Source organism: Stenotrophomonas sp. 109824_Sma (assembly GCF_056480025.1).
This window is the reverse complement of sequence record NZ_CM151078.1, coordinates 4558279-4614349: the sequence shown is the minus strand read 5'-3', so window position 1 is coordinate 4614349 and position 56071 is coordinate 4558279. Positions and strand designations below refer to the sequence as shown.

Genomic DNA, 56071 nt, shown 5'->3' with positions numbered 1-56071 from the left:
ACGACTTAATCCCCTCCGTCCCCTTTTTTGGGTACCGTAGGCGCATGAGTACCTACCACCTGCAGTCCGTGTTCCGTCCGCAGTCGGTTGCGGTGATCGGCGGCAGCCCGCGCGAGCGCTCGGCCGGGCGCGCGGTGATGCGCAACCTGCGCGGCACCGGCTTCCCCGGCAAGGTGGCGTGGATCAATCCGCGGCATGCCGAGATCGATGGCATCCGCACGGTCAAGCGGCTGAAAGACCTGGACTGGGTGCCCGACCTGGTGGTGATCACCGCACCGGCAGCGATCGTGCCGCAGGTGGTGCGCACCGCCGCCGAACGTGGCGTGCAGGCGGCAATCATCCTCACCGCGCACCTGGGCGAAGGCCCGGGCTCGCCGTCGGCACAGGTGGAAGCGGTGGCGCGCAAGCATGGCCTGCGCATCCTCGGCCCGCACTGCCTGGGCGTGATCGCACCGCATGCACGGCTCAACGCCAGCATCGCCGCGCACTTCCCGCAGGCAGGTGACCTCGCGCTGATCTCCGAATCCTCGGCCATTGCCGCCGCGCTGGTGGAATGGGGCGTGGCACGCTCGGTCGGCTTCTCCGCCGTGGTCTCGCTGGGCGACACGATGGACGTCGACTTCGGCGATCTGCTCGACTACTTCGCCACCGACTACCGCACCCGCGCCATCCTGCTCTATGTCGAGCAGATCAAGGATGCGCGCAAATTCATGTCGGCTGCGCGTGCCGCCGCCCGCGCCAAGCCGGTGGTGGTGGTGAAGTCTGGCCGCGCCGAGCGCGTGCAGCCGGGCAGCCGCGATACCCATGTGCAGGCCCTCGCCCGCGCCGATGATGTGTACGGTGCAGCGTTCAACCGCGCCGGCCTGCTGCGCGTCAGCGCGCTGGACGAACTGTTCACTGCTGCCGAATCACTGGGCCGGTTGGGGACCTTCCCCGGTCGCCGCCTGGCCATCCTCAGCAATGGTGGCGGTGTCGGTCGCCTTGCCGTGGACCAGCTGATCGCATTGCGTGGCACGCTGGCCAACCTGTCCGACAGCACCATCGAGAAACTCGACGCGGTGCTGCCACAGGGCTGGTCGCGCAACAATCCGGTCGACATCGTGGTCGACGCCGATGGTGACCGCTATGCCGCGGCCATCGAGGCGCTGCTGGCCGACAACGAGAACGACGCGGTGATGGTGGTGAACGTGCCGACCGCGTTCACCTCATCGGCGGACGCCGCGCAGGCGCTCACCCGCACGCTCGGCCTGCGCCCGCGCCATCATCGCGACAAGCCGGTGTTCGCGGTGTGGCTGGGCAACGACGACCAGGCTACCGCCACGCTCAACGCGGCACGCGTGCCGACCTATCCGACCGAGGCCGAAGCCGTACGTGGCTTCCAGCACCTGGTGCGCTACCGCGAAGCGCAGAACGCGTTGATGGAAACGCCGCCCAGCCTGCCGCAGGACTTCAGCGTCGACACGGCCGCCGCGCGCACGCTGGTCGATGCCGCACTGGCCAACGGCCAGCAGTGGCTGGACCCGCTGGCCACGCATGAACTGCTCAAGGCCTATGGCATTCCCTCCGCGCCGGTGATGCACGCGCGTGATGCGCACGAGGCGATGGACCTGGCGCAACCGCTGCTGGAGCGCGGTGCCACGGTCGCGCTGAAGATTCTCTCGCCGGATATTCCGCACAAGTCGGAAGTGGATGGTGTGCGCCTCAACCTGTCCACGCTGCCGGCGGTGCAGAGCGCGGCCAACGCGATCCTGTCGCGTGCGCGCCAGCTGCGGCCGGATGCGCGCATCGACGGCCTGCTGGTGCAGCCGACCATCGTGCGTCCGAAGGCGCGTGAGCTGATCGTCGGCATTGCCGATGACGCAACGTTCGGCCCGGTGATCGTGGTCGGTCGTGGCGGTACCGCGGTCGAAGTGATCAACGACAAGGCGCTGGCGCTGCCACCGCTGGACCTGCGCCTGGCCCACGAGCTGATCGGCCAGACGCGTGCCTCGCGCATCCTGAAGGCCTACGGTGATGTGCCCGCCGCCGACGAGCGTGCACTGGCACTGGCGCTGGTCAAGCTGGCACAGCTGGCCGCCGACATTCCCGAAGTGCGCACGCTGGACATCAATCCGCTGCTGGTCGACGGCAAGGGCATCCTTGCCCTCGACGCGCGCGTGGCGGTGGCGCCGTCGCGCATCCTGCACAAGGGCCGCGGCCACCCGCGTTTCTCGGTGTTCCCATACCCGAAGGAGTGGGAGCGCACCATCGAACTGTCCGATGGCGGCCGTGCCTTCGTGCGCCCGGTGCGGCCGGAGGACGACGCATTGTTCCGCGCGTTCTTCGCTCGTGTCAGCGACGAGGACCTGCGCCTGCGCTTCTTCCAGTCGGTGAAGCACTTCAGCCACGAGTTCATCGCGCGCCTGACCCAGCTCGACTACGCACGCTCGATCGCGCTGGTGGCGATCGAACCGCGCAGTGGCGAAATGCTGGGCGCGGTACGCCTGCACGCCGATGCCGATTACCACCGTGGCGAGTACGGCATCCTGATCCGCTCGGACCTGAAGGGCCACGGCATCGGCTGGCGGTTGATGGCGATCATGATCGAGTACGCCAAGTGGCTGGGCCTGGACGTGGTCGAAGGCCAGGTGCTGCGCGAGAACAGCACCATGCTGGCGATGTGCCAGAGCCTGGGCTTCAAGACGAAGCTGGACCCGGACGATCCGACGGTGATGATGGTGACCCTGCCGGTGCAGCAGGTCGAGGTGCCCGACGTGCCGCCGGCGGCGTGATCCGCGCTCGACGATGCACCGGTCTCACCGCATCGGTTCCACCACCACCGCCGTGCCATAGCACAGCACCTCGGTCAGCCCGGTCATCACATCGGTGGCGTCGTAGCGCATGCCGATGATCGCGTTGGCACCCAGCTGCCGCGCGTGCTTGACCATGTCGCGGTAGGTCTCCTCGCGGGCCTGTTCGCACAGCTCGGTGTAGATGGTGATGTTGCCACCGAAGAGCGTCTGGATGCCGCCCAGGAAGTTGCCGACGATCGAACGCGAGCGCACGGTGATGCCACGCACCACGCCGAGGTTGCGCACGACGCGATGGCCGGGCAGTTCGAAGGCGGTGGTGACCAGCGCATCGTCGAAGCGCAGTGCCGGCGGGGAGGGGGTGCCGCTGTTGTAGGGGTCTGCCATGGTCGCGTCCGTGTCGCTGCCTTCTGTAGAGTCGAGCCATGCTCGACTGGCTGTGCTCGACTCTACAACGCAATCGCCCGTTGCGGCATGGTTCCGTCACCGTGCTGGCGCGACAATAGCCCCATGACCGACCGTATCCCCCTGTTGCTGCTGCCCGGCCTGCTCAACGATGCCGAGCTGTGGCGCGCGCAGCTGGCCGACCTGGCCGATATCGCCGACTGCACCGTGGGCGACCAGACCCGTGGTGAGACCCTGCAGGCGGTGGCCGAGGACGTGCTGGCGCAGGCACCGGAGCGCTTTGCGCTGGCCGGGTTCTCGCTGGGTGGCTTCGTGGCCCAGCAGATCCTGCGCATCGCGCCGGAGCGGGTACTGCAGCTGGCGCTGATCGACACCTCGATCCATGCCGACTCACCCGAGCGCGCCGAGCAGCGCCGCAGCCAGCGCGCCAGCGTGCGCCTGCCGGGGAAATTCCACGGCTTCGGTGATGTGCTGATGCGCAGCTACATCGATGCTTCGCGGCTGGACGACTACGTGCTGGTGCAGCGCGTGCGCGACATGACCGCGCGGTTGGGCGCTGAAGTGTTCCTGCGCCAGAGCGCGCTGGAGCGCCGCGATGGCCATGACGTGCTGGCCGGTTACCGCGATCCGCTGCTGATCGTGTGCGGCGCGAACGATCGCATCACGCCGCTGGCGGTGAGCGAGGAGATGCACGCGATGGTGCCGCACTCGCAGCTGGTGGTGGTGCCCGACTGCGGGCACCTGGCACCGATGGAGAAGCCGGACGAGGTCAGTGCGGCGATGCGTGGGTGGTTGCTGCAAGGCGGGAGGCAGCCCTGACGTTGGTAGGTGCCGACCTTGGTCGGCACGGTGTCTCATCGATCGATCCGACGTCTGCGCCGACCAAGGTCGGCGCCTACCAGGGCAGTTGCGTGCCGTCGTTGGAATCAATCCCAGGCCGGGGCAATTCCTTCGGGGTTGGCCAGGCGATGGCCGCGATCCAGCTTGGCGATCTGTGCCATGTCTTCGTCGGTCAGGCGGATCGCTGCCGCTTCCAGGTTGCTCGACAGGTTCTCGCGCCTGGTCGACGACGGGATCACCGAGAAGCCCTGCTGCAGCGCCCAGGCCAGTGCGATCTGCGCCGGCGTGGCCTGGTGGCGGCCGGCAATGGCCTGGATCACCGGGTCCTTGATCACCTCGCCATAGGCCAGGCTCATGTAGGCGGTGACGTGGATGCCGTTGTCCTGCAGGAACTTCACCAGCAGGCGGTTCTGCAGGTAAGGGTGGACTTCGATCTGGTTGGTGGCGATGGCATCGGCACCGAGGATGCCGATCGCCTTGCGGGTCTGCGCGATGGTGAAGTTCGAGATGCCGATCTCACGGGTCAGGCCCTGCGCCTTGGCTTCGGCCAGTGCGGTCAGGTACTCCTCCATCGGCACGTCGACCTGGTCGTTCGGCGAGGGCCAGTGGATCAGCGCCAGATCCACCTGGTCGGTGCGGAGCTTTTCCAGGCTGGTGCGCAGGCTGGCCAGCAGCGCATCGCGCTTGAACGCAGTGATCCAGACCTTGGTGGTCAGGTAGATCTCATCGCGCGGCACGCCGGAGTCGGCGATGGCCTGGCCGACTTCGGCTTCGTTGCCGTAGATCTGCGCGGTATCGATGGCGCGGTAGCCGACCGCCAGCGCGTTGCGCACGGAGTCGATCACGGTCTGGTCTTTCAGGCGGAAGGTGCCGAGACCGAAGGCGGGGACAGTCATGGGGGGCTCCAGCAGAGGGGGAGGGAGGCGGGAATATCCGGCAAAGGGTAGGCCAGTGACCGCGTGCATGCCGGCAACGGTGCATTGCATCACCGTGTATGACCGCGAGGCCGCTGCCAGCCAGCGACCGGCACGGCCCCTATGGTGGGTGCGGACCGTTGGTCCGCACGGATTCTGCTGCCGGCCGCTGGCCGGCAACCGCATCAATCAGGCCGCGCGTGCCAGCCCGCCCTTCACCGCCGCCGTGGTCGACAGATCGAACACGTCCACCGCATCGATCAACCGGTTCGCCTGCTGCTCCAGGCTGCGCGCGGCGGCGCTGGCCTCTTCCACCAGCGCGGCGTTCTGCTGGGTGGTGCCGTCCATCTGGATCACGGTCTGGCTGACCTGTTCGATGCCCGCGCTCTGCTCCTGCGAGGCTGCGGAGATCTCGGCCATGATGTCGGTCACGCGCTGCACCGATGCAACGATCTCGGCCATGGTGTCGCCGGCCTCGCGCACGCGCTGCGCGCCATGGCCGACCTGTTCCACCGAGGCTTCGATCAGTGACTTGATCTCCTTCGCGGCCGCCGCCGAGCGCTGCGCCAGTGTGCGCACTTCGCTGGCGACCACCGCGAAGCCGCGGCCCTGTTCACCGGCGCGCGCCGCCTCCACCGCGGCATTCAGCGCCAGGATGTTGGTCTGGAACGCGATGCCATCGATCACGCTGATGATCTCGGCGATCTGCCGCGACGAGGTTTCGATCGCGCCCATCGTTGCCACTACCTGGCCGACCACGCTGCCACCGTGCGAGGCGACCGTATGCGCGCCGATTGCCAGCTGGTTGGCCTGGCGCGCATGTTCGGCGTTCTGGCGCACGGTGGAGGTCAGTTCCTCCATCGACGCCGCCGTCTCTTCCAGGTTGGCGGCCTGCTGTTCGGTGCGGCGCGACAGGTCATTGTTGCCGGCGGCGATCTCCGCCGCAGCGGTGTGGATGTTGCCGGAGGCGTGCTTGATGTCGGTGACGATGGTCGCCAGCTGCGCGGCGGTGGTATTGGCATCGCCGGCAATACGCGCGAACACGCCCTGGAAATCCCCGTGCATGCGCGCGCCGAGGCGTCCATCGGCGATCGCGCGCAGCATGCTGGAGACCTCGCCCAGGTTCAGCTCTGTGGTCTGCATCAGGCGGTTCAGGCCCTCGACCATCGCGCGGAAATCATGCTCGAAGCGGGCACTGTCGCCACGCTGGCTGAAGTCACCGGCGGCCGCCGCTTCGGCCAGGCGGCGGATTTCGCCGTTGATCGCGCCGAGGTTGTGCTTGACCGCATCCAGCGCTTCGGTGATCACGGCCTTCTCGCCGGGCAGGCGCTCCATGTCCTGACTGAGGTCGCCGACGGCGTAGCGGCCCATGATCGAGATCGCGCGCATCTTGACCTGGATGTGCGCGTCGACCAGCGTGTTGCAGTCCGCCACCATGGTGCCGAACGCGCCGGGGAAGGCTCCGGCGTCCATGCGATGGCTGATGGTGCCGGCGTCGTGCGCCCGCGCCATCGCGGTCTGTGCATCCAGCACGCTGCGCAGCGTGGATTGCACCGCCTGCATGGCCTGCGCGAGGCGACCGATCTCGTCGCGGCTGCGCACCTGCACCACGTGCTGCAGGTCACCGGCAGCCACCGCGCGCGCCGCCGCTTCCACTGCCAGCACCGGCTGCACCACCGCACGCCGCAGCCACCAGGCCAGGCCCATCAGCAGCAGTACGGCGGCCAGCACGGTCAGCGCAGCGCACAGCAGCAGGGTCTGCCGCGCCTGCTGCGAGCGTGTCGACAGCGCCGCTTCGGCCACCTGCGTGGCGTGCGTGCTCAGGGCGTCCAGTGCCGCCGCCACCGGACGATCCTTGCCGCGCACGAGGGTGTCGCCGGCGGCGGGATCGTAGCTGGCCTCGGCAAACGCCTGCAGCGCCGCGTGATAGTCCTGCTGCAACTGTGCGTGCAGGCCGATGAACGCCTGCGCCAGTTCACGCGTGCGCGCGTCCGGGCTGGTCACCAGGCCCTTGGCAAGTTGTTCGACCAGGCGGCCTTCGCTGTCGAAGACCTCCAGGTGGCGCTGACGCAACGCGTCTTCGTGGCCGCGCAGCAGCACGTTCTTCCATTCCTGCACCTGGCCGCGGAATTCACGCTGCAGGCGTTCGGCATCGCGGCTGTGCGCGACTTCGGGCGGAACCTCGGTGGACAACTTCAACCAGGCGGAGGCCAGGCCCGCCAGAGCGCACAGCAGGACCACGGCCAGACCAACAGAAACCGCGCCGAGCAGCTTGGACTGCAGGCGCGGAGCACGGACAGACGCATTCATGGGGAAGAACTCTCGGGAAGGGGCACTGCGGTATCGACCCGTCGCGCACGCGCTGAAGTGCGACGCGCATCACATTCGCGTTTCGTTTAGCGATGTGAAGAAACTATTTCATAGGACAAATGTGTCCATATGGAACGAATGCGGACCCTCGACAGGAGAATTAAATGTAACTATTGTTGTTACATGAAATCCGCGAACCCGCTCTCCGATGCCCTGCACGTGATGGCGCACCTGGTCGGCCAATCCGCCCCGCGCACCTCCGAGCAGCTGGCATCGTGCCTGCCGACCCACCCGGTGGTGATCCGCCGCCTGCTGGCGCAGCTGCACAAGGCCGGCCTGGTGCACAGTGCCCGCGGCCATGGGGGCGGCAGCCAGCTGGCCCGCGACGCCGCAGCCATCACCCTGCATGACATCTACCTGGCGGTGGGCGCACCGCCGCTGGTGCAGGTCGGTACCCGCGATACGGGCGGCGGCTGCCCGATCCAGCAGCTGGTCAACAGTGCCCTGCTGGAGGGCGCACGCGAGGCGCAGCGGCTGCTCGAACAGCGCCTGCAGGCGACCACGCTGGACCAGCTCGGCGCCGATTTCGCCCGCCATCTCGCCCATCACCGTTCCCTGGAAGGTCATCATGAATCCTGATGTGCTCATCGTCGGCGGCAGCTATGCCGGCATCGCCGCCGGCCTGATCCTGGCCCGTGCCCGTCGCCCAGTCACCGTGATCGACGCCGGTTCGCCGCGCAACCGCTTCGCCAGCCATTCGCACGGGGTACTGGGGCTGGATGGCATCAGCGGCGCCGAGCTGCTGAAAACCGCGCGCCAGCAGCTGCTGGACTACCCCAGCGTGCGCTGGGTGCATGCCGAAGCCGTGCAGGCCACCGCCAGCGCCGATGGCGTGGAAGTGCGCACCGCCGATGGCCAGGTGCTGGCTGCGCGCAAGCTGCTGCTGGCCAGCGGCATCGCCGACCAGCTGCCGGACCTGCCCGGACTGGCCGAGCGCTGGGGTAGCACCGTGCTGCACTGCCCCTACTGCCACGGTTATGAGGTGGGTGGTGGTGCCATCGGCCTGCTCGGCGGCCATCCGATGTCGGCCAGCAAGGCGCCGCTGTTCGCCGACTGGGGCAATGTCACCTTCTTCAGCCAGGGCCTGCCGATCACCGACGAGGAGCAGGCGGCCATGCAGCAGCGCGGCGTGCAGATCGAGACCTCACCGGTGCTGGGGGTGCAGGGCGACCAGCCGACCTGGCTGGAAGTGGAGCTGGCCGATGGCCGCCGCATCGCCCAGCGTGCGCTGTTCGTGCCAGCCACCCAGGCGATGGCCACGCCGCTGGTGCAGCAGCTCGGCTGCACGCTGGCCGAGAGCCCGCTGGGCGTGCTGATCGAGGTCGATGCGATGAAGCAGACCTCGGTGCCGAACGTGTATGCCGCAGGCGATGCGACCACGGTCGGCAACATCACCCTGGCCACCGCCGAAGGCGTGCGTGCGGGGATCGGCATGCACCATGCGCTGGTGGGCGAAGACAGCGTGCCGCGCTGAACCTCTCGGGGTCAGATCCCTTTCGCAGAAAGGGCTCTGACCCCCGGCATGACGTGCTGCTCTGGTAGAGGCCGACCTCGGTCGGCGCAGTTCCATCCACGCATGGCGAGGATCTACTGCAGAGCGGTCGCGCGCGATTGAGGCGCGGTGGGTGCCGGCCTTGGCCGGCACCGCTCCATCATCCCTTCACGCACAGCACCTGGCGCAGGGTGTGCACCACGTCGACCAGGTCCAGCTGTGCGGCCATTACATCGTCGATCGACTTGTACGCGGCCGGCGACTCATCCAGCACGCCGCTGTCCTTGCGGCATTCCACGTGCGCGGTGGCCTCGCGGTGCTGGGCCAGCGTGATCTGCTGGCGCGCAGCGCCACGGCTCATTACCCGGCCGGCACCGTGGCTGCAGCTGTGGAAGCTGTCCGCGTTGCCCTTGCCACGCACGATGTAGCTGCGCGTGCCCATGCTGCCGGGAATGATGCCCAGCTCGCCCTCGCGGGCGCTCACTGCACCCTTGCGCGTCACCAGCAGTTCCTGGCCGTGGTGCGTCTCCTTCTGCACGTAGTTGTGGTGGCAGTTCACCGCCATCGCTGCCAGCTGGAACTTCGGCAACCGGTGGCGCATTTCGGCCAGCACCCGCGACATCATCGCCTCGCGGTTCTGCCGGGCGTAGTCCTGCGCCCACGACACCGCTTCAACGTAGTCATCGAACAGCGGCTCGCCTTCCATGAAGAACGCCAGGTCCTTGTCCGGCAGGTGGAAGCCGAGCACGCGCCGGGCCAGTTCCTCGCGCGCCTTCTCGATGAAGTACGTGCCGATCAGGTTGCCGGTGCCACGCGATCCGCTGTGCAGCATCACCCACACCGTATCCGTCTCGTCCAGGCACAGTTCGATGAAGTGATTGCCGCCGCCCAGCGTACCCAGCTGGCGGTCGAGCTTGTCGGTGCGGATCCTGCGGTGCCTGTCCTTGATCTTCTCCAGGCCGGCGGCCAGCCCGGACTGCACCAGCCGGGTGTGGATGCTGTCCGGCATGCGCTGATGCTCGCCGCCGCGCCCGTTGCCGACCGGGATGCTGCGCTCGATGCTGTTGCGCAGCTGCCGCAGGTCATCGGGCAGGTCATTGGCGCGCAGCGTGGTACGCACGGCGGCCATGCCGCAGCCGATGTCGACGCCGACCGCGGCCGGGATGATCGCACCGCGGGTCGGGATCACCGAGCCCACGGTCGCGCCCTTGCCCAGGTGCACGTCCGGCATCACGGCCACCCACGGCCCGACGAACGGGATCGCGGCGATGTTGCGCAGCTGCTCATGCGCCTGCGCTTCCAGCGGCACACCGTTGACCCAGCCCTTGATCGGCGTGGTGCCCTCGGCGTGCAGCCATTGATAGTTGTGTTGAGTGTCCATGTCTTCGTCTATGTCCTTGATGGGCCGGTGGCGCGTCCCTGCGCCACCGCTACCCCCTACCTGATCGTCACCAGCTGCTTCAGCACGCCATCCAGGCCGCCGAACACGGTGAGCTTGTCGATCTTCTCGGTGACCTTCTCCAGCGCCTCCAGCTCCTTCAAGCGCATCAGCACCGGGTTGTCCTCGATCAGCTTTGCGGTGTTGAGCTGCGAACGCGTGGCGTTGGCCTCCTCGCGACGGCGGATCACGCTGGCCTGGGCCTGCTTCTCGGCCAGCACCACACCGTTGAGGATCTCCTTCATCTCGCCCGGCAGGATCACGTCCTTGATGCCCACGCCGAGCAACCGTACGCCGTGGCCCTCGATCGCCGCCTGCACATGGGCGGCAATCTCGCCGTCCAGTGCCGCCTTGTCACCCAGCAGCTCGTCCAGGCTGCGTGCGGCAATCGCCTGGCGCAGGCCGAACTGCAGCTGCCGATAGACGAACTCATCGGCATTGCTGAGCGTGCGGTGTGCACGCACCGGGTCGACCACCTGCACGGTCGCAGCCAGGTTCACCCGCAGGGTCACCTTGTCGCGGCTGAGCAGTTCCTGGCCGGACACGTCCAGCGAGCGCGCACGCAGCTCCACGCGCTCCACCGATACGTTGCCGTTGAAGTTCCAGAACGCGTGCAGGCCGGCGTCCAGCGTCTGCCGCAGCGTGCCATCGATGAACAGCAGGCCGACCGACTCGCTCGGCACGGTGCTGATCACCGCCACACGCGGCAGCACGCCCAGCTGGCCCAGGCGCTGCTGCACGTCCGCCGGAATGCGCGGCTCGTCACCCAGCGCCATCACGCGTACCTGGGTGTCGACCGAACCCCGCCAGTACAGACGGCGGCTGCCCGGCGGCAGCACTTCATCGATGCGGCCATTGCGCAGCAACAGGCCGACTTCGGCAGCACCGACGTTGGCCAACACGAAGTGCGTGTCCAGCCGTGCGCCCAGCGCCTCGATCAGGCTGTCCTGGTCGCTGCCGGTGTAGGCCGCGCCCTTCGATGCAGTGTGGATGTCCACGTGCGGGCGGCCGCCGAACGGCGACAGGCGGTGCACGCCCGGCAGCAGGATCTGCTGGAAACGACGGTTGCGATACACCAGGCCGCGCTCGCCGTCGCCGATCACGACCTTGATGGTCCAGAACATGGGAGTCTCTCCTTGTATGGCTCTGGTGGTTCGACCCGTTGCGGATGAATCGCCATGACCCGGGTCGATCAGGTCGTGGCGAGGCCGCCTGCACACCACGTGCAGGCAGCGGAAGAGGGCGGCCACCGGCGGACGGTCCGCGCACGGAGCCTTCGGTGCACCGGCTCTGCTGCCATCGTCGTTCCCGGCAGGCAGCGCCGGTGCGGAACGTGGCTGGCAGTGGCGGCGGGCCGGGGCCCGGCGAGCGGTCCGTTGCCTTCCACGTTCCTGCCCGAAGGCGGTGTCCGTGGATGGCGACGATGGCCGCTGGGGCTTGCGCCCCGGGTGTTGCTTCAAGTCATGACGTGACAGGTCATGTGGTTGGAGTGGGAGTCGAACCCACGACAGACGGAATCAGGATCCGTTGCTCTACCCGACTGAGCTATCCAGTGGTGAACCGCGCGGAATCGAACCGCGTACCGGCGAACCGGTGCCTGCCCCCAGCAGGCGATCCAGGCGATGGCATGTCCGCGACCTCCGGCATACGCCACGGCAACGCCGCGCGCACCAGCCCGTGGTTGAAACGGGACCGTTGGAGAATCGAGGGTGCAGGCCGCCGACATTATCGCGAGCGATAATGTTTGGGTGCGATGCAGATAATGTCCAGGCGTCGCCACTCGCGGGAAGTAAATCCTCCGGCGGGGCGGAAAAACCTGGGTCAGTGAGCGGCGGGTTGCCGCGCGGGGTGCAGTTCTGGCATCGCGGGTCCTTGTGCCGACGCAAACGAAAACGCCCCCGGGACTTGCGTTCCGAGGGCGTCGTCAAGCCTCGGAGATCGGGGTGGCCGATCTCCGCAGGGCGGGTATCAGGCCGTTGTCAGCTGGACTTCCTTGCCGAACGCGCGCGCCAGCACGTCCATGCGCAGGCATGGCAGCAGTTTGGCGATGGCGACGGAATGCGCGTTCAAGGGAAGTTTCCAGTGGTTGTTGAAACGAGGTGCGCACGATAAACCACGATTTACTCGTGCGCAACCATTTTGTTCAATTATTTTCTTCGGCAGTGTGCGATGCCGGCCAGCGGCCGGCACTACACCTCAGCCTTCTTTGCTGGCGGCATCGAGTTGCGCGACATCCTGCACGCTCAGCGACACGTTGGCCGCCGCCAGCAGATCGTGGAGCTGCTCGACGCTGGTGGCGCTGACGATCGGCGCGGTGATCGACGGCCGTGCGATCTGCCATGCCAATGCAATCTGTGCAGCGCTGGCGCTGTGCTTGCTGGCCACGTCATCCAGCGCCTGCAGGATGCGCAGGCCACGCGGATTCAGATAGCGCTTCACCACGTTCTCGCCACGCGCCGGGCTCTTGGCTGCATCGGCCGGTGTGCGGTACTTGCCGCTGAGGAAGCCGCTGGCCAGGGCGTAGTAGCCGATCACGCCGATCTGTTCGCGCTGCACCAGCGGTTCCAGCTCCTTCTCGTAGCCGGCACGGTCGTACAGGTTGTACTCCGGCTGCAGGGTTTCGTAACGCGGCAGTTTGTAGTCGGTGGACACCTTCAGCGCATCGGCCAGGCGCGTGGCGCTGTAGTTGGAGGCACCGATCGCGCGCACCTTGCCGGCTTCGATCAGGCGGCCGAACGCGGCCAGGGTCGCTTCCAGCGGCGTCGACTCATCATCCTCATGGGCCTGGTACAGATCGATCACATCGGTCTGCAGGCGGCGCAGTGAATCCTCGACCGCGGCGTTGATGTTGTCCGGGGTCAGGCCGGGGCGCTCGGCCCACTTGGCCACCTTGGTCGCCAGCACCACCTTGTCGCGCTTGCCACTACGGGCAAACCACTTGCCGATCAGCGTCTCCGATTCGCCGCCGGCATTGCCCGGCACCCAGGCCGAATACACATCGGCGGTGTCGACCAGGTTGAAGCCGGCATCGACGAAGGCATCGAGCAGGGCGAAGCTGGCCTTTTCATCGGCGCTCCAGCCGAACACGTTGCCACCGAAGGCGAGCGGACGTACATGCAGGCCGGAACGGCCCAGTTCGCGGGTTGCCGTCATGGGCACGGACTCCTTGGGGGAAGTGTTCCAGAATAGAACGCGTTGTGTGACCGTGCTGCGGCGGCGACCACAAAACAGTGTTCCGCGATACGCACGCAGCTAACGTTTTGTGAACACCTGGGACGCCGCGGCTGCTAGTCTCGCCGCATCTTCCGCTGGAGTCGCTCCGATGATGCCTGCTTCGTCCCTGCGTGGTTGCCGCCTGCTGCTTGCTTCGGCCCTGCTTGCCGCTGTTCCCGCATTCGCCGCACCGGCCACGGTGGCACCGGCGAAGATCCAGGTCTCACCGGCCATCGATGCGGCGGTGAAGGCGTCGACCCGTGATGCCAACAACGTCAAGCGCGATGGCTTCCGCCATCCGGCGCAGACGCTGTCGTTCTTCAAGGTGACGCCGGAGAAGACCGTCATCGAGATCACCCCCGGCAACGGCTGGTACTCGGAAATCCTGGCGCCGCTGCTGCATGACAAGGGTCATTACGTCGCCGCCGTGGTCGATCCGATGGCGGTGCCCGAAGGCCGCGGCCGTGACTACCAGCAGCGCAGCCGCGACAGCCTGGAAAAGAAGTACGCCGCTGCGCCGGCACAGTTCGGCAAGACTGCGGTGGTGGCCTACGATCCGGCCAAGCCGGTGTTCGGCCCGGCCAGTTCAGCCGATGTGGTGCTGACCTTCCGCAACGTGCACAACTGGCGCAAGGCCGGCCAGGCGCAGGGCATGTTCCAGGGCTTCTTCAACGTGCTCAAGCCGGGCGGCGTGCTGGGCGTGGTCGAGCATCGCGCCAAGACCGATGTGGCCGACGACGATGACACCGGCTATGTCGGCCAGCAGCAGGTGATCGCGATGGCCGAAGCCGCCGGCTTCAAGCTGGACGCACGCAGCGAGGTCAACGCCAACCCGCGTGACACCAAGGACCACCCGAACGGTGTGTGGACGCTGCCGCCGACCAACCAGCACGACAAGGCCGACGATGCGAAGTACCAGGCGATCGGTGAAAGCGACCGCATGACCCTGCGCTTCATCAAGCCGTAGCCGGAGACGCCGGGCTGCGTCCGGTCAGCGCGCAGCGCGGTGTTGGATGGAATGGGTAGCCGCCGGGCAATGCCCGGCGCTGCCGTCAATGGAGTGTGCTGTTGAAGAAAGTGCTGTACTTCGCCTTCGCATTGATGGCGCTGCCGCGGTTGTACGACTTCGTGTTCCATGCGGGTCACATGCATGACCTCGTGGCGGCGGCAGGTTTTGCGGCGCTGCTCGTTGGTGGCCTCTGGGATGAGCGTGCGCGCAGGGCCTGCCCACCGGTAGCGCGGCTGCGGTACCAGGCCAACGCTGCCGCCACGTGCGGCGTCGTGCTGGTGCTCGTCGCGCTGTTGATGGAAAGGAAGGTCTTCGGCTGAGTAGCCGGTGATCGCGGCGGCGATGCGGGAATGGGACAATGCCCCACCCGCCGCCCGCCGTGCCCGCAATGCTGATCGCCTTCAACAAGCCCTTCAACGTGCTCTGCCAGTTCACCGACCGCAGTGTGCCGCCGCGGCCGACCCTGGCCGGGTTCGGCCTGCCGCCGCGCGTGTACGCCGCCGGTCGCCTGGACCATGACAGCGAGGGCCTGCTGCTGCTGACCGACAACGGCACGCTGGCGCACAAGCTGACCGACCCGAAGCACAAGGCTGACAAGACCTACTGGGTGCAGGTGGAAGGCATGCCCAGCGACGAACAGCTGCAGCAGCTGCGCGACGGCGTGGTGCTCAATGATGGGCCGACCCTGCCGGCGAAGATCGAACGCCTCGATCCGGCGCCGTCGCTGTGGACGCGCGATCCGCCGGTACGTTTCCGCAAGACCGTACCTGACAGCTGGCTGGCGATCACGATCCGTGAGGGCCGCAACCGCCAGGTGCGGCGCATGTCCGCGGCGGTGAACCTGCCGACGCTGCGGCTGGTGCGGGTGTCGATGGGGCCGTACCGGCTCGATGACCTGCAGCCTGGGCAGTGGCGGCAGATCGGTTGATACAGAAAGGGCCGGATACCTTCCGGTATCCGGCCCTTGTGTGGCTGATCGGGTCAGAGCCCTTCCTGCGGAAGGGATCCGACCCCGGCAGACTCACGCGTCGCTGCCGATATCGCTGTGCTCGTCCACGACGGTGTCGTTGCGGCGGTCGCGTGCGCTGATGCGCTGCGCCTGCCCATTCACCACGTGGCCATTGGCGGCCTTCTTCTTCTGCTGCTTGCGGTACAGCGCATAGCCGAGCAGGCCGACACCCACCGCTGCAGCGGCCACGGCCACTGCCGGATTGCGGCGCACGAACTTGGTGGCGGCCTTACCGCCGGTCTTCACTGCGCCGATGGCGGCACCGGTCTTGATCCAGTCCGCATTGCGCAGGCTGCCACCGGCGCTCTTCAGGCCATCGCCGGCGGTATGGGCCAGCTCCAGGGCGCGCTCCAGAGCGCGGTCGGTGATTACAGTCAGCTTGCTCATGCGGGGGGTCCTTTGCCTCGGGTCGAAGTCCAGTGTCGCGTGTTGCCCGTAAACGGTATGTCAGCCGGGGTGGCACGTGGTGTGACTCTACCCCAGCCATTCAGGATCAGGCAGGGTGGGGTCGGATCCCTTTCCCTTGGGAAAGGGCTCTGACCCCCGCCTTCAGGTGCCGCGCGGCTTGGCCCGGTGCGTGGCTGTGGCCGTCCACGGATCATCCGGCCATGGATGCCGCGGGTAGCGGCCCTTCATTTCCTTCTTCACCTCGGCGTAGGTGTTTTCCCAGAAATTGCGCAGGTCCTGGGTGACCTGCAGTGGGCGGCCTCCGGGGGACAGCAGGTGCAGGGTCAGCGGCACGCGGCCATCGGCGATGCGCGGCGTGTCGGCCAGGCCGAACAGTTCCTGCAGCTTCACCGCCAGCACCGGTGGCAACGGTTCGCCGCTCTCGCTGTCCAACGCATAGGTGATCGGCCGTTCCAGTCCGGACGGCACGGTAATGCGGGTGGGCGCATGTCGTTCAACCAGTTGCCGCTGCGACCACTCCAAGGGCGACTTCAGCGCTTCGCCGAAACTGGCCTCGTCCAGTGCGTCCAGGCGGCTCTTGCCGGCGAACGCGGGCTGCAGCCATTGCGCGCGCGTGGCCAGCAGGGCGTCGTCGCTGCAGTCGGGCAGGCCGAGCTCCGGCATCCAGCGCCGCAGCGATTCCACCCGTGCCTGCCATTGGCGCAGGCCTTCGGTCCACGGCAGCGCCTGCAGGCCGAGTTCAGCCACCGCGTCCGTCAGCGCCTGCGCGGCGTGCTGCGGATCGACCCGGCCGGCCGAGCGGCTGTCGAGCACGATGCGGTCGAAACGGGTCTCGCGCAGTGCTACCAGGGCGCGACGCTCGCTGTCCCAGCGCACCACGTCTTCGGTCACGAAGCGCTCCGGCCAGGCCTTGCGCAGCTGGCCTTCGTCCACTGGTGCGGCACGCAGCAGCAGCGCGTCGCGTGCCTCGAAGCGCAGTTCACTGGCTACCAGCCACGGTTCGCCTCGCAGGTCGCTCAGCTCGTGCAGGCGTGCGCTGCGGCCATTGGCCAGCAGGTAGCGCAGCGGATCGCTGGAATGCTGGACACCGATGCGGTCCGGGAATGCATGTGCGAGCAGGTCACCCAGCTCGTGCGCCTCGATGCTGGCCGGTGGCGCGGCATCGCAGCGCAGGCGACGTCGCCACTGCTTGGCGGCCGCATCGATGGCGGCCAGACCGCTGCGGTTGGCGTCGCCCGGCGCGCGGCCGTTGCGGAACGCGGCCAGCGCCCGCCAACGCGCGGCCAGTGCATCACCGCCCTGGCGCAGCGGATCGCGTGCCTCCAGCAGGGCGGCCAGATCGGCGGCCAGCGCCTGCGCGCGGGCATCGGGCGCGGCCAGCAGCATCGCTGCCATCCGCGGATGCGTGCCCAGTGCCAGCACGCGGCGGCCGAGCGCGGTGATCGCGCCGCTGCTGGACAGCGCGCCGAGCCGCTGCAGCAGTTCGCGCGCTGCGCCCATCGGGCCCGCCGGCGGCGGATCGAGGAAGCGCAGATCGCTGCTGCCCCAGGCCGCCAGCTCCAGCGCCAGCCCGGCCAGTTCCACCTGGTCGATTTCGGCGCGGCGCTGCGGCTCCAGCCGCTGCGACTGCGGCCACAGCCGCCAAGCGACGCCTTCGGCGACGCGGCCTGCGCGGCCCGCGCGCTGGTCGGCCGATGCCTGCGCGATGGCCACCACGTCCAGCCGGGTGAAGCCACTGTTGGGGTCGTAGCGCGGTTCGCGAGCCTGGCCACTGTCGATCACCACACGCACGCCGGGCAGCGTCACCGACGACTCGGCGACGTTGGTCGCCAGCACCACGCGACGGCGGCCATCACTGGCCACCTGCAGCACGCGCGCCTGCTGTTCCACCGGCAGTTCACCGTGCAGCGCCAGCACTTCGACGCCGGCATCCAGTGATTCCTGCAGGCCAGCCTGCACCCGCGCGATCTCGCGCTGGCCGGGCAGGAACACCAGCAGGTCACCGGGGTGTTCGGCCAGGGCCTGCTGCACCGCGCGGCGCACCTGCAGTTCCAGCGCCTCATCGCGGCGCGCCGGGAAATGGCTGATCGCCACCGGGTAGCTGCGGCCTTCGCTGCTCAGGCGCGGCGCATCCAGGAAGCGGGCCAGGCGCTCACCATCCAGCGTCGCCGACATCACCACCAGGCGCAGGTCGTCGCGCAGCTGTGCCTGCACATCCAACGCCAGCGCCAGGCCCAGATCGCCACTGAGGTGGCGTTCGTGGAATTCGTCGAACAGGATCGCGCCGACCTCTTCCAGCATCGGGTCGTCCTGCAGCATGCGGGTCAGGATGCCTTCGGTGACCACCTCGATGCGGGTGCGCGCCGAGACCTTGTTCTCGAAGCGGATGCGGTAGCCGACCGTGCCGCCGACCTCTTCGCCCAGCTGCCGCGCCATGAACAGCGCGGCGCTGCGCGCGGCGACCCGGCGCGGTTCCAGCAGGATGATCTTCCGCCCCTGCAGCCACGGTGCATCGAGCAGCGCCAGCGGCACCTGGGTGGTCTTGCCGGCGCCGGGCGGCGCCTCCAGCACCAGCCGCGGCTGTGCGGCCAGGTGCTGCTGGATCTGTGGCAGCAGCGGGGAGATAGGGAAGAGCGGGGCGTTCATGTGCAAAGGATAAGGGGCCACGGCGGGCGCAGGTACAATGCGCGGGCACTTTTCCCCCGCGATGACCATGCACCTGATCGATATCGGCGCCAACCTGACCCACGACTCCTTCGACCGCGACCGCGATGCCGTGCTGGAGCGCGCGCGCCAGGCCGGCGTGGTGCAGATGGTCATCACCGGAGCCAGCCGTGAGCACTCGCCACTGGCCCTGCAGCTGGCGCAGCAGCACCCGGGCTTCCTGTACGCCACCGCCGGCGTGCACCCGCACCATGCGGTGGAATACACCGAGGAATGCGACGCCGAGATGCGCGCGCTGCATGCCCACCCGGAAGTGGTGGCGGTGGGCGAGTGCGGGCTGGACTACTTCCGTGATTTCTCGCCGCGCCCGGCCCAGCACCGCGCGTTCGAACGGCAGCTGCAGCTGGCCGTTGACAATGGCAAGCCGCTGTTCCTGCACCAGCGCGAAGCGCATGCCGATTTCATGGCACAGATGAAGAACTTCGAAGGTCGCATCGGCCCGGCGGTGGTGCATTGCTTCACCGGTGAGCGTGACGAGCTGTTCGATTACCTGGACCAGGACTGGTACATCGGCATCACCGGCTGGCTGTGTGACGAGCGCCGCGGCGCGCACCTGCGCGAACTGGTGAAGAACATCCCGGCCAACCGCCTGATGATCGAGACCGACGCGCCGTACCTGCTGCCGCGCACGCTGAAGCCGATGCCGAAGGATCGCCGCAACGAACCGATGTTCCTCTCGCACATCGTGGAGGAACTGGCACGTGACCGTGGCGAGGACGTGGCGGTGACGGCGGCCAATGCGACTGCCGCGACGCGTACGTTCTTCCGCCTGCCCGACGCGGGTTGATTGGGTAGTGCCGGCCGCTGGCCGGCAGCAGCATGAACGCCGCAAACATCGCGCGATTGCCGGCCAGCGGCCGGCACTACCGGAGCAGGTCGCGCAGGCCCTCACGGTAGCTGGGGAAGCGCGGCTGCCACCCCAGTGCTTCACGCGTGCCGCGACTGTCGATGCGCTTGTTGCTCTCGTAGAAGCGGCGCAGCGTCTGGCTCAGTGCAGGGTCGTCCCAGGCCACGGCAGGTGGCATCGCAAAGCCGCCCAGCTGCGCGGCGAAGGCCAGTACCTCCTTCGGCGGTGCCGGCTCGTCATCGGCCGGCAGATACAGCCCATCCACGCACGGCCGCTGCATCGACGCGATAACGACCGTCGCCAGGTCATCCACGTGCAGTCGGTTGAACACCAGCCCAGGGCGAACTACGTGGCGTGCGCGGCCCTGTGCCAGCTGCAGCAGCGCATTGCGCCCCGGCCCATACAGGCCGGGCAGGCGGAACAGCGCCGATGCGATGCCGCGTTCTTCAGCAAGCGCACGCCATTGTGCTTCGGCCCGCAGGCGCCGCACGCCGGCTGCCTCAGTGGCATCGGCTGCACTGCGCTCGTCGACCCAGCCGCCAGCGCGGTCGGCATACACCGAGGTGGATGACAGATAGCCCACCCAGCGCAATGCCGGGCTGGCCTGCAGCGCGGGCAACAACAGGCGCAGTGCCGGGTCACCCTCGGCATCGGGCGGCACGCTGCACAGCACGGCCTCGGCCTGCGCGATCTCATCGAGCAGGGTAGGCGATGGCGTGGCATCGGCACGCAGCGCGTGGCGACGCAGACCATCGCGTGGTGCCGATGCTGGATCGCGTACGGTGCCGGCGACGTGTACGCCCAATGCCCGCAGATGTTGGGCCAGCACACAGCCGCTCCAGCCCATGCCAAGGATCAGCATCCGCGAGGGCAGCGTGCTGGCCTGCAACGTCTGGCTCACGCGCCGCGCAGTGCCTGGTAGGCCTGCAGGCTGCTGTAGGCGACCTGCAGCAGCAGGGCTTCCTGGTCGGCCTTGCGCGCGCGGGCCAGCATGTCGCCCACGATCTGTTCGGCCTCCACCTGCTGGCCGGCTTCCAGGTCACGCAGCATCGATGCCTTCAGTGCCGAGCCGGCCTGGGTCAGGGTGCCGCGCGCGGTGTCCTGCGCGGCCTCGGGAATCGGTTCACCGGCGGCCTCGGCCACGGCCAGGCATTCGTCGTACAGGCCACGCACGATGGCCTCGCCGTCATCGGTGGCGACGATGGTGCCGATATCCGCGCGCAGCAGGCAGGTGGCGGCGGCCAGGGCGGTCAGGAAGGTGTACTTGATCCATTGCTCCTGGCCGATGTGTTCGCTGGCCAGGTGATCAAGATCGGCCTGCGCACAGACCGCAGCGAAGGCGCGCACGCGTTCGGAGACCGCGCCGCCGTCGCGCTCGCCGAAGGTGAGCTTGGCCGGTTTACCGAGGTGCAGCACCGCACCGTCGGGCGCCTTGGTGGCGCTGATGAAGCACAGGCCGCCAAGCACAGCGTCGCGGCCGAAGCGCGCATCCAGTGCGTTGTAGTGATGCAGGCCGTTGAGGATCGGCAGCACGGTGGTGCCTGCGCCAACGGCTGGGGCAATGGCGTCGATCGAACTGGACAGGTCATAGGCCTTGCAGCTGAGGATGACCAGGTCGAACGGCTTCTGTGCGGCGAGCGCAGGCAGCGCGTCGGCGGTGACGTGCTGCACCGGGAAGCTGGCATCGCCGAGCGGGCTGCGGATGACCAGGCCGTCGCGATCCAGTTGGGCGGCACGTGCGGGGCGCACGAGGAAGGTCACGTCCACGCCGGCCTGGGCCAGGCGACCGCCGAAGTAACCGCCGGTACCGCCGGCGCCGAGGATCAGGATGCGCATTGCACGTTCACCGTTTTCTGGGGAATCAGGATTTCGATTGTGCCGGAGATTGCGGCCAACGGCGGTGCCCCTCGTGGTGGTTCGCGCAGTTGGTTTCATGAGCCGGGTCGTGTGCGCCGGGTTCGCGGGGGACGCCGTGAACCCGTCCATGGGGGCTTAGCCGCGCCATCCCTGGCGCGGATACCCCCGCGAGCCCGGCGCACACGACCCCTGACAGTTTCCGGGTGCGGCCACCACGGAAAGCAGATCAAGAGAGGAAGCGGGTCGCTCGCTGCGCGAGCTCGTGTAGAGCGGTGCTCAGGGCAGCTGTTCGCTGAAGTCTTCGGTGTAGCCCAGCAGCAGGGTAGTGCGGGAGACCAGCGTTGCAGCCAGCTTTGACCAGGTGTCGTGCGTTCCGGCCGCGTAGATGCGTTGCAGGTCCGCGACCAACGCGCTCGCCTCTGCAGGCGACGGTGCGCGGTCGCGCTGGAAGCCGAGCCACGACGCACCGAGTCCGAACAGGCGGTAGTCGTAGTGCTGCTGCAGGTGCCGGATCAGGGCGTGGTTCTGGAAGAGGTCCCAGTCCGCACTGAAGTAGCCATTGGGCAGGGCGGCGATCAGCAGGTCGTCACGTGTCACGGGCACCTGCTGCACGCAGACGACGTCGTCGACGATGAGATCCGGTGTCGCATTGGCGGCGACCAGCGCCTCGATGTCCTCGTCGCTGCACATCAACGTGCCCGCCAGCGCTGTCCACTCCAACCGATGCGTGGAATGCTCGAGCTGCGCGACCACATGCGCCAGCAACCGCTCGCGTGCCGCCAACGCATCTTCCGGCGTCGCCGGGTCTTCGTCCTCGTACAGCGCGATGCGCTCGTTGTCGGACGCATGCATGCTGGTGTAGCGGCACTGGCCGACATCGTCGAGCGTGCACAGGTAGCGATGGCGGGGATCGGCCACGTGCAGCAAGGCCAGGCAACCCAGCACCTCATCCAGCGTGGGCGCATCGCTCAGCAGGACATGGCTGAAGGCATCGATCGGGCCATCCGATACAGCCTTGTCCAACGCAATGGAAGTGATCTTCATCGCCACAGCCTAGCCGCAATCCGAAACGAAAAGAGCCAAGCATCGGCTTGGCTCTACAGGGAACGCTTCATCCACGCATGGCGTGGATCCATCGTGTCGACCAAGGTCGACACCCACCAACAGCAGCGGGAACCTGTCGAAGGCGGGGTGGGTCCGGTTGCGGGGGCGTGAGCCGCATGGATGCGGCGACCGAGCTTACATGGACGTACTTGCAGCGTCCCCCGCAACCGGACCCACCCCGCCATCCCACGGATAGTCAGCTTTTGCCGTTGCCGTTGAAGTTGACGTTGATTCGGCGGGTGCAGGGCCGCAGGCCCTGCAGGCACCCCTCAGCTGCGCATGCCCACGCCGCGACGCAGCAGCCACAGCGCCAGCGCCGTCAGCGCCACCACGAATCCGATCATCAACCCGTAGGCCACCGGCAGCGGCACGTCACTGCTGCCCAGCAGGCCATAGCGGAATGCATTGACCATGTAGAAGATCGGGTTCGCGTGGGTGGCCGCTTCCGCCCAGCCCGGCAGCAGTTGCACCGAATAGAACACGCCACCCAGGTAGGTCAGCGGGGTCAGGATGAAGGTCGGCACGATCGCCACGTCATCGAACTTCTTCGCATACACCGCGTTGATGAAACCGGCCAGCGAGAAGATCGTCGCGCCCAGGATCACCGTGGTCAGCATCACCAGCGGGTGCGGGATGCGCACCGGGGTGAAGAACATCGCGATGATCAGCACGATCACGCCCACCATCAGGCCGCGCAGCACGGCACCGGCCACGTAGCCCCACAGGATCACCCAGTTCGGCATCGGGCTGACCAGCAGCTCTTCCACGTGGCGGCCGAACTTGGCACCGAAGAACGAGGAACTGATGTTGCCGTAGCTGTTCTGGATCACGCTCATCATCACCAGGCCCGGCACGATGAACTGCATGTAGGTGTAGCCGCCCATGTCACCCACGCGCGACCCGATCAGGTTGCCGAAGATCAGGAAGTACAGGGTCATGGTGATCGCCGGCGGCACCAGGGTCTGGCCCCAGATGCGCATGATGCGGGCGACTTCGCGGCGCACGATGGTCATCAGTGCGATGCGGTTGCGCTGGCCGTCGGTCAGCTCGGTGGTGCTCATGCAGGCTTCTCCAGGTTGCCGGTGAGGCGCACGAACAGCTCCTCCAGGCGGTTGCTCTTGGTACGCATCGAACGCACGCGGATGCCGGACTCGTTGAGCGTGGCGAACACGCGGTTGAGGTCCATCGCGCGCGGCATGTCGATGTCCAGCGTATGCGGGTCCGGCGCGGTCAGGGTCGCGCCTTCGATCACCGGCAGCTGCGCCGGCAGGTCACCATCGATGTCCAGCAGGAAGCCTTCCACGTCCAGCTTGGCCAGCAGGGTGCGCATCGGCCCCTGCTCGACGATCTGGCCATGGTTGATGATCGCCAGGTGGCGGCACAGGTACTCGGCTTCTTCCAGGTAGTGCGTGGTGAGGATGATCGTGGTGCCGGCAGCGTTGATCTCCTTCAGCACGCGCCACATGTCGCGGCGGATCTCGATGTCCACGCCGGCGGTCGGCTCATCCAGGATCAGCAGGCGCGGGCGGGTCATCATCGCGCGGGCGATCATCAGCCGGCGTTTCATGCCGCCGGACAGCGTACGGCTCATCACCTGCGCCTTTTCCCACAGGTGGGCCCGCTTCAGTTCCTCTTCGGCGCGCTGCTCGGCTTCCTCGCGCGGCACGCCGTAGAAGCCGGCGTAGTTCACCAGGATGTCGAAGGGCTTCTCGAACAGGTTGAAGTTGATTTCCTGCGGCACCAGCCCGATCAGGCGCATGGTGGCGCTGCGGTTGCGAACCAGGTCGCTGCCGAACACCTCCACCTTGCCCTCGCTGAGGTTGACCAGGGAGCTGATGATGCCGATCAGGGTCGACTTGCCGGCACCGTTGGGGCCGAGCAGGGCGAAGAAGTCGCCCGGGGCCACTTCCAGGGAAACCCCCTTCAGGGCCTGGGTGCCGTTGTCGTAGGTCTTGCGCAGGTCGCGCACGCGCAGGGCGGGCGCCATATCGTTCTGGGATGCCAAGCTCGAAGCCTTCGCGCCCATGGGCTGGCGCTGGAGAGGGGCGGGGAGGGGCTATTATAGAAGACCCCGAGGGCTTGCCCCGGCTACACACTGTCCCGAAAAGTCGTGCCTGTTCAATTCCCCCTCAAGCTGGTCGGCTGCCGCATGCTGGCCCCGACCGTCGGCCACTACCAGTTCGTGCGTGACGATGGACAGCCGCTGGATTTCCAGCCCGGCCAGTTCATCCAGGTCCATTTCAGCTACGCCGACGGCACCGAAACCAAGCGCAGCTACTCGCTGGCGACCATCCACGACCACGCGCTGGGCCCGGGCGAGGCGGTGGATATCGCAGTCAGTTTCGTGCCCGGTGGCGCCGCCACCGCGCTGTTCGAGGCGCTGGAGCAGGGCGGCCAGATCAGTGCGTCCGGCCCCTACGGCCGGTTCTGCCTGAATCCCGGTGACCACAACGCCCGTTACCTGCTGATCGCCACCGGCACCGGCGTTACCCCGTACCGCTCGATGCTGCCGCTGCTGGAAAAGGCCATGGCCGAACGCGGCGTGCAGATCGTGCTGCTGCAGGGCGCGCGCAGCCCGGGCGAGCTGCTGTACAGCGAAGACTTCTACAGCTTCGCCGAAAAACACCCGAACTTCCGTTATGTTCCGTGCCTGTCGCGCGAACTGCCGGTCGATCCGCACCCGGACGTACAGCACGGCTACGTGCAGCAGGCGCTGTCCGGCTTCACGCCGGACCCGGCCACCGACATCGCCTACCTGTGCGGCAACCCGGACATGGTCGACGCCTGTGCCGAACTGCTGAAGGCCGCCGGCCTGGGCAATCCGCAGATCCGCCGCGAGAAGTACGTCAGCAGCAAGTAAACCAGGGTAGTGCCGGCCGCTGGCCGGCAACCCCATGAACCGGAGGCGGCATCGCGCCGCCCCCGGTGCCCTGCCTCAGTACGCGATCCAGGCGTCGCGCCAGGCAAAGCCGGTGCCCGGGCGGTAGGCATCGGCGTTGATATTGCACCAGGCGCCTTCCGGGAACGGGCGGCAGGCGTACAGCTTGCCGTCGGTGCCCTTCACCACGGTCTCGCCCGGCTTGTAGCTGCCGAGGCCGGCCGGATACACGAAGTCGAAGTCGCCGCCCGGCGGATCGACCGGATCGATCGGGCCGGGCCCCGGCACCTGGGTTTCCAGCTGGAAGCGGTTGCCCGGCTTCAGGTACACGCGGTTGTCGGTGGCCGACGCGACCGGCGTGATCACGCCGTTCTTCATCACACCCACGCGCGCGTGCTGTGCGCTGGCGTTGACCTTGCGGGCCAGGGCCAGCGGCCACTGCGTTGGGCTGGTCTGGCCGGTCGCCAGCTTGGTTTCCACACGCTCCAGGTCATTGCCGTTGGCATTGAACACGCGCAGGGTCACGGTGCTGTCCACGTCCAGCGCACCATTGGCGGTCACCGCGCCGGCATCCTGCCACTGCGGCGGCGGAACCACGCCACCGCCACCTTCGAAGCGCACGTCCATGCAGGTGTAGAACGCTTCCTGCGAATCCGAGCGCTGCCAGGTGTTGTAGATGATGTGCTGGCCACTGCGCTTGGGCAGCGGACAGTCCAGCTTGTAGACACCGCCTTCGGACAGCGGCACGTTGCCCAGGGTGCAGAATTCCTGCAGGTCGGCCCAGCGCAGCGGGCTGCCCGGCTGCCAGCCATCACGGGTGACGTAGAACTTCCACTCGCGGGTGGCGTGCGGCGCCGGCGCCCGGAATTCGAAGGTGTAGCGGCCGCGCGAATCGGCGCGGACCGGCGTGGTCGGCCAGTCGCTGCGGTTCAGATCGAGGCCGCGGTACTTGGGGATGCTGGCACTGCACAGTTCGCCATCACGCACCAGGTCGCGGTGGTTGCCATTGGCGTTGCCGTGGGCGATTGCACTCCAGTCATAGAACGGCTGCGCGCCGCCGATGGCCTTGGCCGCGGCACAGGCCGGGTTGGTCGGGTTTTCCGGATTGCCTTCGTGGCACTGCTTCACGCGGCTGAGCGGCTTGGTCATGGTGCCGTGGGCGAAGGCGCTGCCGGACAGGGCCAGGCCGGCAACGACGGACAGAGCGAGGACTGCCCGATGGGACAGGTGCATGCAGGAACTCCTTTGCGAAGTGTGGGAAACCTCGCGCAGTCTTCACATGCAGGCCCGTCGGCAACATCGGATAAGTTCGAATTCGATGACGGCCGTGTTCGATCTGCAACACGGTGCTCACTGTGCCGTTTTGCAGGCAGAAGGCGGTGCACGCTGCACCGCCTCCCGCGTCACCGCCTCAGTACGCGATCCACGCATCGCGCCAGGCCGCACCCACGCCCGGCCGGTACGCCTCGGCGTTGACATTGCACCATGCACCTTCCGGGAACGGGCGGCAGGCGTACAGCTTGCCGTCGCTGCCCTTCACCACGGTCTGGCCCGGCACATAGCTGCCGATGCCCGCCGGGTACACGTGGTCGAAATCACCGCCCGGCGACGGCGTGCCCGGGTCCGGCACCTGGGTGTCGAGCTGGAAGCGGTTGCCGTCCTTCAGGTACACGCGGTTGTCGGTGGCCGAAGCGGAGGGTGCGATCACGCCGTTGTTGAGCACGCCCACGCGCGCGTGCTGGGCACTGGCATTGACCTTGCGGGCCAGCGCCAACGGCCACTGCGTGGCCGCAGTCTGGCCGCTGGCCAAGGTGGTTTCCACGCGTTCGACATCATTGCCGTTGGCGTTGAACACGCGCAGTGCCAGCGTCGTGCCCACCGGCAGCTCGCCGCGTGCGGTGACCGGGCCGGCATCCTGCCACTGCGCAGCGGGCGGGGTGCTGCCGCCGCTTCCTTCAAAGCGCACGTCCATGCAGGTATAGAACGCCTCGGTCGAATCCGAGCGCTGCCAGGTGTTGTAGATCACATGCTGGCCGGTGCGCTGCGGCAACGTGCACTGCAGCTTGTAGGTGCCATCGGCCGACAGTGGTGTATTGCCCAGCGTGCAGAACTCCTGCAGGTCGGCCCAGCGCAGTGGGCTGCCCGGCTGCCAGCCTTCGCGGGTGACGAAGAAGCGCCAGTCGCGCGTGGCGTGTGGTGCGGTCGCCTTGAACACGAAGGTGAACCTGCCATTGGCATCGGCCTGGATCGGCGTGGTCTGCCAGTCACTGCGGTTCACATCCAGCCCGCGGAAGGTCGGGTTGTTGCCGCTGCACAGCTTGCCGTCGGGCACCACGGCCTGATGGTTGCCGTTGGCGTTGGCCTGGTTGATGCCGTTCCAGTCGTAGAACGCCTGCGAACCGCCAATCGCTTTTGCAGCGGCACAGGCCGGGTTGGTCGGGTTCTCGGGATTGCCCTGGAAGCAGGCATAGACACGGCTGACCGGCGTGGTCATGGTGCCGTGGGCGAACGCGCTGCCGGCCAGGCACAGGCCCGCAGCGGCGAACGAGGTGGCCAGCAACAGCGGTGTGGATCGGAATGACATGGCGCATCCTTGTGATCGTCGAAAGGGAACGGTGACCGCAGGAGCTGCGCTGCGCGGCGGACTTCCGGCGGCACCACGGCGAGTATCGAGTCGCGCTGCAGGCGACGGAACTCTCGCAGTACCGATCCGTGACTGCGCATGTGAAGCCCTTCCCGCAGGCTTCACGCAGGGCTGAACGGATGCGCTGGACGTCACGTGACCGGCGTGGCATCGATCACGTCATGGAGATCACGCTACGCAGTCTCGGCACCCACCCGATCTGCCTGGCACGAGAAACAGCCATGCGCCGCGTTGTGCAGCTGGACAAACGCCACCGACGGGTCGGCGAACAGGGCATCCAGGTGGTCCGCCACCTCGGTGCCCGCACAGACCTGGGCACCGCACATCAGCGCGGCGTGGTCATAGGCACGCACCGAAATCATCCGGCGCTGTACATACGGGGGCACTTCGCCCGGCGGCAGGACGCAACGGGTCACGCCGCGCTGCACGAAGATCGGGCCGGCGGCGCGGTACGGCGAATGCAGCGGCAGGTGGACGTGGGACAGCAGGAGCAGTTCGCTGCCAGGTGCGGGATCGCTCAGGCTGATCCGGCAGGGATGGCCGCCATTGGCGCCGGCCCAGCGACGCTGGATGCCGCGCGCGGCGAGCGCGCTGTCGCTCATCTCGAACAGGTGCAGGAACGGGCGGTGGTCGATGCCGCCGAGGTACCACGCGTGCATGGGCGTCTCCTTGGGTTTTCCGCGGATTGTGCGCATGCGCCGGTCGCCATGCTCGCCGTTTTCAGACCCCACACCGGCATCGGGCAGGAGGACGCCACGGGGATCGCGCAACAAGGCGCTAAGATGCGCGCGCCGCCCCGGCCGACGAGCGCCGCATGTCCCTGGATTTCCCCACCATCACCGTGCTTGGCTTCCTGCTCTGCATCGGCATTGCCGTGGGGTTCTCGCTGTTGCTGGTCGTACTGCGCGGGCAACCGGTGCTGCGGCAGTGGACCATCAGCCTGTGGCTGCTGACCCTGGGGGTGACCCTGCTGGCCTTGCGGCCCTACCTGCCACTGGTCCCGGCGGTACTGGCCGGCAATGCAGCGATGGCCGGCTGCGGGCTGATGATGCTGCGCGGCGTAGCCCTGCATCTGGAGCAGCCGTTGCCGCTGTGGCGGCCGTTGCTGATGGCGGCCGCGTTCATGGCCTGCATCTTCGCGTTCCTGGTGCTGTGGCCGAACCTGGCCCTGCGCCTGCAGGTGTTCAGCGTGTTCGCACTGATTGTCGATGGCTGGATCGCCGGGTTGCTGCTGCGGCATGCGCCGCCCCAGCAGCGCACCAGCTGCCGCCTGGCCGCCACCGTGTTCCTGGCGGAGGCCGCTCTCTATGGGGGGCGCCTGTTCCTGCCGGTGGCACCGGATGCCGGGGAGGACATCATGCGCACTGGCTCGCCGATGTTCGCCACGTACATCGCCGGGGTGATGCTGGAACTGGCCCGTTGCTTTGCGATGGTGCTGCTGCTGGTCGAGCGCATGCTGGTCGACCTGCGCCATGCCGCCCGTACCGATGGCCTGACCGGCCTGCTCAACCGCAGCGCGGTGCTGGCCGACGGCCAGGCGCAACTGCTGAAGCTACGCCGGCAGCGCCGCCCGCTGGTGCTGCTGCTGATCGACGTGGACCACTTCAAGAAGATCAATGATCGGTGGGGCCACCTGGCGGGCGACCAGGTGCTGCGCCATTTTTCGGCGACGCTGCAGCACTGCGTGCAGGGCCACGAGCACCTGCTGGGCCGTTACGGCGGCGAAGAGTTCGTGCTGGTGCTGGCCGGAAGCACGCGCGACGATGCGGTGGAGCGGGCCGCCGCGATCCGCGCACGCCTGCAACAGCGGCCGGCAGTGCTGGCCGAGGGACGGGTGCCGGTCACCGCCAGCGTCGGTCTTGCGATGGATGCAGGGCAGGGCGATCTGTCGACCCTGCTGGCCGCCGCCGATGCCGCCCTGTACCGGGCCAAGGCCGAGGGGCGGGACCGCCTGGTCTGTGCGCCGTCGGTGGCGGATTCGTCATTGCCCATCGCCGTTGGCGCGCTGCCCGTGTAAGTTGGGTCACATCTTCCGCGGCAGCCCGTCGTGGTCGACAGGAACGTCCTCCAGGGGAAACGAGCACGATGCAAAGACACCACCTCGCGCTGGCCGGGATGCTGGCCAGCCTGATGATTGCCGGGTGCAGCCAGCCACCGCCGGCCGACGCCGGAAGTGCCAGTGATGCACCCAGCCGTCGTTTCGGCACGATCGACTTCCAGCCCTGCACGCTGTCCACCGAAGGCGCCAGCGCCAACGTGGAGGCGCAGTGCGCCACCCTGCAGGTACCGGAGGACCGGGCCCAGCCCGATGGCCGCCGGATCGGCCTGCGCATTGCCTGGCTGGAATCGGGCAGCAGCGGTGCCAGCCAGCCCGACCCGGTGTTCTTCCTGGCCGGCGGCCCCGGCCAGGCGGCCAGCGAGGTGGCGGTCATCGTCGATACCGCGCTGCGCCAGGTGCGCAAGCAGCGCGACGTGTTCCTGATCGACCAGCGCGGCACCGGCGGCTCCAACCCGCTCAGCTGCCTGGGCGCGGACGGCAAGGCGCTGCAGATGGACGAGAATGCAGCGCCTTCCGAGGCATCGCTGCGCGAATACGCCCAGCGCTGCGCGGCGTCGCTGCAGGGGCGTGCCGACGCGCGCTTCTACACCACCACCGAGGCCATCGCCGATCTGGACGCGGTGCGTGGTGCGCTTGGCGTGGATCAGGTCAACCTGGTCGGCGGCTCCTACGGCACCCGTGTGGCCCAGCGCTATGCCGGCGCCTATCCGCAGCACACCCGCAGCATCGTCATCGATGGCGTGGTGCCGAACGAGCTGGTGGTCGGTGGTGACTTCGCGACCACGTTCGAGGATGCGATCGCCCTGCAGTCGGCGCAGTGCCGCAAGGACGCCGCGTGCAGCAAGCGTTTCCCGGCCGATACCCGCGCGCAGCTGCGCAGCGTGGTCGATACCCTGCGCCGTGCACCGGTCTCGGTCGAATATCGCGATCCGGGTACCAACGCACCGCGGCAGGATGTCCTGACGCCGGACAGCGTGGTCGGCCTGGCCTTCGCCTTCTCTTACGTGCCGCAGTATTCCTCGCTGCTGCCACTGGTGCTGGATGAGGCCGCACACGGTCGCTACGCACCGCTGGCATCGCTGGCGCGGGGCGCGAACCGCAGCATGGATTTCCAGATCAACCGCGGCATGCAGTGGTCGGTGATCTGCAGCGAGGATGCACCGCGCTACCACGCGCCGGCCGAGGACCCCGAGCGGCTGTTCGGCAACGAAGTCGCCAGTGCCTTCTTCGCGGCCTGCCCGGTGTGGCCGCACCGTCCGGCGCCGGCAACCGATGCCGTGCCGCTGCGCAGCGACGTGCCGGCACTGCTGCTGTCCGGTGAACTGGACCCGGTGACGCCGCCGCGCTACGCCGCACAGGTGCTCAAGGGCCTGCCCAATGGCCGTGCGCTGGTCGCCCGTGGCCAGGGCCATGGCACGTTGACCGCCGGCTGCATGCCGCGCCTGCTCGGCCAGTTCATCGACAAGACCGATGCCAAGGCACTGGATGCCGGCTGCCTGGACACGCTGAGCTACGTGCCGGCGTTCACCTCGTTCAACGGATGGGAACCATGATCGTCGCCGACAACCTGCACAAGGCCTTCGATACCCGCACGGGCCGCATCCAGGCGGTCGCCAACGTCGGCTTCCGCGCCGGGGATGGGCGGATCACCGGCCTGCTCGGCCCCAACGGTGCCGGCAAGACCACCACCATGCGCATGCTCTACACGCTGATGACGCCCGATCAGGGCAGCATCACCGTCGATGGCATCGATGCGGCGCGCAATCCGGTGGAGGTGCGTCGCCACCTCGGCGTGCTGCCTGATGCGCGTGGCGTCTACAAGCGCCTGACCGCGCGCGAGAACATCGCCTATTTCGGCGAGCTGCATGGCCTGTCGGCCGAGCGCATCCGCGAACGCATCGAGGTGCTGTCGCACGCGCTGGACATGGGCGACATCCTCGACCGGCAGACCGATGGCTTCTCGCAGGGCCAGCGCACCAAGACCGCGATTGCCCGCGCGCTGGTGCACGACCCGCGCAACGTCATCCTCGACGAACCGACCAACGGCCTGGATGTGATGACCACGCGCGCGCTGCGCCGCTTCCTGCTGGGCCTGCGCGAAGAGGGTCGCTGCGTGATCCTGTCCAGCCACATCATGCAGGAGGTGGGTGCATTGTGTGACCACATCGTGATCATCGCCAAGGGCACGGTGATGGCCGCCGGCAGTGCCGACGAACTGCGTGCGCAGGCCGGTGAAGCCAACCTGGAAGATGCGTTCGTGAAACTGATCGGCAGCGAAGAGGGCCTGCACGCATGAGCATGATGTCGACCCTGATGACGGTGATGCGCAAGGAACTGCGCGACCTGTCGCGTGACCGCCGCACGCTGCTGCTGACCCTGCTGTTCGGGCCCCTGCTGTACCCGGTACTGCTGCTGGGCATGGGCAAGCTGGCCGAGAGCCGGGTGCGCACCCAGATCGAAGAGCCGTTGCAGATCCCGACCATCGGCGCGGAGAACGCACCGAACCTGGTGCGCTTCCTCGCCGCACAGGGCCTCAATGCCGCACCGGCACCGAAGGACCTGGCCGAGGCCATCCGCACCCAGGACATCGATGTGGCGCTGCGCATCAGCGATGACTTCGGCAAGGACTGGGCCGATGGCAAGCCGGCACTGGTGGAGGTGATCAAGGACAGCACGCGGCGCGCTGCCGAAGTACCTGGCGCACGCCTGGAAGCAGCACTGGCCACCTACAACGGCCAGGTCGGTGCACTGCGCCTGATGGCGCGCGGCATCGACGCACAGGTGGCACGTCCGCTGGACGTGGCGCGCCAGGACCTGGCCAGTGCCGAAGCCAAGCGCGGCATGATCCTGTCGATGCTGCTGCCGGTCCTGCTGACGCTGACCTCGTTCATCGGTGGCGCCTACCTGGTGATGGATGCCACCGCCGGCGAGCGCGAACGGCAGTCGCTGGAACCACTGTTGGCCACGCCGGGCTCGCGCAGCGCGATCGTCAGCGGCAAGATCGCTGCCGCATGCGTGGTCGGTTTCGTATCGCTGCTGCTGACCCTGGTCGCGTTCAAGGTGAGCGCGCAGATCGCGCCCGGCAATATCGGCCGCCAGTTCAACATGAACGTCGGATCGATGCTGCAGATGCTGCTGGTGATGTTGCCGATGCTGCTGATCGGCACCTCGCTGCTGACCTTCCTGTCGGCCGCAGCCAAGAGCATGAAGGAAGCGCAGAGCCACATGACCTGGCTGATGCTGTTGCCGATGCTGCCCGGCTACGCACTGGTGGCCTATCCGCTGAAGAGCGAGATGTGGCAGTACGCCGTGCCGTTCCTGTCGCAGAACCAGATGCTGCTGAAGGTGATCCGCCACGAGACGATCACCCCGGCGGTCTGGGCGATCTACCTCGGCGCCAGCCTCGGCCTGGCCGCGGTGCTGTGGTTCGCCGCCGTGCGCCGTTACCACAACGAGCGCCTGGCGATCTCCGGCTGACCCGAAAAGGGGACGGAGGGGATTAAGTCGTTTCTGCCTCCCCCGTCCCCTCCTTGCGCGGGCGCCCTCGTTTGCGTATCGCCACGGGGCGCCCCAGCGTCTGCTCCACCATCCGCAGGAATGCAGCGTCCCCCATCGGGCGTTGCCTGGCGCTGTGGTTGCGGATTGCGGGCAGGTCTGCGGATGCATTCACATCGCGCAGGAATTCGGCATACAACCTCGCCCTCTGCCGAGCGGTTCCTGCAAGTGCTTTGAACGCGGGATGCAGGGTGAGCATTGGATCATCCCGTCGTCGAAGGTTGCCGTGCACGCTGGACCACGGATGATCTTCGGCGCTGACAGCAATCCCGGCGCGAACCGGATTGCGTTCGATGTAGCGGTATACGCTGAGAAGATAAGCGTCGCTGTCGATCATCGAGGAATGGAAGCGCCCCTGCCACAGAGGCCCACTGCGTCCGTGCCGCTGGTTGAAGGCCTGCACGCAGTTGTTGCCGTGCATGCGCATTGCGCCCGCCAGTCCCTGCTGTGTGGAAGGCGTGGCCAGCAGGTGGATGTGGTTGCCCATCAGTACATAGGCATGCAGTGCGACGTGGTGCTTCAGGAATGCGCTGTGCAACAGATGCAGGAACAGTTGGCGATCGATGTCGTCGATAAAGATCGCACCTTTGTTCACACCGCGCTGGATCACGTGATAGGCCTGGCCTGCCAGCATCAGGCGTGCTTGTCGGGGCATGGGATTCGGAGGCTGAAAGGGGCCTCAGCCTGTCATCGCGGCCGCGGAGCGGGGCATCAGGCAACGCCGCGAAGCAGTGTCGGATGAGTCAAAAGCGACTTAATCCCCTCCGTCCCCTTTTGCGTAGCGCGCGGGCGTCACCCCCATCTCGCGCTTGAACACGGCGATGAAGGCACTCGTCGTGTCGTAGCCCATCGACAGCGCGACGCTGATCACCGGTTCGCCGGACAGCAGACGGGGCAGCGCCAGCAGTACGCGCAGGCGCTGCCGCCACTGGCTCAGCGTCATGTGGGTTTCGGCCTGCCAACGACGGGCGAGGCTGCGGCTGGACAGGCCGCAGGTGGCTGCCCACGCCTCGACACTGCGAAGGTCATCCGGCGAACGTGCCAGCACCGCCGCGATCCGCCGCAGGCGGCGATCCCGCGGTTGTGGCAGGGCAAGCGGCAGCGGCGTGCTGGCGGTGATCTCATCGGCGATCACGCCGGCCAGGCGTGCCTGCGCGGCGTCCAGTGCCTGGTGTGGCCAGTGCAGCGCACGCATCATCGCGGCCTGCAACAGCGCGTTGGGCTGGAAAATGCGCGGTACGGCGGGCAGGTCCAGGCAGGCCTCGGCGCAGAAATACAGGCTCCAGCCATCGAACCCTTCCGCCCCCACCAGTGCGTGGGGCAGCAAGGGCGGAATCCAGGCAACATGCCCCGCCGGCAGCAGCCACTGCAGATCGCCGGCCTCGATCCGCAGCACGCCCTGGTGCGCGCCCAGCAGCTGGCCGCGGACGTGCTGGTGACGGGCGGTGCGGCGCCGTCCGGGCACCCGCAGCTGGGAGGCCATGACGAGGGGACCGCCTTCGGCGTTCGCCAAAGCGGGGTCAATCAACGCAGGTGATGTCTGATCTGCCATATCCAATGGCAGTTATACGGCAGAAGTGTCGCTGGCTGGGCGGCACACTGGCCTCCCGATCCCACAGGAGCATCACCCATGCAGCCGCAGGACATCCTTCCCGACCACCAGAACGACGTGCAGGTAAATGGCCTCACCGTGCGCAAGGGTAGCGTCGGTGCCTTCCTCGCCACCGTCCGTGACTGGCAGGATCCCGCCAGCGATGACGCCACCCGCGCCACCGCCGAAGCCGACCTGCGTGCGCTGCTGCCGGGCCTGCATGCGCTGGGCCTGTTCCAGGTACTGGCCGCGCGCGATCCAGCACTGCAGCGCATGATCGACAGCCTCTCCTGAAACGAACACGGCCCGGACATGCCGGGCCGTGTCGTCATTGCGGGGCGGAAACGACTTAATCCCCTCCGTCCCCTTTTTTCGTGGTCAGCCGCCGCCCGGGGCGAATACCAGGGTGCGGCGGGTGGTGACCGGCGCGCTGACCGGCTCGAAGCGCCAGCGCTTGACCGCGTTCATGGCTTCACGATCGAAGACGCGCGACGGCGTTGCGCGCAGCACGCGGGCGTTGATCACCGAACCGTCGGTGCCGACGGTGATTTCCACCAGCACTTCGCCGGAGGTGCCTGCACGCAGTGCCTCGGACGGATAGCGTGGTGCCGGGGTGCTGACCGGGCGCAGGTTCGGCGCTGCAGCGGCCGCCGGGGCTGCAGCCTGGCGTGCCGCGCTGGCCTGCTGGGCGGCGGCCTGCTGCTGCTTCTGCTCGGCTTCGCGGCGGGCAGCGGCTTGGCGCTCGGCTTCCTGGCGCTCGTTGTCGCGGCGGGCGGCATCCTGCTGGGCGGCGATCTGCTTGGCTGCGTCGGCTTCCTTGGCGCGCTGCTCGGCCAGGCGCTGCTGTTCGGTCTGCTGCTTGCTGCGGTCCTCGGCGTCCTTCTTCGCCTTCTCGGCTTCCGCTTCGGTGCGCTTGGCAGCGTTCTGCACGCCCTTGGCCAGGCCGTCCTTCAGGCGCGGCAGCGCCGGCGCGGACGCATCCACCTTCTCGATCAGCGCCACCAGGCGCTGTGCTTCGGTGTAGTCCTCGCGGCCCAGGTGCTGTTCGGCAGCGATCAGGGTGTAGGGCAGCAGGTCGGTCAGCGCGCTCTTCACCGAGGCGTCGTCCGGGGTCTTGTCGCGCAGGGCGAGGTAGTACTCGATGGCGTTGTCGCCGGCCGGCGCGTACATGCGGTTCTCGCGCAGCGCCTGGCTGGCCGACTCACGCAGCTGCTCGGTGCCCATCGACTGCACCTTGGCGGCGACCACCGGTGCGGCCGGTGCAGCGGCGGTGGGTGCGGCGGCCGGGGCCGGTGCCGCGGATTCTTCCTTGCCCGAGCAGGCGGCCAGCGCCAGTGCCAAAGCAACCGGCAGCCACCGGCGCGCGGCGGTGATCGTTGAGACGTGCGACATCCTGCTCCCCTCTAGAAGACGACGTGACGTAAATCATTGATATGCATGGCCGGGACCTGCGGTCCGGGCGCGGCAGGGTGACGTTTCCCGACGCCACCGCCGGCAACGGCGAGGGTGCAATCTAGCATCCCGGCCACCGCCGCGTACAAGGGGCGGTGGCCGGGAGGGGCAACGGCCACCGCCGTTGCCTGCGACGACCTCAGTGGTCGTGCGCCTTGTCGTGCGACTTGCTGTGGCTGTTGGACATCAGCTTGTCGGTCCAGGCGATGCCGATCGCCGACAGGATGAACACGCAGTGGATGATGGTCTGCCACAGCACGCCTTCCTGGGTCAGCATCGAGCAGCGGGCGACGCCGATGTTGGCTGCGGCCACGCTCATCTGTTCCGGCGTGCACAGCGGAATGCCGCCCAGCGCACCACTGGCGATGAAGGTCTTCAGCAGGTGGATCGAGGAGATGCCGATGATCGCCATCGCCAGCTTCACCTTCAGCACGCTGGCGTTGACGTGGCTCAGCCACTCCGGCTGGTCCGGGTGGCCTTCCAGGCGCAGGCGCGAGACGAAGGTCTCGTAGCCGCCGACGATCACCATCACCAGCAGGTTGGAGATCATCACCACGTCGATCAGGCCCAGCACGATCAGCATGATCTGCTGTTCACCCATCGAGGCGGAATGCGAGATCAGGTGCCACAGTTCCTTGCCGAACAGGAACACGTAGACGCACTGCGCCACGATCAGGCCCAGGTACAGCGGCAGCTGCAGCCAGCGCGAGGCGAAGATCAGCGTGGACAACGGGGAGAGCGGCGGGCGGTTTGCACTCATGCGGGGGATGCTGCGTTTCGGGGGAGAGGCGAGGTTACCGGCCCGCCATGACGGTGCCAACCCAACTCTCGCACTAGACTTCAGGTTCCTTTCCGCGCCCCGAGCCGACGCCATGATCGACCTGTATTACTGGCCCACCCCGAACGGCCACAAAGTGACCCTGCTGTTGGAAGAAACCGGCCTGGAATACCGCATCCACCCGGTCAACATCGGCTCGGGCGACCAGTTCAAGCCGGAATTCCTCGCCATTTCGCCCAACAACAAGATGCCGGCCATCGTCGACCAGGCCCCGGCCGATGGCGGCGCCCCGCAGAGCGTGTTCGAGTCCGGCGCGATCCTGCTGTACCTGGCCGAGAAGACCGGCCAGTTCCTGCCCCGCGACCCGCGCGGCCGCGTCACCACCTTGGAGTGGCTGTTCTGGCAGATGGCCGGCCTGGGCCCGATGAGCGGCCAGATGGGGCATTTCAATGTGTATGCGCCGGAAAAGATCCCGTATGCGATCGAGCGCTATGACAACGAAGTGCGCCGCCTGCATGGGGTGATGGACAAGCGCCTGGCCCAGCACGCCTTCCTGGCCGGCGACGAGTACACCATCGCCGACATGGCCAGCTACCCGTGGATCGGCGCCTACGACAAGCTGCCGGTGGATTTCACCGCATTCCCGAACCTCAAGCGCTGGCACGATGCCATCGCCGCACGCCCGGCCACCCAGCGCGCCTATGCGCTGCGCCAGCAGGTGAACCCCAACGCCGGCAAGCCGCTCAGCGACGAAGAGCGCAAGCACCTGTTCGGCCAGCGCTGACCCGTCGCGGGGTCGGATCCCTTTGCAGCGCAAAGGGCTCTGACCCCAGCACCGCGGCATGGGCGGAAGGTCATGCTGCCTTCCTGCACAGGCTTGGTTAGGATGGGGGACGACCGCCCGGCGCCCGCCGCGGGGCGGACCTGCCGTTTGACGGGATCCTCCATGCGCCACCTGTTCGCTTCGCTCGCCCTCATGCTCGCCACCAGTACCGCCGCCCACGCCGAAAAGCTGACCCTGGAAGCCATCACCGGCCCGCTGCCGCTGTCTGGCCCGACCCTGATGAAGCCGAAGGTGGCGCCGGACGGCTCGCAGGTCAGTTTCCTGCGCGGCAAGGACAGCGACCGCAACCAGCTGGACCTGTGGACGTACGACATCGGCAGCGGCCAGACCCGCCTGCTGGTTGATTCCAAGGTGGTGCTGCCCGGCACCGAGACCCTCAGCGACGAGGAAAAGGCCCGCCGCGAGCGCCAGCGCATCGCCGCGATGACCGGCATCGTCGATTACCAGTGGTCGCCGGACGCGCAGCGCCTGCTGTTCCCGTTGGGCGGCGAACTCTACCTGTACGACCTCAAGCAGCAGGGGGCGGCGGCCGTGCGCCAGCTGACCCACGGTGAAGGCTTCGCCACCGACGCCAAGCTGTCGCCGAAGGGCGGCTTCGTCAGCTTCATCCGCGGCCGCAACCTGTGGGTGATCGATCTGGCCAGCGGCAGGCAGCTGCAGCTGACCCGCGACGGCAGCACCACCATCGGCAACGGCGTGGCCGAGTTCGTCGCCGATGAAGAAATGGACCGCCACACGGGCTACTGGTGGGCGCCGGATGATTCGGCCATCGCCTTCGCCCGCATCGACGAGACACCGGTGCCGGTGCAGAAGCGCTACGAGGTCTACGCCGACCGCACCGATGTGATCGAACAGCGTTACCCGGCCGCCGGCGACGCCAACGTACGCGTGCAGCTGGGCGTGATCGCACCGGCTGCCGATGCGCAGCCGCGCTGGGTCGACCTGGGCAAGGAGCAGGACATCTACCTGGCCCGCGTCGATTGGCGCGATGCACAGCACCTGAGCTTCCAGCGCCAGTCGCGCGACCAGAAGCAGCTGGACCTGGTGGAAGTGGCACTCGATTCCAACCGCCAGCGCGTGCTCGCCCACGAGACCAGCCCGACCTGGGTGCCGCTGCACAACAGCCTGCGTTTTCTGGATGACGGCAGCGTGCTGTGGTCGTCCGAGCGCACCGGCTTCCAGCACCTGTACCGCATCGACAGCAAGGGCAAGACCACCGCGCTGACCCGCGGCAACTGGCCGGTGGACGAGCTGCTGGCGGTCGATGAAAAGGCCGGCAAGGCCTACTTCCGTGCCGGCATCGAGAGCTCGCGCGAAAGCCAGATCTACGCGGTGTCGCTACAGGGTGGCGAGCCGCAGCGCCTGTCCAAAGCGCCGGGCATGCACAGCGCCAGCTTCGCCCGCAACGCCAGCGTCTATGTGGACAGCTGGTCCAACAGCACCACGCCGCCGCAGATCGAGCTGTTCCGCGCCAATGGCGAGAAGATCGCTACCCTGCTCGAGAACGACCTGGCCGATCCCAAGCATCCGTACGCGCGTTACCGCGATGCGCAGCGCCCGGTCGAGTTCGGCACGTTGATGGCTGCCGACGGCAAGACCCCGCTGAACTACAGCCTGATCAAGCCGGCCGGCTTCGATCCGTCCAAGCGCTACCCGGTGGCCGTGTACGTCTATGGCGGCCCGGCCAGCCAGACCGTCACCGACAGCTGGCCCGGCCGTGGCGACCACCTGTTCAACCAGTACCTGGCCCAGCAGGGCTACGTGGTGTTCTCGCTGGACAACCGTGGTACCCCGCGCCGTGGCCGTGACTTCGGTGGCGCGCTGTATGGCAGGCAGGGCACGGTGGAAGTGACCGACCAGCTGCGTGGCGTGACCTGGCTGAAGCAGCAGCCGTGGGTGGACCCGGCGCGCATCGGCGTGCAGGGCTGGTCCAACGGCGGCTACATGACCCTGATGCTGCTGGCCAAGGCGTCGAACCAGTACGCCTGTGGCGTGGCCGGCGCACCGGTCACCGACTGGGGCCTGTATGACAGCCACTACACCGAACGCTACATGGACCTGCCGGCGCGCAATGAAGCGGGTTACCGCGAAGCGCGCGTGCTGACCCACATCGATGGCCTGCGTTCGCCGTTGCTGCTGATCCACGGCATGGCCGACGACAACGTGCTCTTCACCAACTCGACCAGCCTGATGAGCGCGCTGCAGAAGCGTGCGCAGCCGTTCGAACTGATGACCTATCCGGGTGCCAAGCATGGTCTGTCCGGTGCCGATGCCCTGCATCGCTACCGTGTGGCCGAAGCCTTCCTGGGACGCTGCCTGAAGCCCTGATGGACAAACGGGAAGGAGCCCGCCGATGACCCTGCCACCGCCGATTCCCACCCATGGCCCGAGGCCCGCCGGCTGGTGGTGCCGTCACTGGCGCTGGGCGATGCCGCTGACCGTGCTGTTGGTGCTGGCCGGTGCGGGTGGCGTGGTGGCCTGGAGCGTGCTGCGCTGGAGCGAGGCGGCACGCGAGAGCCCGCCGATGCGCGAAGCGATGCGTCGCGCGGGGTGCAGCATCGAACTGGTGGAAGCCTTCGGCGAGCCGCTGCGCACCGAATCGATGCCGCTGGGCAGCATGCAGACCGCGCTCAACGGCCAGCGCGATGTCGGCCTGACCGTGGCCCTGGAAGGCCCCCGCGCACACGGCCGGTTGTTCGTGAAGGGCACCCGCAGTGACGACGTGTGGGACTACCCGGTGATGTACGTGCTGGGCGAGAACAAGCAGACCTTCGACCTGACCGCACTGGATGACGATGAAGCCGCGCAGGAATGCGAACTGCAGGCCTGCCGCGAACGCGGCGAATGCCCGCTGACCGCGGCGTTGTGACCTCCGGCCGATTGTCGCCACCGCGCTGAGCGCGTAGGGTGCGGGCAACCCTGTCCTGGAGTGCACCATGAAGCCGATCGCGTTGGCCGTTGCCCTGGCCCTGACCGCTGCCCCGTTGCTGTCCGCACCGCCGGCGCTGGCTGCACCCGCCGCCAAGGCCGCTACTCCTGCCAGTCCGGCCTGGGTGGCCCGCAGCAATGCACTGGCGCAGATCCTGCTTGATGCGCAGGGCCCGTTCCAGCCGGAAGAAACCGGCTTCTTCGGCGTGCCCGGCTACGACGACAAGGTGGCCGACCTCGGCCCGGACAACGGCAAGCGCTACCGCGCCGCGATGGCCAAGGCCCGCGACGAACTGAAAGCCAAGCTGGCCACCGAAAAGGATCCCAATGTCCGCCAGGACCTGGAGATCATGATCCACGCCGCCAACCAGAACATCGAAGGCAGCGAGCTCAACGAGAAGTACCTGCTGCCGTGGAGTGACGCGCCGCAGACGGTGTTCAGTGGCCTCAACCTGCTGCTGTCCGACCAGGTGCCGGCCGAGCGCCGGGCCAAGGCGCTCGATCGCCTCAAGGCTTACGCCGGCCTGCAGCCGGGCGGCACCGCGTTCACCACGCTGGCCCGCCAGCGCTACGAAGAGCGCTTGAAGGACGGCAGTCTGCTGCAGCCGACGAAGATCGAAGTGCAGCAGTCGCTGGACAACGTCGAGACCTACATCACCGGCATCGAGTCGCTGCTGAAGAAGTACCAGATCGCCGGCGCCGATGAAGCGATGAAGGCCCTGGCCGGGCAGATGAAGGACTACGCCAGCTGGACGCGCTCGACCGTGCTGCCGAAGGCGCGTACCGACGCGCGCCTGCCGGCACCGTTGTACGCCTACCAGCTCAAGCAGGTCGGCATCGACATCGACCCGAAGCTGCTGATGCAGCGCGCGCAGCTGGAGTTCATGGAAACCCGTTCGGCGATGCAGCAGCTGGCGCCGCTGGTGGTGAAGGACAAGGGCCTGAAGGTGGCCGACCCGAGCGACCCGGTGGCGGTGATCCGCGCGCTGAAGGCCGACAAGATCGCCGACGACCATCTGGAAGGCCACTACCGCAAGGTGATCGATGCGATCGATCCGCTGATCCGCGAGCACGCCATCGTCGATGTGCCCAAGCGCGCGATGCAGATGCGCCTGGGCTCGGCTGCCGAGAGCGCGGCCAGCCCGGCACCGCATTTCCTGCCGGCGCCGCTGGTCAACAACACCGGGCAGCAGGGCACCTTCGTACTGCCGCTGGGTAACCCGGCGGCGGGCCCGGGCGCGCAGTACGACGACTTCAACTTCGGTGCGGCGGCGTGGACGCTGAGCGCGCATGAAGGCCGCCCCGGCCACGAGCTGCAGTTCACCGCCATGGTCGAGCGCGGCGTGTCGCTGGCACGCACCATGTTCGCGTTCAATTCGGTGAACGTGGAAGGCTGGGCGCTGTATGCCGAAGCCGAGATGGTGCCGTACGAGCCGCTGGACGGGCAGATGATCGCCCTGCAGTTCCGACTGCTGCGCGCCGCACGCGCGATGCTCGACCCGATGCTCAATCTCGGCCTGACCGACCGTGCCAACGGCGAGCGCGTGCTGATGGAGCAGGTCGGCCTGTCCAAGGCGATGGCCACCCAGGAACTGGACCGCTACATGGTGCGAATGCCGGGCCAGGCCGGCAGCTACTTCTACGGCTACACCCGCATCCTGGAACTGCGCATGCAGACCGAGCTGGCACTGGGTGCGAAGTTCGATCGCCTGGCGTTCAACAACTTCCTGCTCGACCAGGGCCTGTTGCCGCCGGACCAGCTGGCCGATGCGGTGAACAAGGTGTTCGTGCCGAAGTACAAGCGCTGAGCATCATCGGGTAGTGCCGGCCGCTGGCCGGCATTCCCTTGGCGCAGGAAGCATTCCTGAGGTTGCCGGCCAGCGGCCGGCACTACCGGCGTTGACCCGGGAGGGTCAACGCTGCGGCTGCGGTGTGATCACCTGCGTCGGCAGCCGTGCCGGGGGGGCCGGGTTCGGTACCCAGATCGCGACGCCGGCGGCGCGTTTCTGCGTGGTCGGAATACCAATGCCGACGCCACCGCCGACATGCGAGCCGAACGTGCCGGCACCCACCGACATGCCCACCGGCGAACCGCTGCTGCCCACGCCCATCAGCACCACGCCATTGGCGCCCAGCGCTGCGGCCTCGCGCTTCAGGCGCGCCACCGCCGCATCGGTCTGGCCCTGCGTGCCGAAGCCCACGGCAGACGCCGATTCCAGCTGGGCGATTTCCTGGGAACCGGCCGGCGGGGTGGAATAGATCTGCACCAGCGCCGGATCGATCGGTGCGCGGGCGCGCCCCAGCATGACCTTGGAGGTGCTGGCACAGCCAGCGGCGACCAGCAGGATGGCCGCCAACGCGGCCCAACGGATGTTCATGGCACGACCCCTGTAGGACTGGTTGCGATCATCGGCGGGCCACTCTGAATCGGCGCCAACACCCGGGCCAAGGCACGCACGGCAGCACGCTAGCACGCTGACGGTGACAGCCCCGCCAACGGCAGTAGGCGGCGACCGCGGGAACGACTATGGTGGACAGACAGGAACCAACTGCGGGAGAGCGGAATGGGTGTGATCAGTCTGTTGTGGGGCGTACTGGCGCTGTTGTGGATGATCCTGGCGCTGATTCCGCTGCTGGGCTGGGGCAACTGGTTCCTGATCCCGTTCGCCGCCGTGGGCGCGGTGATCGCCGCGCTGGGCATCCTGTTCACCCACCCGACCAAGCGCGGCCGGGCCTGGGCCGGGCTGGTGCTGAACGGCATCGTGGTGGTGGTCGGCATCCTGCGCCTGGGCCTGGGTGGCGGCGTGATCTGAGCCGCGTCGCCGGGTGCGACAGGGCGTCGCAGGTACACGGCCGCGGGCCGGGCAGGGGCGTACAATGAACGGCTGCGCGAGCCCCCCGCGTGCCTGTGAATCCGCGCCCGGCGCGGCTGCCCCATGATCATCCGACCCCGTCCCCACGGCTGGCAACTGCTGTACATCCTGCGCGGCTCGATCGTCAAAGCGATCGCGCCGAAGGTGCTGGCCATCCTGATCCTGTCCATCGCGGTGGCCGCGGTGGTGGAACTGGCGCCGCCGACCGGCATCGAACGCGTTTCCGTCACGCCGTTCACCCTGCTAGGCCTGGTCCTGTCGATCTTCCTCAGCTTCCGCAACAGCGCCTGCTATGACCGCTGGTGGGAAGGCCGCAAGCTGTGGGGCCAGCTGGTCTACGAATCGCGTTCGCTGGCCCGCCAGGTCAACCTGCTGCTGGCCGATGACGCCGGCCGCCGTCGCCGCGTCGCCTACCTCACCACCGCCTTCGCCCATGCGCTGGCCGCGCGCCTGCGGGGCCGCATCGTGGCCCTGGCGGCGTTGCCGTGGCTGGACAAGCCGCAGCGCGAGCAGCTGGGCCAGCGCGAGAACGTGCCGGACGCATTGCTGTCGATGATCGCCGCCGAGCTGGCCCAGGCCCTGCGCGCCGGTGAACTCGACCCGATCCTCTACACCCAGCTGGAAGAGCGCCTGCACGCAATGTCGTCGATCCAGGCGGGCTGCGAGCGCATCCTCACCACGCCGCTGCCGTTCGCCTACACCCTGCTGCTGCACCGCTGCGCGTGGATGTTCTGCGTGCTGCTGCCGTTCGGCCTGGCCAGTTCGCTGGGCTGGGGCACGCCGGTGCTGTCGGCGGTGCTCGCCTATGCTTTCTTCGGCCTGGACCAGCTGGGCGAAGAAATGGAAGACCCGTTCGGCCTGGAGCCGAACGACCTGCCGCTGGACGCGCTGGTGCGCACGATCGAGATCGACCAGCTCGACGCGCTCGGCGAACGCCCGTTGCCCGAACCCCTGCTGCCGCAGGGCTACCTGTTGCAATAGCCACTCCTCGGAGCCTGCCATGTCCCACCCGCTTTATCGCCCGCGCCGCATGCGCCACGACGAGTTCTCGCGCCGCCTGATGCGTGAGAACACGCTGACCACCGACGACCTGATCTACCCGGTGTTCGTGCACGAACGGGCTGGCCGCACCGCAGTGCCGTCGATGCCGGGCGTGGAGCGGCTGTCGATCGAAGAACTGCTGAAGGTGGCCGAAGAGGCGCTGGAGCTGGGCATTCCGGTGATCGACCTGTTCCCGGTGATCGACCCGTCGCTGAAGTCGCTGGACGCGTCGGCGGCGTGGGCCGAGGACGGCCTGGCGCAGCGTGCGATCCGCGCGCTGAAGTCGCGCTTCCCGGAACTGGGGGTGATGACCGACGTGGCGCTGGACCCGTACACCACCCATGGCCAGGACGGCATCATCGATCACAAGGGCTATGTGCTCAACGACATCACGGTCGAAGCACTGGTCAAGCAGTCGGTATCGCACGCCGAAGCCGGCGTGGACATCGTCTCGCCGTCGGACATGATGGACGGCCGCATCGGCGCGATCCGCCGTGCACTGGATGCCGACAACCACATCAACGTGCGCATCATGGCCTACTCGGCCAAGTACGCCTCGGCGTTCTACGGCCCGTTCCGTGATGCAGTGGGCAGCGCGGCCAGCCTCGGCAAGGCCGACAAGAAGACCTACCAGATGGACCCGGCCAATGGCGACGAGGCCCTGCGCGAGATCGCGCTGGACCTGGAAGAGGGCGCCGACATGGTGATGGTCAAGCCGGGCATGCCCTACCTGGACCTGGTGCGCCGGGTGAAGGAAAAATTTGGCGTGCCGACCTTTGCCTACCAGGTGAGTGGCGAGTACGCGATGATGAAGGCCGCCTTCGCCAACGGCTGGCTGGACGAACGCGCCTGCGTGATGGAGTCGCTACTGGGCTTCAAGCGGGCCGGCGCCGATGGTGTGCTGACCTATTTCGCGCCGCAGGTGGCGCGATGGCTACGCGAGCGCTGACAATAGCGCCACGATAGACGGAGGAATACGCGATGGGACCCGAACTGGGATGGATGCAATGGCTGATCTGGGGCATCGGTACGCTGGTGTTCGGGGCCATCATCGTCGGTGTGTTCATCGCGGCCTGGCGGGCCGGCAAGCGCCCGCCGGAACAGCTCTCCGCCGCCCGTCACGTGGCCCGTGAGCAGGCGCTGCCGGACAGCGTGCAGGCCGAGCTGGCCGCGCTGAACCAGCGCAAGGACAACGGCCAGCTGAGCGAGATGGAGTACGAGCAGTTGCGCGCCAAGGTGCTGTCGCGCTGACTCTCCGTTCGGGTAGCCGCCAACCTTGGTTGGCGCTTTCCCGCATGCCAACCAAGGTTGGCATCTACCAGACGGCTATCCACGCATGGCGTGGATCTACCGCACGCACCCCGGCACCGCCACCACCTTCGGCACGGCCAACCGGTACACATCCACGCCACCGGCACGCGGCGCCTTCGCCGCACTGCTGGCAACCATCATCTCGCCCGGCTTGGCGTTGTCGATCACCGGCGCGCCGGTCCAGCCGCCGGCCTGGTTGAACGACAGTCCCAGCGGCTGCAGCACCACGCCGGTCCACGCACAGCCGCTGCTCCACACCTGCGCGATCGTGCCGCTGCCGCGGCTGAACACCACGGCGCCGTCATGGCCCAGCCAGTCACCGTCGGTCTCGTCGTCGGCGCTGTTCAACGCGCTCAGTGCGCTGGCCGGGTCGCGCAGGCCCTGCGCATCCAGCGTCGCCACGAACAGGTCCCAGCCGGCGCCGCGGCCCTGCTGCCGGGCAAACAACAGCCGCTGGCCATCCGCGCTCAGGGCCGGCCCGCGCTCTTCCCGGCGACCTCCGTCACCGGCCAGCGGCTGCGCCGGGCCCAGTTGGCCGTCGGCGGCCAACGCGGCGCGGTACAGCGCCAGCGCGCCCTCGCGACCGGCCGCGAAGAGCAGCCAGCGGCCGTCTCGGCTGAAGTAGGGATCGCGGGCCTCACCAGCCACGCCTACCGGCAGTGCCTGTGCCTGCTGCCAGCGACCGTCCACCACGCGTGCCTCCCACAGGCCCCAGCCGGTCTCGCTACGGCGGGCGAAGACGATGCGCTGGCCATCGGCGCTGATCGTGGCGCGGCCCTCGTCGGCGCGGGTCGAGACCACGCCCATGCCTTCGATGCCGAACTCGTTCAACGCCATCGCCACGGGGGCAGAGAGTAGACTGGCGGCGAGCACCAGCAGGGGCGGGGTGATGCGCATCATCCGGTTCCGTGCACGAAAGAGCATCAGTCTAGCCAGCTTGAGGATTCCATGACCGACCGTTACGCCGTCTTCGGACACCCCGTTGCCCACTCGAAGTCGCCGCAGATCCACGCGACGTTCGGTCGCCAGGAAGGCATCGCCATCGACTACCGCGCGATCGACCTGGCCCCGGATGCGTTCCTGGCCGGCCTGGAGGCCTTCGCCGCCGAGGGCGGTGTCGGTGCCAACGTCACCCTGCCGCACAAGGAAGCCGCGTTCTCGGTCTGCACCACGCTGACCGCACGCGCGCGCCGCGCCGGCTCGGTCAACACGCTGCTGCGCAAGGGCGACCGCTGGCACGGCGACACCACCGATGGCATCGGCCTGGTGCGCGACCTCACCGACCGCCACGGCCTGGACCTGCGCGGCCGCCGCGTGCTGATGATCGGCGCCGGTGGCTCGGCGCGCAGCGTCGCCCCGGCACTGCTCGATGCCGGCATCACCGAACTGGTGGTGGTCAACCGCACGCCGGAGCGCGCCGACGAACTGATCGACGCGATGGGCGAGCCGGGCCGTGCGATCAGCCGCTACTGGGAGGACCTGCGCGACCTCGGCGACTTCGAACTGATCGTCAACGCCACCTCGGCTGGCCGCGACCGCGACGTCGAGTTCAAGCTGCCGCTGTCGCTGGTCAATTCGATGACCACCGCCGTCGACCTGAACTACGGCGAGGCGGCCATTGCCTTCCTGGCCTGGGCCCGTGCGGCGCAGTGCCGCAATACCGTCGACGGCCTGGGCATGCTGGTCGAGCAGGCCGCCGAGAGCTTCCTGCAGTGGCACGGCGTGCGCCCGCAGACCGGCGAGATCTACCAGGCGCTGCGCCAGGGCTCGGCCGTGCTGGCCGGCGAGGACTGACCGATGGACAGCACAACCCTGATGGTGACCGTGCTGAGCATGGTCGGCGTGCGCCTGCCGGTGCTGATCGCGCTGTGCGTCGGCCTGGTCTGGGTGGTCGGTGCGCCGCGCGATGCCACCCGCACCGGCGCGCTGGTCGGCCTGCTGTTGCTGCTGCTGTCCAGCTTGGGTGGCCTGGCGGCGGGCATGCTGCCGATGTGGCTGGTCAGCAGTGGCAACTTCAGCGCCATCTCGGGCATGAGCGCCATCTTCGGCGTGGTGCATTTCGCGCTGGCGATGGTCGAGGCCATCGGCGTGGTGCTGCTGGTGTGGGCACTGGTGCGCCTGCTGCGGCTGCGCGGCAACGCGGTGCAGTGACACCCGGGTGACGGCCCCGGGCCGTCGCCAGCAGCGTCCGGCGTGTTCATCCAGCCGCCGGGCGTCGTCGCTGCCCCGTTCAGGCAGCCAGCGGCGGCGGACATGGCCGGCCATGCGACAATGACCGGCCTGATCCAGCTACGGTAGTTCCCGGCGTGACCGAAACCGTCGCCGCTCCGCGCACGCTCGATGACACCTTGAAGGACGCGATCCGCAAGGCGTACACGACGCTGCAGGCCAATACCCCCGGCTTCTCCACCCGTCGCTCGCAGAGCCAGATGATCGGCGTGGTGTCGCGCGCGCTGTCGAAAAGCGGTGGCGTCGGCGTGGTCGAGGCGCCGACCGGCGTCGGCAAGAGCCTGGGCTACCTCACCGCAGGCGTACCGATCGCACTGGCCAGCAAGAAGAAGCTGGTGATCAGCACCGGCACCGTGGCGCTGCAGTCGCAGCTGGTCGAGCGTGACATCCCGAATTTCCTCAAGGCCACCGGCCTGGAAGCGACCGTGGCGCTGGCCAAGGGCCGTACCCGCTACCTGTGCACGCGCAATGCCGCCGAGGCGCAGGGCGAGGGCTCGCAGGGCGGCATGTTCGAGGATGACGCACCCTTGTTCGACCGGCCGCTGGCGCCGATCGAGATGGACATCGCCAAGCGCCTGACCGACGCCTTCACCGGCGGCAGCTGGGACGGCGATATCGACAACGCGCCGGAGACCATCAGCCCCGGCCTGCGCAGCCGCATCACCACGCCGGCCTCGGGCTGCGCCGGGCGCCGCTGTGCCTATTCGGCGCAGTGCGCGGTGCTGCGTTCGCGCAACACGGTGCGCGATGCACAGATCGTGGTCACCAACCACGCGCTGCTGCTGTCGGCGCTGTCGATCGGTGACAGTGACAACGGCCAGCCATTGATCGCGCCGCCGTCGGACATGCTGCTGGTGCTGGACGAAGGCCATCACATCGGCAACGTGGCGATCGACCAGGGTGCGGCCAGTCTCGCGCTGGACGAGATGGCCAAGCGCACCGGCCGCCTGCAGATCCTGATCGCCGGTGCCTACCGCGCGGTCGACAAGGACCGCCTTGGCAACCTGTTGCCGAACGAAGCGATCGAGGTCGCCAGCAACGTCGCCAAGCAGCTGCGCGCGTTCCGTGACCACATCGAACGGGTGTGGATGCCGGCGCCGGCGGACGAAGAGCCGATGTGGCGCGCGGCCAATGGTCGCCTGCCCGAGGCCTGGCGCGAGCCGATCGAAGCGCTGGCCGACGATACCCGCAGCCTCTACAACTGGGCGCATGCCGCCACCGCGCAGGTGGCCAAGGGCAAGCCGGACGATGCCGCGCGCGAGCGCCTGCAGCGCAACCTGGGCATGGCGCTGGAAATGATCGAGCAGCAGTACAACCTGTGGCAGGCGTGGCGCCGCGAAGACAAGGACGGCGCACCACCGATGGCACGCTGGGTGACTGCCACCCGCGATGGCGACCTGGTGCTGCACGGCTCGCCGGTGTCGGCCGCGCACGTGCTGCGCAAGCTGCTGTGGGACGAAGTGGATTCGGTGGTGATGACCTCGGCGACGCTGACCGGTGGTGGCGACTTCCAGTCGCTGGCGATCGACAACGGCATTCCGGAAGAGGCCGAGATGGTCTCGCTGTCGTCGCCGTTCGACCTGCCCAACCAGGCCGAGCTGATCGTGCCGAAGTTCCCGGTCACGCCGGACGACCGCGAAGGCCACCCGCGCGAAGTGGCGCGTTACCTCGACACCGAACTGGACTGGGCCAAGGGCTCGATGGTGCTGTTCACCTCGCGCTGGAAGATGGAGAAGGTGGCCGGGCTGATGTCGGCCGCGCGCCGCAAGCAGGTGCTGGTGCAGGGCGAGATGTCCAAGACCCGGCTGATCGACGAGCACCTGCGCCGCGTGGCGGCAGGCGAAGGCTCGGTGCTGTTCGGGCTGAATTCGTTCGGCGAAGGCCTCGACCTGCCCGGTGAGGCCTGCACCACCGTGGTGATCACCCAGGTGCCGTTCGCGGTGCCGACCGATCCGCAGACCGCCACCCTCAGCGAGTGGTTCGAGGGGCGCGGGCTCAACGCGTTCAACCTGATCGCTATTCCGCATGCGCTGCGCACGCTGACCCAGTTCGCCGGCCGCCTGATCCGCACCTCCACCGACACCGGCCGCGTGGTCATTCTCGATTCGCGGCTGCTGACCCGCCGCTACGGCAAGCGCATCATCGACGCGCTGCCACCGTTCAAGCGCGTGATCGGCTGAGAAAAGGGGACGGAGGGGATTAAGTCGCAAGTGGCACTAACGACCTGATCCCATCCGTCGCCGGTGGCTATCGCCGCAGCGGCAGCCATTGCCCTTCGCTGGCACTGCGCCACAGCCATTCGACCGGCCCGAAGCGATGGCCGCGCAGCCACCACGCGCTCGCCCACAGCTGCAGCGGGAACACCACCGCCGCCACCAGCAGCACTGGCCACAGCCCGTACTGCGGGCCGATACCCAGCCCGAAGCCGGCAAACAGCGGCACGCAGATCGCGCTTTGCAGCAGGTAGTTGCTGAGTGCCATGCGCCCGGCCGGCACGAACACGCGCAGCATGCGCTCGGCCCACGGGCGCAGATAGAGCAGGGTGAAGATCGCCGCCGCAGCAATGCCCAGTGCCAGCGGCGCAACGCGATAGGACACGCGCAGCAGATAGCCGGGCATGCCCGAACGCAGCGCCGGCCATGTCGGTTTGAGCGCATCGGCCTGGGCATCGATCCACAGGAATACCGCTGTCAGCAGCAGGCTGCCGATGGCGATCGAGCGCAGCAGCGGCAGATGCGCCTGCGGCTGCTGCAGCAGCCCGCGACGGCCGGCCCAGTAGCCCAGCAGGAAGCGGCCGAGCACGAAGAACAGCAGCGCCCAGTTGCTCAGCTTCAGCCATGCGGCCAGCTGCAGGTTGTGCCACCACGCCTGCGCCAGCGTGCCGTGCGCCAGAGCATCGAGCGCCATGGCGTTCATCTGCGCGCGCGGTGTGAGCAGGGCGACCCATTCGCGGATCCACGGCGACAGCAGCGGTGGCAGCAACAGGGCAATGAACACCCCGCTGAACAGCAGTGCGCGATCACCCAGGTGACGGAACAGCGGCAGCAGCAGCCCCACCAGCGCATACACCAGCAGGATGTCACCCCACCACAGCAGCACCGAATGCAGCAGGCCGATCACCAGCAGCACGCCCATGCGTCGCAGGTGCGCGGCCATGCTGCCCTGGGCATTGCCATCCATCTGCATCGCCACGCCCATGCCGAACAGCAGCGAGAACAGGGTGATCGCCTTCATGTCCACCAGCCATTCCATGCCGGTACGGATGGCGTGGTCGAGCGCCGCGCTGGGCAGTGCCTGCTGCGCGGCCTCGGTCATCAACGCATCGAGCGAGAAGAAGCGCAGGTTGACCAGGAACACGCCGAGCAGTGCGAACCCACGCAGGGCATCGATGAGGGGCTGGCGCGGCGGGCGATGGGTCATGCCGCGCAGCGTACCGGATCGGTAGTGCCGGCCGCTGGCTGGCAACCTCATTGATGTGCAGACGCATTGTGCAGATGCCGGCCAGCGGCCGGCACTACCGCACTGGGATCAATCGCCGAGCAGCGCGGTGTTGCGTACGGCGCCCTTGTCGGCACTGGTGGCCAGCAGCGCGTAAGCCTTCAGCGCGCTGGTGACCTTGCGCGGGCGCGGTGCGCGCGGTTTCCAGCCGCGTGCATCGGCGTCGGCGCGACGCTGGGCCAGTGCGGCTTCATCCAGCAGCAGGTCGATGCGGCGGGCCGGGATGTCGATGCGGATGCGGTCGCCGTTTTCCACCAGGCCGATGACACCGCCGCTGGCGGCTTCCGGCGAGACGTGGCCGATCGACAGGCCCGAGGTGCCGCCGGAAAAGCGGCCATCGGTGAGCAGCGCGCATTGCTTGCCCAGCCCCTTCGATTTCAGGTAGCTGGTCGGGTACAGCATCTCCTGCATGCCGGGGCCGCCCTTCGGGCCTTCGTAGCGGATCACCACCACGTCACCCGGCTGCACTTCGTCGGCGAGGATGCCGGCGACGGCGGCGTCCTGGCTTTCGTAGACGCGCGCAGGGCCTTCGAACACATGGATCGACTCGTCCACGCCGGCGGTCTTCACCACGCAGCCATCCACGGCCAGGTTGCCGCGCAGCACGGCGAGGCCGCCTTCCAGTGAATACGCGTGCTGCAGCGAGCGGATGCAGCCTTCGGCGCGGTCCACGTCCAGGGTCGGCCAGCGCGTGGCCTGGCTGAAGGCCTCCTGGGTGGGGATACCGGCCGGGCCGGCCTTGAAGAAGGCATGCAGGGTGTCGTTGTCACTGCGCACCACGTCCCAGCGTTCCAGCGCGTCGGCCAGGCTGGTGCTGTGCACGGTCGGCACCGTGGTATCGAGCAGGCCGGCGCGGTCCAGCTCACCGAGGATGCCGAACACGCCGCCGGCGCGATGCACGTCTTCGATGTGGTACTTCGGCGTGTTCGGTGCCACCTTGCACAGCTGCGGGACGCGCCGCGACAGTGCATCGATGTGGGTCAGGTCGAAGTCGACTTCGGCTTCCTGCGCGGCAGCCAGCAGGTGCAGGATGGTGTTGGTGGAGCCGCCCATGGCGATGTCCAGGGTCATCGCATTGGCGAAGGCGGCCTGGGTGGCGATGCCGCGCGGCAGCGCGCTCGGGTCTTCGCCGCCATACCAGCGGTGGCAGAGTTCGACGATCAGGCGGCCGGCGCGGCGGAACAGCGCCTCGCGGTCAGCGTGGGTGGCCAGGGTGGTGCCGTTGCCGGGCAGCGACAGGCCCAGCGCTTCGGTCAGGCAGTTCATCGAGTTGGCGGTGAACATGCCCGAGCAGGAACCGCAGGTGGGGCAGGCGCTGCGCTCGAACGCGGCGACCTTCTCGTCGGAGGCGCTGTCATCGGCGGCCACCACCATCGCGTCGACCAGGTCCAGCTTGTGCTCGGACAGCTTGGTCTTGCCCGCTTCCATCGGCCCGCCGGAGACGAACACCACCGGGATGTTGAGGCGCAGCGCGGCCATCAGCATGCCGGGGGTGATCTTGTCGCAGTTGCTGATGCACACCAGCGCGTCGGCGCAGTGCGCGTTGACCATGTACTCCACGGCGTCGGCGATGATCTCGCGGCTGGGCAGCGAATACAGCATGCCGTCGTGGCCCATCGCGATGCCGTCGTCCACGGCGATGGTGTTGAATTCCTTGGCGACGCCGCCGACCTGTTCGATCTCGCGCGCGACCAGCTGGCCGAGGTCCTTCAGGTGCACGTGGCCGGGCACGAACTGGGTGAAGGAGTTGGCGATGGCGATGATCGGCTTGTGGAAGTCGCCGTCCTTCATGCCGGTGGCACGCCACAGGGCGCGGGCGCCGGCCATGTTGCGACCGGCGGTGGAGGTGCGGGAACGGTATTCGGGCATGGCTGGCGGAACGGGCGGGCCGTACGACGTGGGGGTCGCCTGATCATGGACAATTTTTTCGGTTGCTGCTGCAACCACCGGAGGTGGTCCGACCGGGCTGCGCCCGGCACCCGCGGTAGTGCCGGCCGCTGGCCGGCAACCTCAACGGCAACAGCTGGGCTATCCGTGGGATGGCGGGGTGGGTCCGGCTGCGGGGGACGGCGCCAGTACGTCCATGTAGCCTCGGTCGCGCCATCCATGCCGCTCACACCCCCGCAACCGGACCCACCCCGCCTTCGACAGTTGGCCGCAATCTGACGGGGTCGGATCCCGTTGCTGCGCAACGGGCTCTGACCCTGATTCCTGATTGGAACGACGAAAATGAAAGTCCGTTCATCTTTCCAACTTTGCCGATTCCGGTTGCTGGTCCGGATTTGGCATCATTGGGGCATTGATCCGTCGACAGGGCATGAGGCCATGAAACGTTCCCGCACCACCGCGCTGCTGCTGATGAGCGCCGCGCCGCTGCTGTTCACCGCCTGCCAGAAGGAGCCGGAGGTGAAGGTGCAGGAAGGCCTGTATACCTCGGTGGAGGCCTGCACCGAGGCCACCGGCGATCCGTCGTCGTGCCGCAATGCGTTCGCCGAAGCGCAGAAGCAGGCCGCCGATGCGGCGCCGAAGTACGCCAGCAAGGAAGCCTGCGAGAAGGACTACAAGCCGGAGCAGTGCGTGCAGCAGCACACCTCGGCCGGTACCTCGTTCATCGGCCCGATGATGATGGGCTTCTTCATGTCGCAGATGCTGAGCAACCGCGGCGGCCTCGCCCCGCAGGCGCCGGCCGCGTCGCCGGCCTACCAGGACAAGAGCGCCGGTTGGGCGCGTCCGGCTCCGGGCGGCAGCGGTGGCCTGAACACCGCCAGCGGCATTGGCGCCGGCAAGGCCGGCCTGGCCCCGGTCACCAGCGAGCCGAACCGTGCGGTCACCGCCAGCCGTGGTGGCTTCGGCAACACCAGCGCACGCCGCAGCACCAGCGGCAGCTACGGCGGCTGATCGACCCATGCAGCGCATCCGGATTGCCGAGCGTGCCCAGTGGCGGGCACGCGCGGAAGAGGCGGGTTTCCGCTTCCACACCATCGACGGCCAGCCGTACTGGGATGAAAGCGCGTACTACGCCTTCACCCTGCGCCAGATCGAGCAGGACATCGAAGACCCCAGCGCCGAGCTGCACCAGATGGCGCTGGACCTGGTCGGTGATGTCATCGGCAGCGAACGGTTGATGGACCAGTTGGCGATTCCGTCGCACTACCGCGACTGGATCGCCGACAGCTGGCGCCAGCGCCAGCCGCATCTGTACGGTCGCCTGGATCTGGCCTACGACGGCACCGGCCCGGCCAAGCTGTACGAACTGAACTACGACACGCCGACCTCGCTGTTCGAGGCCAGCTTCTTCCAGTGGCAGTGGCTGGAAGACCAGCGCAACGCCGGTCGTCTGCCGCAGCACGCTGACCAGTTCAATGCGATCCATGAGGCGCTGGTCGAACGCTTCGGCGAACTGGCCACGCAGCTGCCGCCGCCGCTGTATTTCAGCGCCGTGGGCAGTTCGGAAGAGGACCGTGGCACCGTCGACTACCTGCGCGACTGTGCATCGCAGGCCGGCCTGCATGGCCAGGCCATCGCCATCGAGGATATCGGCCTGTCCGAGGACGGCCGCTTCACCGCGCTGGATGATTCGGTGATCGGCACGCTGTTCAAGCTGTATCCGCTGGAAGACCTGATGGCCGAAGAGTTCGGCCGCGCGCTGCCCGGTTCAGGCGTGCAGCTGCTAGAGCCGGCGTGGAAAGCGATGCTGAGCAACAAGGGCATCCTGCCGCTGCTGTGGCAGCGCAACGTGGGTCATCCGAATCTGCTGGAAGCGCATTTCGATGACGGCAGCACGCTGGCGTCGGGCTGGGTACGCAAGCCGCTGTTCTCGCGCGAAGGTGCCAACATCGAGATGCACCTGGCCGATGGCAGCACCCAACGCAGCGACGGGCCCTACGACGGCCCGGCGATCATCCAGCGCGCGCATCCGCTCACCCGCTTCGAAGGCGGCTATCCGCTGATCGGCAGCTGGGTGGTGGGCG

At 67.8% G+C, this 56071-nt stretch carries 51 protein-coding genes and 1 tRNA gene (1 of these 52 cut by a window edge); 27 read left to right on the top strand and 25 right to left on the bottom strand.

Translation table 11 applies throughout. The annotated features are described in order from the left end of the window. The first annotated feature begins 44 nt into the window (after positions 1–44). Positions 45–2771, top strand: a complete 2727-nt coding sequence (locus tag ACZK1G_RS21635) for a bifunctional acetate--CoA ligase family protein/GNAT family N-acetyltransferase (RefSeq protein WP_101766296.1) — start codon at positions 45–47, stop codon at positions 2769–2771. Between the two features lie 24 nt (positions 2772–2795). On the opposite strand, the gene ACZK1G_RS21630 is transcribed toward ACZK1G_RS21635, so the two are convergent. Next, the gene (locus ACZK1G_RS21630; RefSeq protein ID WP_014038915.1) at positions 2796–3176 is read right to left on the bottom strand and encodes a YbjQ family protein; all 381 of its coding nucleotides are present in this window, start codon (positions 3174–3176) and stop codon (positions 2796–2798) included. 123 nt (positions 3177–3299) lie between these two features. On the opposite strand from ACZK1G_RS21630, the gene ACZK1G_RS21625 reads away from it, so the two are divergent. Continuing rightward, positions 3300–4013 carry an alpha/beta fold hydrolase gene (locus ACZK1G_RS21625; RefSeq protein ID WP_101766295.1) on the top strand — a complete coding sequence of 238 codons (714 nt, stop codon included), beginning with the start codon at positions 3300–3302 and terminating at the stop codon, positions 4011–4013. A 107-nt stretch (positions 4014–4120) separates the two neighbouring features. On the opposite strand, the gene dkgB is transcribed toward ACZK1G_RS21625, so the two are convergent. Together dkgB and ACZK1G_RS21615 are read right to left on the bottom strand one after the other, a co-directional pair. Beyond that, positions 4121–4930: a 2,5-didehydrogluconate reductase DkgB gene (gene dkgB, locus ACZK1G_RS21620; protein ID WP_101766294.1), complete on the bottom strand. Its 810-nt coding sequence runs from the start codon at positions 4928–4930 to the stop codon at positions 4121–4123. 207 nt (positions 4931–5137) lie between these two features. Next, entirely contained in the window at positions 5138–7258 is a 2121-nt protein-coding gene (locus tag ACZK1G_RS21615) for a methyl-accepting chemotaxis protein (protein ID WP_101766293.1), read from the bottom strand. A gap of 183 nt (positions 7259–7441) precedes the next feature. Here ACZK1G_RS21615 and ACZK1G_RS21610 point away from each other — a divergent pair, with 183 nt between their 5' ends. Next, positions 7442–7897, top strand: coding sequence for an Rrf2 family transcriptional regulator (locus tag ACZK1G_RS21610; RefSeq protein ID WP_014038911.1), 456 nt, complete (start codon positions 7442–7444; stop codon positions 7895–7897). Next, complete coding sequence (locus ACZK1G_RS21605) at positions 7887–8792, top strand: NAD(P)/FAD-dependent oxidoreductase (protein WP_101766292.1); 906 nt, start codon at positions 7887–7889, stop codon at positions 8790–8792. The genes ACZK1G_RS21610 and ACZK1G_RS21605 overlap by 11 nt, the downstream gene beginning before the upstream one ends. Positions 8793–8970: 178 nt before the next feature. Here ACZK1G_RS21605 and ACZK1G_RS21600 read toward each other — a convergent pair whose 3' ends face one another. The 4 genes from ACZK1G_RS21600 to ACZK1G_RS21585 all read right to left on the bottom strand — a co-directional run bounded on the left by ACZK1G_RS21600 (position 8971) and on the right by ACZK1G_RS21585 (position 13401). Continuing rightward, a complete protein-coding gene (locus ACZK1G_RS21600) occupies positions 8971–10191 on the bottom strand; it encodes an RtcB family protein (RefSeq protein ID WP_049413214.1) in 1221 nt (406 codons plus the stop codon). 56 nt (positions 10192–10247) lie between these two features. Next, the gene (locus tag ACZK1G_RS21595; protein WP_101766291.1) at positions 10248–11372 is read right to left on the bottom strand and encodes a slipin family protein; all 1125 of its coding nucleotides are present in this window, start codon (positions 11370–11372) and stop codon (positions 10248–10250) included. A 357-nt stretch (positions 11373–11729) separates the two neighbouring features. Then, positions 11730–11800 (bottom strand) — tRNA-Gln (locus ACZK1G_RS21590). 644 nt (positions 11801–12444) lie between these two features. After that, entirely contained in the window at positions 12445–13401 is a 957-nt protein-coding gene (locus ACZK1G_RS21585; protein WP_049447040.1) for an aldo/keto reductase, read from the bottom strand. Between the two features lie 169 nt (positions 13402–13570). On the opposite strand from ACZK1G_RS21585, the gene ACZK1G_RS21580 reads away from it, so the two are divergent. The 3 genes from ACZK1G_RS21580 (at position 13571) to ACZK1G_RS21570 (ending at position 15398) form a co-directional block, all read left to right on the top strand. Then, complete coding sequence (locus tag ACZK1G_RS21580) at positions 13571–14428, top strand: class I SAM-dependent methyltransferase (protein ID WP_049447044.1); 858 nt, start codon at positions 13571–13573, stop codon at positions 14426–14428. 95 nt (positions 14429–14523) lie between these two features. Then, on the top strand, positions 14524–14790 hold the full coding sequence (locus ACZK1G_RS21575; RefSeq protein ID WP_233490814.1) for a hypothetical protein: 267 nt from the start codon (positions 14524–14526) through the stop codon (positions 14788–14790). A gap of 68 nt (positions 14791–14858) precedes the next feature. Then, entirely contained in the window at positions 14859–15398 is a 540-nt protein-coding gene (locus ACZK1G_RS21570; protein ID WP_101766289.1) for a pseudouridine synthase, read from the top strand. Positions 15399–15491: 93 nt separating this feature from the next. On the opposite strand, the gene ACZK1G_RS21565 is transcribed toward ACZK1G_RS21570, so the two are convergent. Continuing rightward, entirely contained in the window at positions 15492–15866 is a 375-nt protein-coding gene (locus tag ACZK1G_RS21565; protein WP_005420251.1) for a hypothetical protein, read from the bottom strand. A gap of 162 nt (positions 15867–16028) precedes the next feature. Then, positions 16029–18533, bottom strand: coding sequence for an ATP-dependent helicase HrpB (gene hrpB / locus ACZK1G_RS21560; protein WP_101766288.1), 2505 nt, complete (start codon positions 18531–18533; stop codon positions 16029–16031). 67 nt (positions 18534–18600) lie between these two features. Here hrpB and ACZK1G_RS21555 point away from each other — a divergent pair, with 67 nt between their 5' ends. Continuing rightward, positions 18601–19398, top strand: coding sequence for a TatD family hydrolase (locus tag ACZK1G_RS21555; RefSeq protein WP_101766459.1), 798 nt, complete (start codon positions 18601–18603; stop codon positions 19396–19398). 76 nt (positions 19399–19474) lie between these two features. On the opposite strand, the gene ACZK1G_RS21550 is transcribed toward ACZK1G_RS21555, so the two are convergent. From ACZK1G_RS21550 to ACZK1G_RS21530, 5 genes are all read right to left on the bottom strand, one after another. After that, on the bottom strand, positions 19475–20320 hold the full coding sequence (locus tag ACZK1G_RS21550; RefSeq protein WP_197622285.1) for a Rossmann-fold NAD(P)-binding domain-containing protein: 846 nt from the start codon (positions 20318–20320) through the stop codon (positions 19475–19477). Between the two features lie 35 nt (positions 20321–20355). Next, positions 20356–21294 (bottom strand): 2-dehydropantoate 2-reductase, encoded by a 939-nt coding sequence (gene panE / locus ACZK1G_RS21545; RefSeq protein WP_101766286.1) that lies wholly within the window; start codon positions 21292–21294, stop codon positions 20356–20358. A 297-nt stretch (positions 21295–21591) separates the two neighbouring features. Continuing rightward, positions 21592–22359, bottom strand: coding sequence for a hypothetical protein (locus ACZK1G_RS21540; RefSeq protein ID WP_101766285.1), 768 nt, complete (start codon positions 22357–22359; stop codon positions 21592–21594). Between the two features lie 329 nt (positions 22360–22688). Beyond that, positions 22689–23480 carry an ABC transporter permease gene (locus tag ACZK1G_RS21535; RefSeq protein WP_049443488.1) on the bottom strand — a complete coding sequence of 264 codons (792 nt, stop codon included), beginning with the start codon at positions 23478–23480 and terminating at the stop codon, positions 22689–22691. After that, the gene (locus ACZK1G_RS21530; RefSeq protein WP_049443487.1) at positions 23477–24445 is read right to left on the bottom strand and encodes an ABC transporter ATP-binding protein; all 969 of its coding nucleotides are present in this window, start codon (positions 24443–24445) and stop codon (positions 23477–23479) included. The genes ACZK1G_RS21535 and ACZK1G_RS21530 overlap by 4 nt, the downstream gene beginning before the upstream one ends. Positions 24446–24529: 84 nt before the next feature. Here ACZK1G_RS21530 and ACZK1G_RS21525 point away from each other — a divergent pair, with 84 nt between their 5' ends. Beyond that, the gene (locus ACZK1G_RS21525; protein ID WP_101766284.1) at positions 24530–25279 is read left to right on the top strand and encodes a ferredoxin--NADP reductase; all 750 of its coding nucleotides are present in this window, start codon (positions 24530–24532) and stop codon (positions 25277–25279) included. 75 nt (positions 25280–25354) lie between these two features. Here the strand turns inward: ACZK1G_RS21525 and ACZK1G_RS21520 are convergent, their stop codons facing one another. The 3 genes from ACZK1G_RS21520 to ACZK1G_RS21510 all read right to left on the bottom strand — a co-directional run bounded on the left by ACZK1G_RS21520 (position 25355) and on the right by ACZK1G_RS21510 (position 28600). Continuing rightward, positions 25355–26530 carry a lytic polysaccharide monooxygenase gene (locus tag ACZK1G_RS21520; RefSeq protein ID WP_014038895.1) on the bottom strand — a complete coding sequence of 392 codons (1176 nt, stop codon included), beginning with the start codon at positions 26528–26530 and terminating at the stop codon, positions 25355–25357. A 178-nt stretch (positions 26531–26708) separates the two neighbouring features. After that, entirely contained in the window at positions 26709–27881 is a 1173-nt protein-coding gene (locus tag ACZK1G_RS21515) for a lytic polysaccharide monooxygenase (RefSeq protein ID WP_101766283.1), read from the bottom strand. A 233-nt stretch (positions 27882–28114) separates the two neighbouring features. Then, a complete protein-coding gene (locus ACZK1G_RS21510; RefSeq protein ID WP_049442826.1) occupies positions 28115–28600 on the bottom strand; it encodes a DUF1203 domain-containing protein in 486 nt (161 codons plus the stop codon). A gap of 155 nt (positions 28601–28755) precedes the next feature. Here ACZK1G_RS21510 and ACZK1G_RS21505 point away from each other — a divergent pair, with 155 nt between their 5' ends. The 4 genes from ACZK1G_RS21505 (at position 28756) to ACZK1G_RS21490 (ending at position 33477) form a co-directional block, all read left to right on the top strand. Continuing rightward, positions 28756–29958: a GGDEF domain-containing protein gene (locus ACZK1G_RS21505; RefSeq protein ID WP_101766282.1), complete on the top strand. Its 1203-nt coding sequence runs from the start codon at positions 28756–28758 to the stop codon at positions 29956–29958. Positions 29959–30026: 68 nt separating this feature from the next. Beyond that, positions 30027–31553, top strand: a complete 1527-nt coding sequence (locus ACZK1G_RS21500) for an alpha/beta fold hydrolase (protein WP_101766281.1) — start codon at positions 30027–30029, stop codon at positions 31551–31553. Further along, positions 31550–32296 (top strand): ABC transporter ATP-binding protein, encoded by a 747-nt coding sequence (locus ACZK1G_RS21495; protein ID WP_014038890.1) that lies wholly within the window; start codon positions 31550–31552, stop codon positions 32294–32296. The genes ACZK1G_RS21500 and ACZK1G_RS21495 overlap by 4 nt, the downstream gene beginning before the upstream one ends. Continuing rightward, positions 32293–33477, top strand: a complete 1185-nt coding sequence (locus ACZK1G_RS21490) for an ABC transporter permease (protein ID WP_014038889.1) — start codon at positions 32293–32295, stop codon at positions 33475–33477. The genes ACZK1G_RS21495 and ACZK1G_RS21490 overlap by 4 nt, the downstream gene beginning before the upstream one ends. 22 nt (positions 33478–33499) lie before the next feature. Here ACZK1G_RS21490 and ACZK1G_RS21485 read toward each other — a convergent pair whose 3' ends face one another. Together ACZK1G_RS21485 and ACZK1G_RS21480 are read right to left on the bottom strand one after the other, a co-directional pair. Then, on the bottom strand, positions 33500–34210 hold the full coding sequence (locus ACZK1G_RS21485) for a transposase (protein WP_101766280.1): 711 nt from the start codon (positions 34208–34210) through the stop codon (positions 33500–33502). A 99-nt stretch (positions 34211–34309) separates the two neighbouring features. After that, complete coding sequence (locus ACZK1G_RS21480) at positions 34310–35107, bottom strand: AraC family transcriptional regulator (RefSeq protein ID WP_101766279.1); 798 nt, start codon at positions 35105–35107, stop codon at positions 34310–34312. A gap of 78 nt (positions 35108–35185) precedes the next feature. Here ACZK1G_RS21480 and ACZK1G_RS21475 point away from each other — a divergent pair, with 78 nt between their 5' ends. Beyond that, the gene (locus tag ACZK1G_RS21475) at positions 35186–35440 is read left to right on the top strand and encodes a hypothetical protein (RefSeq protein WP_101766278.1); all 255 of its coding nucleotides are present in this window, start codon (positions 35186–35188) and stop codon (positions 35438–35440) included. A gap of 84 nt (positions 35441–35524) precedes the next feature. Here the strand turns inward: ACZK1G_RS21475 and ACZK1G_RS21470 are convergent, their stop codons facing one another. Both ACZK1G_RS21470 and ACZK1G_RS21465 read right to left on the bottom strand, forming a co-directional pair. Further along, positions 35525–36538, bottom strand: a complete 1014-nt coding sequence (locus tag ACZK1G_RS21470; protein ID WP_014038885.1) for an energy transducer TonB — start codon at positions 36536–36538, stop codon at positions 35525–35527. Between the two features lie 199 nt (positions 36539–36737). Next, positions 36738–37358: a TIGR00645 family protein gene (locus ACZK1G_RS21465; protein ID WP_014038884.1), complete on the bottom strand. Its 621-nt coding sequence runs from the start codon at positions 37356–37358 to the stop codon at positions 36738–36740. A gap of 112 nt (positions 37359–37470) precedes the next feature. Here ACZK1G_RS21465 and ACZK1G_RS21460 point away from each other — a divergent pair, with 112 nt between their 5' ends. The 4 genes from ACZK1G_RS21460 (at position 37471) to ACZK1G_RS21445 (ending at position 42956) form a co-directional block, all read left to right on the top strand. Next, entirely contained in the window at positions 37471–38160 is a 690-nt protein-coding gene (locus ACZK1G_RS21460; RefSeq protein ID WP_049442833.1) for a glutathione binding-like protein, read from the top strand. A 162-nt stretch (positions 38161–38322) separates the two neighbouring features. Next, complete coding sequence (locus tag ACZK1G_RS21455; protein WP_101766277.1) at positions 38323–40548, top strand: S9 family peptidase; 2226 nt, start codon at positions 38323–38325, stop codon at positions 40546–40548. A gap of 25 nt (positions 40549–40573) precedes the next feature. After that, positions 40574–41089, top strand: a complete 516-nt coding sequence (locus ACZK1G_RS21450; RefSeq protein WP_101766276.1) for a cytochrome c oxidase assembly factor Coa1 family protein — start codon at positions 40574–40576, stop codon at positions 41087–41089. A gap of 67 nt (positions 41090–41156) precedes the next feature. Next, positions 41157–42956 (top strand): DUF885 domain-containing protein, encoded by a 1800-nt coding sequence (locus tag ACZK1G_RS21445; RefSeq protein WP_101766275.1) that lies wholly within the window; start codon positions 41157–41159, stop codon positions 42954–42956. Between the two features lie 105 nt (positions 42957–43061). On the opposite strand, the gene ACZK1G_RS21440 is transcribed toward ACZK1G_RS21445, so the two are convergent. Next, the gene (locus ACZK1G_RS21440) at positions 43062–43526 is read right to left on the bottom strand and encodes a hypothetical protein (protein WP_014038879.1); all 465 of its coding nucleotides are present in this window, start codon (positions 43524–43526) and stop codon (positions 43062–43064) included. A 186-nt stretch (positions 43527–43712) separates the two neighbouring features. Between ACZK1G_RS21440 and ACZK1G_RS21435 the strand changes: the two genes are divergently transcribed. The 4 genes from ACZK1G_RS21435 (at position 43713) to ACZK1G_RS21420 (ending at position 46313) form a co-directional block, all read left to right on the top strand. Further along, positions 43713–43961 (top strand): hypothetical protein, encoded by a 249-nt coding sequence (locus ACZK1G_RS21435; RefSeq protein ID WP_005420185.1) that lies wholly within the window; start codon positions 43713–43715, stop codon positions 43959–43961. Positions 43962–44084: 123 nt separating this feature from the next. Then, the gene (locus ACZK1G_RS21430) at positions 44085–45002 is read left to right on the top strand and encodes a bestrophin family protein (protein WP_049444225.1); all 918 of its coding nucleotides are present in this window, start codon (positions 44085–44087) and stop codon (positions 45000–45002) included. Between the two features lie 19 nt (positions 45003–45021). After that, entirely contained in the window at positions 45022–46011 is a 990-nt protein-coding gene (hemB, locus tag ACZK1G_RS21425; RefSeq protein ID WP_101766274.1) for a porphobilinogen synthase, read from the top strand. 32 nt (positions 46012–46043) lie between these two features. After that, complete coding sequence (locus ACZK1G_RS21420; protein ID WP_049444222.1) at positions 46044–46313, top strand: hypothetical protein; 270 nt, start codon at positions 46044–46046, stop codon at positions 46311–46313. Between the two features lie 96 nt (positions 46314–46409). Here ACZK1G_RS21420 and ACZK1G_RS21415 read toward each other — a convergent pair whose 3' ends face one another. Beyond that, positions 46410–47273 (bottom strand): TolB family protein, encoded by an 864-nt coding sequence (locus tag ACZK1G_RS21415; RefSeq protein WP_101766273.1) that lies wholly within the window; start codon positions 47271–47273, stop codon positions 46410–46412. Between the two features lie 48 nt (positions 47274–47321). On the opposite strand from ACZK1G_RS21415, the gene aroE reads away from it, so the two are divergent. The 3 genes from aroE to dinG all read left to right on the top strand — a co-directional run bounded on the left by aroE (position 47322) and on the right by dinG (position 50782). Further along, entirely contained in the window at positions 47322–48167 is an 846-nt protein-coding gene (aroE, locus tag ACZK1G_RS21410; protein ID WP_101766272.1) for a shikimate dehydrogenase, read from the top strand. Positions 48168–48170: 3 nt separating this feature from the next. Beyond that, on the top strand, positions 48171–48524 hold the full coding sequence (locus tag ACZK1G_RS21405) for a hypothetical protein (protein WP_049444215.1): 354 nt from the start codon (positions 48171–48173) through the stop codon (positions 48522–48524). Positions 48525–48679: 155 nt separating this feature from the next. Beyond that, positions 48680–50782, top strand: a complete 2103-nt coding sequence (dinG, locus tag ACZK1G_RS21400; RefSeq protein WP_014038872.1) for an ATP-dependent DNA helicase DinG — start codon at positions 48680–48682, stop codon at positions 50780–50782. A gap of 67 nt (positions 50783–50849) precedes the next feature. Here dinG and ACZK1G_RS21395 read toward each other — a convergent pair whose 3' ends face one another. Then, a complete protein-coding gene (locus tag ACZK1G_RS21395; protein ID WP_101766271.1) occupies positions 50850–52022 on the bottom strand; it encodes a DUF418 domain-containing protein in 1173 nt (390 codons plus the stop codon). Positions 52023–52130: 108 nt separating this feature from the next. After that, a complete protein-coding gene (gene ilvD, locus ACZK1G_RS21390; protein WP_101766270.1) occupies positions 52131–53969 on the bottom strand; it encodes a dihydroxy-acid dehydratase in 1839 nt (612 codons plus the stop codon). Between the two features lie 456 nt (positions 53970–54425). Here ilvD and ACZK1G_RS21385 point away from each other — a divergent pair, with 456 nt between their 5' ends. After that, positions 54426–54998 (top strand): DUF1190 domain-containing protein, encoded by a 573-nt coding sequence (locus tag ACZK1G_RS21385; RefSeq protein ID WP_014038869.1) that lies wholly within the window; start codon positions 54426–54428, stop codon positions 54996–54998. Between the two features lie 7 nt (positions 54999–55005). Further along, on the top strand, positions 55006–56071 hold the 5' portion of the coding sequence (locus ACZK1G_RS21380; RefSeq protein WP_101766269.1) for a glutathionylspermidine synthase family protein. It continues 113 nt past the right edge of the window; 1066 of the gene's 1179 nt are visible here — the first part of the coding sequence; its start codon is at positions 55006–55008; its stop codon lies beyond the right edge, outside the window.

Coding starts and splice junctions, on each gene's coding strand:
- ACZK1G_RS21635 (WP_101766296.1), top strand. CDS start 45: ATGAGTACCTACCACCTGCAGTCCGTGTTCCGTCCGCAGTCGGTTGCG.
- ACZK1G_RS21630 (WP_014038915.1), bottom strand. CDS start 3,176: ATGGCAGACCCCTACAACAGCGGCACCCCCTCCCCGCCGGCACTGCGC.
- ACZK1G_RS21625 (WP_101766295.1), top strand. CDS start 3,300: ATGACCGACCGTATCCCCCTGTTGCTGCTGCCCGGCCTGCTCAACGAT.
- dkgB (WP_101766294.1), bottom strand. CDS start 4,930: ATGACTGTCCCCGCCTTCGGTCTCGGCACCTTCCGCCTGAAAGACCAG.
- ACZK1G_RS21615 (WP_101766293.1), bottom strand. CDS start 7,258: ATGAATGCGTCTGTCCGTGCTCCGCGCCTGCAGTCCAAGCTGCTCGGC.
- ACZK1G_RS21610 (WP_014038911.1), top strand. CDS start 7,442: ATGAAATCCGCGAACCCGCTCTCCGATGCCCTGCACGTGATGGCGCAC.
- ACZK1G_RS21605 (WP_101766292.1), top strand. CDS start 7,887: ATGAATCCTGATGTGCTCATCGTCGGCGGCAGCTATGCCGGCATCGCC.
- ACZK1G_RS21600 (WP_049413214.1), bottom strand. CDS start 10,191: ATGGACACTCAACACAACTATCAATGGCTGCACGCCGAGGGCACCACG.
- ACZK1G_RS21595 (WP_101766291.1), bottom strand. CDS start 11,372: ATGTTCTGGACCATCAAGGTCGTGATCGGCGACGGCGAGCGCGGCCTG.
- ACZK1G_RS21585 (WP_049447040.1), bottom strand. CDS start 13,401: ATGACGGCAACCCGCGAACTGGGCCGTTCCGGCCTGCATGTACGTCCG.
- ACZK1G_RS21580 (WP_049447044.1), top strand. CDS start 13,571: ATGATGCCTGCTTCGTCCCTGCGTGGTTGCCGCCTGCTGCTTGCTTCG.
- ACZK1G_RS21570 (WP_101766289.1), top strand. CDS start 14,859: ATGCTGATCGCCTTCAACAAGCCCTTCAACGTGCTCTGCCAGTTCACC.
- ACZK1G_RS21565 (WP_005420251.1), bottom strand. CDS start 15,866: ATGAGCAAGCTGACTGTAATCACCGACCGCGCTCTGGAGCGCGCCCTG.
- hrpB (WP_101766288.1), bottom strand. CDS start 18,533: ATGAACGCCCCGCTCTTCCCTATCTCCCCGCTGCTGCCACAGATCCAG.
- ACZK1G_RS21555 (WP_101766459.1), top strand. CDS start 18,601: ATGCACCTGATCGATATCGGCGCCAACCTGACCCACGACTCCTTCGAC.
- ACZK1G_RS21550 (WP_197622285.1), bottom strand. CDS start 20,320: ATGCTGATCCTTGGCATGGGCTGGAGCGGCTGTGTGCTGGCCCAACAT.
- panE (WP_101766286.1), bottom strand. CDS start 21,294: ATGCGCATCCTGATCCTCGGCGCCGGCGGTACCGGCGGTTACTTCGGC.
- ACZK1G_RS21540 (WP_101766285.1), bottom strand. CDS start 22,359: ATGAAGATCACTTCCATTGCGTTGGACAAGGCTGTATCGGATGGCCCG.
- ACZK1G_RS21535 (WP_049443488.1), bottom strand. CDS start 23,480: ATGAGCACCACCGAGCTGACCGACGGCCAGCGCAACCGCATCGCACTG.
- ACZK1G_RS21530 (WP_049443487.1), bottom strand. CDS start 24,445: ATGGGCGCGAAGGCTTCGAGCTTGGCATCCCAGAACGATATGGCGCCC.
- ACZK1G_RS21520 (WP_014038895.1), bottom strand. CDS start 26,530: ATGCACCTGTCCCATCGGGCAGTCCTCGCTCTGTCCGTCGTTGCCGGC.
- ACZK1G_RS21515 (WP_101766283.1), bottom strand. CDS start 27,881: ATGTCATTCCGATCCACACCGCTGTTGCTGGCCACCTCGTTCGCCGCT.
- ACZK1G_RS21510 (WP_049442826.1), bottom strand. CDS start 28,600: ATGCACGCGTGGTACCTCGGCGGCATCGACCACCGCCCGTTCCTGCAC.
- ACZK1G_RS21505 (WP_101766282.1), top strand. CDS start 28,756: ATGTCCCTGGATTTCCCCACCATCACCGTGCTTGGCTTCCTGCTCTGC.
- ACZK1G_RS21500 (WP_101766281.1), top strand. CDS start 30,027: ATGCAAAGACACCACCTCGCGCTGGCCGGGATGCTGGCCAGCCTGATG.
- ACZK1G_RS21495 (WP_014038890.1), top strand. CDS start 31,550: ATGATCGTCGCCGACAACCTGCACAAGGCCTTCGATACCCGCACGGGC.
- ACZK1G_RS21490 (WP_014038889.1), top strand. CDS start 32,293: ATGAGCATGATGTCGACCCTGATGACGGTGATGCGCAAGGAACTGCGC.
- ACZK1G_RS21485 (WP_101766280.1), bottom strand. CDS start 34,210: ATGCCCCGACAAGCACGCCTGATGCTGGCAGGCCAGGCCTATCACGTG.
- ACZK1G_RS21480 (WP_101766279.1), bottom strand. CDS start 35,107: ATGGCAGATCAGACATCACCTGCGTTGATTGACCCCGCTTTGGCGAAC.
- ACZK1G_RS21475 (WP_101766278.1), top strand. CDS start 35,186: ATGCAGCCGCAGGACATCCTTCCCGACCACCAGAACGACGTGCAGGTA.
- ACZK1G_RS21470 (WP_014038885.1), bottom strand. CDS start 36,538: ATGTCGCACGTCTCAACGATCACCGCCGCGCGCCGGTGGCTGCCGGTT.
- ACZK1G_RS21465 (WP_014038884.1), bottom strand. CDS start 37,358: ATGAGTGCAAACCGCCCGCCGCTCTCCCCGTTGTCCACGCTGATCTTC.
- ACZK1G_RS21460 (WP_049442833.1), top strand. CDS start 37,471: ATGATCGACCTGTATTACTGGCCCACCCCGAACGGCCACAAAGTGACC.
- ACZK1G_RS21455 (WP_101766277.1), top strand. CDS start 38,323: ATGCGCCACCTGTTCGCTTCGCTCGCCCTCATGCTCGCCACCAGTACC.
- ACZK1G_RS21450 (WP_101766276.1), top strand. CDS start 40,574: ATGACCCTGCCACCGCCGATTCCCACCCATGGCCCGAGGCCCGCCGGC.
- ACZK1G_RS21445 (WP_101766275.1), top strand. CDS start 41,157: ATGAAGCCGATCGCGTTGGCCGTTGCCCTGGCCCTGACCGCTGCCCCG.
- ACZK1G_RS21440 (WP_014038879.1), bottom strand. CDS start 43,526: ATGAACATCCGTTGGGCCGCGTTGGCGGCCATCCTGCTGGTCGCCGCT.
- ACZK1G_RS21435 (WP_005420185.1), top strand. CDS start 43,713: ATGGGTGTGATCAGTCTGTTGTGGGGCGTACTGGCGCTGTTGTGGATG.
- ACZK1G_RS21430 (WP_049444225.1), top strand. CDS start 44,085: ATGATCATCCGACCCCGTCCCCACGGCTGGCAACTGCTGTACATCCTG.
- hemB (WP_101766274.1), top strand. CDS start 45,022: ATGTCCCACCCGCTTTATCGCCCGCGCCGCATGCGCCACGACGAGTTC.
- ACZK1G_RS21420 (WP_049444222.1), top strand. CDS start 46,044: ATGGGACCCGAACTGGGATGGATGCAATGGCTGATCTGGGGCATCGGT.
- ACZK1G_RS21415 (WP_101766273.1), bottom strand. CDS start 47,273: ATGATGCGCATCACCCCGCCCCTGCTGGTGCTCGCCGCCAGTCTACTC.
- aroE (WP_101766272.1), top strand. CDS start 47,322: ATGACCGACCGTTACGCCGTCTTCGGACACCCCGTTGCCCACTCGAAG.
- ACZK1G_RS21405 (WP_049444215.1), top strand. CDS start 48,171: ATGGACAGCACAACCCTGATGGTGACCGTGCTGAGCATGGTCGGCGTG.
- ACZK1G_RS21395 (WP_101766271.1), bottom strand. CDS start 52,022: ATGACCCATCGCCCGCCGCGCCAGCCCCTCATCGATGCCCTGCGTGGG.
- ilvD (WP_101766270.1), bottom strand. CDS start 53,969: ATGCCCGAATACCGTTCCCGCACCTCCACCGCCGGTCGCAACATGGCC.
- ACZK1G_RS21385 (WP_014038869.1), top strand. CDS start 54,426: ATGAAACGTTCCCGCACCACCGCGCTGCTGCTGATGAGCGCCGCGCCG.